Source organism: Halostella limicola, from assembly GCF_003675875.1.
In the GTDB taxonomy this organism is placed as follows: Archaea; Halobacteriota; Halobacteria; order Halobacteriales; family Natronoarchaeaceae; genus Halostella; species Halostella limicola.
Genome location: NZ_RCDI01000003.1, coordinates 608,216 through 660,070, shown reverse-complemented (window position 1 = coordinate 660,070; position 51,855 = coordinate 608,216). Strand labels below are relative to the sequence as shown.

Sequence of the window (51,855 nt, the reverse complement as noted above, 5' to 3'; positions counted from 1 at the left end):
CCGAGGCGTCGACCTCGCCGGCGTGGATGCCGAACAGCTTCCCCGCCGCCCGCGTCGCCTCGCGCTCGCGGCCGAAGTTCGCGTCGTTCGCGCCGCTCGCGCCGAAGCCGTCCGCCGCCTCCATCGCGGCGACCGACTCCCGGCCGAGCACGACGGGGTCGATGTCCAGTCCGTCGGCAGCCTCGCGGATCATCTCGACGCCCTCGACGTCGCCCTCGCGGAACTCGATGGTGGCGGCCGTGCCGCTCTCTCGCATGAACCGCAGGGAGCGGCGCATCCCCTCGACCAGTTCGGCGCGGTCGGCCGCGCGGAGCAGGCGGTGTTTCAGTCCGTCCGGCGGCGCGACCAGTTCCTCCAGCGTGAGGCCCCCGCCCGCTTCCTTGGCGATCGAGTCGCCGAGATGCGTGTGAGCGTTGACGAACGCCGGTAGCACGACGGCGTCGCCGTCGACTGACGCCTCCTCGACGGCGGTGATCTCGCCGTCTTCGACGACGACCCGTCCCTCGACGGGTTCGAACTCGCGGCCGCGGAGTATCGTGCCCTCTATTTCCATGGTACCCGGTTGAGAGGACTCCGTATTGAGTCCCTCGCCTCGGGTCGATCGGTCACCCGGGCGACGACGGTGGACGACGCTTCCGCCGTCCCCTCACCGGTCGCCGAACTCGTCGAGGCGGGCGTTCCACCCGCTCCGGCGCTCGTTGACCAGCGCGCCGTCGATGTCCAGCCCCAGGGTCTCGACCGCCGCCCGCCCGACGCGACCCGTGAGGCCCTCGGGGACGTACACCCCGCAGCGCCACTGCGAGCGCTGAGCGGCCCGGAGCGCCTCCACGAGCGGCGACTGCTCGTCGAGGCGGCGGATCTCGCCGGCGACGACCACCCGCGTCGACGACTCCGTCATGGTCGGGCGGTCGGGCACGTCGAGGATGACGCGGTCGCGGTCCACGTCCGCCGCGTCGGCGATCTCGCGCTCGTACTCGCGGATCTCGTCGTGGGACGCCGCGATGACGCCGTCGGGGACGTCGTCCAGTTCGACCCACAGCGCGCGCTTGAACAGGTCCCGCTCGCAGAGCCGTCGGGCGGCCGGCGCGGTCGCCTCGGTCTCGCGGAGCGCGACGAGGAGGCCCGGGTCGTCCATCCGGCGGAGCTCCTCGGCCGTGACGTCGCCCGCCTCCAGCAGGCGCTCGGTCGCCCGGCGGAGCATCGACTTGCTGATCCGGGCCACGTGGTGGCTGTAGACGGTCGGGTTCATCAGCGCCCGCGCGACGAGCAGGCTCTCCGCGGCTTGGACGTTCCCCTCCGCGAGCACGAGTTCGCCGTCGACGAAGGTGAGTTCGCGCACGAGTCGGCCGTGGTCGATGGTGCCGTAGGGGACGCCGGTGTGGTGGGCGTCCCGCACGAGGTAGTCCATCCGGTCCACGTCCAGTTCCCCGGAGACGACCTGCCCGAACCGGCCCTCGCCGGCAACCAGGTCCGCCACGGTCGCCGGCGAGATGTCGTGGTCGCGGAGCACGTCGCCGACCGCGCCGTCGGCGATGAGGTCGTGGACGTCGTCGTGGTACTTCCCGGTCCGGCGATGGATCAGGTCCTCGACGTTGTGGCTGTAGGGACAGTGCCCCACGTCGTGGAGGACGGCGGCGGCCTCGACGCGGGCCTTCTGTCGCCCCTCGACGCCGAGCTGGGAGAGCGCCTGGCAGGCGAGGTGGTACACCCCGAGGCTGTGCTCGAAGCGGGTGTGGTTCGCGGAAGGATAGACCAGAGAGACGGTGCCCAGCTGCTTGATCCGCCGGAGCCGCTGGACCTCGGGCGTGTCCAGAAGCGCCCGCGCCACGCCGTCCACCTCGATGTGGTCGTGGACGCTGTCCTTGATCGTCTTCATGCGCCGTCGTTCGGCGCGTTCCTACAAAAAGTGTCGTTCGATGCTACGGCGCCGGCCCGTCTACACGACGTCGTCGAAGTCCTTGTGGCCCTGGATGTCGACGCCGTCGCTCGTGATCGTCGCGAGGTAGACGCCGTTGCCGGAGCCGGTGTCGCGCTCCGCGGCGTTCCGGATGGCGCGGGCGGCGACGGAGCGGGCCTCGTCGTTGGAGAGACCTTCCTCGTACTCCTGTTCGAGGAGGCCGTAGGCGACCTGCATGCCGGAGCCGGTGACGGTGTAGTCGTCCTTGACGACGCCGCCGGCGGGGTCGATGCTGTAGACGTGGTGGCCCTCGTCGTCGACCCCGCCCAGAATCGGGTTGATAGCGAAGAAGGGGCCGCCGCGGGCGAAGTTGCCCGCGAGCGTCGCCAGCGCGTGGATGCTCATCGGCTCGCCCCGGCGCGCCTCGTAGAGGTTCGACTCCGCGCGGAGGTTACTGATGAACGACTGCGCGCCGCCGACCGAGCCGACGAGGGTGAGGGCTGCAGTGGGGTGGATCTGCTCGACCTTCTGGACGTTCTTGTTCGAGACGAACCGGCCGCCGAGGTTGGCGCGCATGTCCGTCGCGACGACGACGCCGTCCGCGGTCGTCAGCCCGATCGTCGTCGTCCCCGTCTTGTTCACGTTGTCCAGCTCCTCGGTGGTGAAGGAGTTTTCGGGGAGCGACCCGACCTCCGGTTCGAAGGGACCGACGGGGTCCTCGGAGAGCCGCTCGCGGTTCCGCGAGAACTCGGAATCGTGTCTCGGCGTACGCATTGGCGGGGCTTACAGCCCGGACGCATAAAAAGTGCAACGTTCGGTCGCGGGGCGTCGCTCGCGGACGATTACGCGTGGGCCTCCGACTGCGCGCTCTCGTAGGCGTCGCCGAGGTTCTCGACGACTCGGTGGACCGGGAGGGTCACGCCGGCGCGGTTCATCGCGAGCGCGAACGGCATGAGGAGGATGCCGAGCGCGAGGCTGATCTGGTACAGGGCGAACAGGGTACTTCGGTACACCCGTTGTATCATTGGACTTCAGCCGTTCCCAGTGCGACGGCATATAAAAGCTTTTCCCCAATATGGATTTCATACTGATCGATAACTCAGATTCACCCCGGCGCAGTCGTGCGATTCAACTGCGGTTGCTCCGGAGAAAGCGAACTGACAGTTTCGGCCGCCGCGAACCCTACGTACCGCCTCGCTCACGCCGGCGATTCTCATAAGTTACGAGGATTATCGCCTTGACGTGCGCGCCGCCGGACCCCGTCGCGGCCGAGTCGCGCGGCGGAGCGGCCGCCGGCCGATACGCGGGCCGAACCGCAAAGCAGGAAACCCTCCGGGCCGGACCCGTAGGTATGAGCAACTATCTCGTTGTGATGGAGGCCGCGTGGTTGGTTCGCGACGTCGAAGCCGTCGACGACGCCATCGGCGTCGCCGTCAGCGAAGCGGGCAAGCGGCTGAACGAGCAGGACATGGACTACGTCGAGGTCGACGTCGGCGCGACGGGGTGTCCCGCCTGCGGCGAGCCGTTCGACTCCGCGTTCATCGCGGCGGACACGGCGCTGGTCGGCCTCGTGCTGGAGATGAAGGTGTTCAACGCGGACAGCCAGGAGCACGCCCAGCGCATCGCCAAGAGCGAGGTCGGCGGCGCGCTCCGCGACGTCCCGCTCTCCGTGGTCGAGACGATCGAGTACGAGGACGAGGAGGAACTCGAAACCGGCGAGTGACCAAAGGTTTATTTTATAACCAAAGGTAATGTAGCGGCATGGAACTCCCGACGCCGGCAGACCTGCGGGAGCGGCGGAACGAACTGGGGTTGACGCAGAGCGAGCTCGCGGACCGTGCCGAGGTGTCCCAGCCGCTCATCGCCCGGATCGAGGGCGGCGACGTCGACCCGCGACTGTCGACGCTCCGCCGCATCGTCAACGCCCTGGAGGCCGCGGAGGGCGGCATCGTCCGCGCCGAGGACCTGATGCACGAGACCGTGATCCACGTCGCCCCGGACGACGAGCTCCGGGACGCCGTGGGGAAGATGGAGGACGAGGCGTACTCGCAGCTCCCCGTCATCCAGGAGGGCATCCCGGTCGGGAGCATCAGCCAGAGCGACCTCGTCCACGTCGACGAGGAGGCCCGCGGCGAGCCCGTCCGCGAGTTCATGAGCGAGAGCTTCCCGACGGTCTCGAAGAACGCGACGCTGGACGAGATCAGCAGCCTCCTCGACCACTACAAGGCCGTGATGGTGACCGAGGACGGCGAGACCGTCGGCATCGTGACCGAGGCCGACCTGGCCGCGCGGCTCTCCTGAGGACCGCTTCGCCGCCGTTCGCTCCCACGTCTCGACAGCGCCCGGTGAAGCCGGATCGACAGGAACGGCCCGTGACAGCTCGCCCCACGGCTAAGTGCGGAGACGACGCTAGATCGAACGGGTGGGAACATGAGCAACGACCGAACCGCCGACGACACGTGGAACGCGACGAGAGACCCGAACGCCATCCGTGACTGGAGCGAGGAGCGCGGGTACAGGCCGTACCGACGACGCCGCGGCGACGCCGGCGAGGAGCACGACGTCGACTTCCACCGACCCGAGGACGCGAGCGACGAACACGAGGAACTCGAGTGGAACCGCGTCGGCGAGACGCTGGAGGAGCGGGACCTCGTCTTCCTCTACCGCGACGACCGGGACGAGTACCGGCTGGTCGAACACGAGGACGCCGTCGAGCGGGCGGCGATGGAGAGCGACGCCGTCGAGGACGCGCTCCTGGAGGGCGAGACCGTCGAGACCGAGATCGTCGAGACGACGGTCGTCGAGACGGAGGTCGTCGAGAGCGAGACGATAGAGAGCGAGGTCGTCGACACCGAACTCCTGGAGAGCAGGGTGATAGACAGCGAGGTCGCGGCTCGCAACGTCATCGACACGACGTTCGTCGAGGGGGAGACGATCGACGCCGAGGACGACGAAACGCTCCCGATGCACCAGGAGGACCTCCTGCTCGAAGTCGATGTGGAGGAGGTCCGCGACGTGACCCGCGAGGAGTACGAGCGCGTCGTCGTCGAGAGCGAGGTCGTGGACAGCGACGTGGTGGAGAGCGACACGGTCGAGACCGACGCCGTGGAGACGTCCGTCGACGTGGAGGGCGTCGAGCGCCAGTTGCTCGAGAGCGACGTCGTCGGTGTCCGGGACGTCGAGGACGACTCGATAAACGCCGAGGTCCTGGAAAGCAGGATGCTGGAGGGCGACGTCGTCGAGACCGAGTTCGTCCGGCGCACCGTCTTCGAGGAGGAGGTCGCCGACGAGTACCGGAACACCTACGTCCTGGACGGGTCCGACCGGCTCGCGAGCGACGTGACGGAGTCGACCCGCACGGAGACGAGCATCGTCGAGGAGGACGCGGTCCCCGTCGTGACGGCGGAGGCGACGACCGAGCGAGAGACCGACGCTGCCGGGACGACTGCCCGCACGGGCGACGAGCGCGCCATCGACCAGAGCGGCGCGACCGCCGACGTGGACGAACGCGCCGAGGACGAGACGGGCGAGGCCGCCGGTATGGACGACGAGTACGCCGAGGGGGAGCCCGTCGGCACCGCGGTCGAGCTGTCGGACGACGACGTCGGCAAGACGGTCATCGACGAGCAGGGCACCGACGTCGGCGTGGTGTCGGAGGTGGAGGCGGGGAGAGTGTACGTCACCCCCGAAGCGGGCATCACCGACCGCATCAAGGCGAAGTTCGGGTGGGGCGACGAGGACGACGCCTACGCGGTCAGCACCGAGCAGATAGACCGGGTCGACGACGACGAGGTCGTCCTCCGGAGCATTTAGCGGCCGGCTACAGCGTCAGGCCGCGGATCGAGACGCCCTCGCCGTCCTCGACGGCGCCGATAACGCGGCCGTCCGTCGCGTCCGCGAGGGCCTCCGCCTTCTCGGGCGGCACGGCGGCGACGAAGCCGGTGCCCATGTTGAACGTGCGGTGCATCTCCTCGTCCGAGACGTTGCCCTCCTCCTGCACGAACGCGAACACGTCCTGTGCGGGGAGCGGGTCCGTGATCTCGTAGCGGTGTTCGCCCATCCGTTCGAGGTTGGTCCAGCCGCCGCCGGTGACGTGGGCCGCGGCGCGGGCGTCGGCCGCGCGCAGGTCGTCGAGCAGGTACGCGTAGATGCGCGTCGGCTCCAGCAGTTCCTCGCCGATGGAGCGGTCCGGGTTCGGCAGGAACGGGTCGGCGTACTCGTGGTCGCGGGTGACGGCCTTTCGGGCCAGCGTCAGGCCGTTGGAGTGGATGCCGCTGGACGGGAAGCCCACGAGCGCGTCGCCCGGCTCGGCCTCGCCGTCGAAGATGGCCTCCTTCGGCGCGAGCCCCGCGCAGGTGCCCGCGAGGTCGAGGCCCTTCACCACCTCGGGCATCACCGCCGTCTCGCCGCCGAGCAGGGCGATTCCGGCCTCCTCGGTCCCCGCCGCGAGCCCCTCGCCGACCTGCTCGGTGAACTCGTCGTCGGGCTCGTCGATGGCGATGTAGTCCACGAACGCGACGGGGTCGACCCCCGCCGCGACGAGGTCGTTGGCGTTCATCGCGATGCAGTCGATGCCGACCGTCGAGTAGTCGCCGAGCGCCTCGGCGACGAGCAGCTTCGTCCCGACGCCGTCGGTGGCGAGCGCGAGGTAGCGGTCGCCGATGTCGAGCAGTCCGGCGTACCCCTCCACGTCGCCGAACGCCGACAGCAGCGCCGACGTGGCGTCCTCGCTCGCCTCGATGTCCACGCCCGCGTCGGCGTAGGTCAGTTCCTCGGAGTCCTCCTCGGTCATACCGGATAGCGCTTCCGGCGCGAGCAAAAGGCCACCGGTCTGAATCGGAACGAATTCTAGAACCACTGGGGCCGGAGTTTGAAAAACCGGTTTACCCGTACCGCACCACCTCCTGCACGAGCAATGGCTCCACCACCTTCTCGGACGACGCGGTCCCTCACTCGCGCCGTTGACGGCGTGCGGAACCACGGCGCTGCGCTCGCCGTCGCCGCCGCGGGCGGGGTCGCCTCGGTCGCGGGGTCGTACGCGGTCACCGGGTTCACGCCCGACTTCGTCGGCGCGGCGACCGAAGGGATCCTCCGCGAACTGTCGCCGAACGCGCTCGTGGCGTTCGCCATCGAGGAGCTTGGCGATCTGGGGCACCAGCTACTGCTGGCCGGAGCGATCGCGGTCTCGGTCGGCCTCTTCGCGCTGGCGGGCCTCGCGGGCGTCGCGGTCGCGCGCCGGACGGACCGGCTCCTCCCCGGCGTCGCCGGCAGCGGCCTGCTCGCGCTGGGACTCGCGTCGGGGCTGGGGACGCCGCCCCTCTCGGCCGTCGCGATCGCCGCGCCCGCCGCGGCGGTCCCGGTCGCCGAGCGGGCGACCGGCGCGCCGTCGACCGTGTCGGAGCGCCGGCGCCGGGTGCTCGGCTCGGTCGGGTCCCTTCTCGGGATCGCGGCGGTGGGCACCGCGGTCGGGACGCAACGAGCCCCGACCGTCGAGCCGGAGGAACTCGACGCCGAGGAGGCGGCCGATACCGAGGACCTCCTCGCGACCGCCGAGGAGCAGTCGCTCGCGGTCGGCGGCATCGAGGGACTGGTCAGCGACGAGTTCTACGAGGTCGACTACAGCAACTTCGACCCCACCGTCGAGAAGGACAACTGGTCGCTGACCGTCACCGGCGAGGTCGAGGAGGAGGTGGAGATCGACTTCGACGAACTGCAGGCGATGGAGACGGAGCACCGGTTCGTCACCCTCCGGTGCGTCGGAGAGGCGCTGAACGGGCAGAAGATGGACAACGCCCTCTGGACCGGGACGCCGGTCGCGCCCCTGCTGGAGCAGGCCGGGCCGGGGGGCGGCTGCGAATGCGTCCGCCTGCACGCGGCCGACGACTACTACCAGGTGTTCCCGATTTCGGCCCTCCAGACCGGCTTCCTGGCCTACGGCATGAACGGCACGGAGCTCCCGAAGGGCCACGGCCACCCCGTGCGGACGCTGATCCCCGGCCACTGGGGCGAGATAAACGTGAAGTGGGTCACCGAGATCGAGGTGCTTGACGAGGAGGCCGAGGGCTACTGGGAGGAGCGCGGGTGGCACGGAACCGGCCCGGTCGAGACCGTCGCCAAGCTCCACGCCGTGAACCACCGCGACGACGGCACCGTGCAGGTCGGCGGTCACGCGTACGCGGGCACGCGCGGCGTCGAAACCGTGGAGGTCTCGACCGACGGCGGCGACACCTGGACCGAGGCGACGCTGTCGGAGCCGCTCCCCGGCGACGACGTGTGGCGGCAGTGGGCCCACGAGTTCGAGCCCGAGGGCTCGCAGGAGGTCGTCGTCCGGGCGATCGACGGGAACGGAGACGTGCAGCCACGGGAGGAGTCCGACTCGTTCCCCAGCGGCGCGACGGGGTGGGTGTCCCGGACCGTCGAGGCCGAACGGTGAACCTTTATATTCGCTCCGACACGTGGGGAAACGGAGATGGAGCAGGCGCTCTGGTATCTCTTCGCCGGCACACGCGGCGGCGAGAACAGGGCGCGGATCGTCCGCGCGCTCTCGGAGCGCCCGCGGAACGCGAACCGGCTCGCGAAGGCGATCGACGCGGACTACAACACGGTCAGACACCACCTCGACATGCTTGAGGAACACGACGTCGTCGAACCCGGCGAGAACGACTACGGGAAGCTGTACTTCCTGACCGACCGCTTCGAGCGCCACCGCGAGGAGTTCGAGGAGATCATCGAACAGGTGGAGTGATAATGCAGACGTCAACGGAGGGCGAGTGACAGTGGCGATGGGCACCGAGATCATGGTCGCGAGCGCGCTCTCGGGGGTCAACATCCTCCTTCTGGCCGGCCTGACGGCCGTCTGGGTGCGGAACTACCGGACGTTCCGGACGCCGCTGATCCTCGGCCTGATCGCCTTCGGGAGCGTGATGCTACTCGAGAACGCGACGGCGATCTACTTCTTTTTCAGCACGCGGATGCTGTACTCCGGCGACCCGACGGTCCAGAGCGCCGTGGCCGTCCTCCGAGCGATGCAGCTCGTCGCGCTCCTCTTTCTGACGTGGGTGACGGCGAAGTAAGCGAAACGGTGTCGGCGGCACGGCCCTCAGAACCCGGGCGTCCCGACGAAGATCCAGACGACGAACGCCGCGCTCGGCAGGAACACGAGGAGGTAGACCGCCTTGTTCCACTTCAGGACAGTTTTGCCGTCCAGCGGACCGTAGGGGATCATGTTGAACGCCGCGAGGAAGCCGTTGATGCCGACGCCGAGCGTGCCGACGCCGACGAGCGCGTCGACGCCCGACAGCGCCAGCGCGCCGAACGGCGCCATCAGCAGGATGTTCGTGACGGGGCCGGCAAGCGAGATGAGGCCGTTCTCCCGCAGCGTGATCCGGCCGCGGTGGTGGACCGCGCCGGGCGCGGCGAACAGGAAGCCCGCGAGGCCGCTCATGATGGCGACGAACAGCATCCCGTAGTCCGCGCGGAACTCGGCTATCTGGCCGAACCGGACGGCGACGACCTTGTGTGCGAGCTCGTGCAGCAGGAAGGCGACGCCGACGGTGCCCATGCTCACGGGCAGGAAGGAGGCGATGGCCCCCACGTCCATCGCGCGTGCCGCGGGTTCGAAGAAGAACGTGAAGGCGACGCCGAGCGCCACCCACGCCGCGCCGAGGTCGAGGAGTTCGCGGCTGCTGAACTGCATTATCGGAACAGTCCCCAGATGAGTTCCGCGCTGTTTTCCGCACCCTGGATCAGCTGGTCCATGACGCCGCTGACGCCCCCGATCTCCGGGGCCAGCCACGGCAGAACGGTGAAGGGAAAGAGGAAGCTGGCCACCATGCTCCCGACGTTCGTGAGCGCGACGACCATGATGAGCCGGAACAGCGGCACCTGAAACATCCGGCCGATCAGGTCGCGGATGGGGCTCTCCTCGTCGCTGAGGATCGTGTTCAGCGTGCCGATGTCGCCGAGGTCGACCGGTCGGTGGCGAAGCTCCATGTAGCCCGCGAACCAGCCCGGTGCGAGCAGCGGGTTGACGCTCGTGAGCCACGCGACGGCGCCGCCGACGCCCGCGCTCGTCCAGCGCGCGCCGGCGAGTTTTGCCAGCGTGAACGAGAAGAAGCCGTTGAACAGGAACCAGGCGGCGAACAGCTTCAGCAGGAAGGTGTCCTTCACGCCGGCCATGACCAGCAGGAAGAAGAAGGCGAGGAACCCGAGGGTGAACACGTAGCCGAGCAGCTTGAACGGGGAGAACCACTTCCGCGACTGGGTGCCGACGAGGCTCTCCATCGGCGGGAGCGTCTCCGGGGCTCTGAGATAGCCCTCGATGCCGGCCCGGTGGCCGGCGCCGACGACGGCGACGACGTGATACCCCTGCTCGCGGAGCGCGAGCAGCTTGTGCGCGATGAACGCGTCGCGCTCGTCGATGAGCGCCTCGGCCCCGCCGGGGCTGAACCGGCGGAACTCCTCGATCATGGCGGTCACCACGTCGGCGTCGGTGATGTCCTCCATCTCGAACTCGTCCTCCGGCTCGCCGCCGAAGCCGAGGACGCCGAGAAAGAGGCTACCGATCATCTTCAGCTTCTCGAGGAACGTCATCCGGCGCCAGAAGCGCTGGATCGTCACCTGGATGTTCCGGTCCACGAGCGCGACGCCGATGCCGCGCTCCTCGGCGGCGTCGACGGCCGCCTTCATGTCGGCCCCGGGTTCGATGTCGAACCGGTCGCCGAGCCGGGTCTGCACGTACGAGAGCATCCAGTACGCGAGGAACTGAAACACCGTGTTGCCGCGCAGCAGGTCGCGGGCCTCCAGGTCGTCGCCCTTGCCGCCCTCGCCCCGCATCTGTTTGTACCGCCCCTCGTCGAGTTCCACCGCAACCACGTCCGGTCGCTCCTCCTCGATGGTCCGCTCGACCTCCGTTACGCTGTCGGCGGAGACGTGCGCCGTCCCGACGACCTGAACCCGGCCCTCGCCGGAGGGCGGGTGCGACGACTGGAGGGACGTCGCCGACTCCGCTTCGTCACTCATGGCCGTCGATACTGGGGCGCGGCTTTTACCGTTGTCGGAGCGACGCGCCGCGAGCGCGTCTCGTTCGGGCGAGCGCGGCGGCGGTCGCGGCTCCGGGAGGAATCGGCCAACTGGACCGCGGAGACCGAGACGTCGAGACGGGTGCGACGCGACGGGAGGGACCGGCGCGACGAGTCGATACTGTCATCCCGCGGCCGCGGCAAGTCCCGGCCATGCCGAGCCTGATGGAGACGTTCATCGAGAACCGCGAGATGATCCAGCCCCACCACGCGAACAACTTAGACACCGTCCACGGGGGCAACGTGATGAAGTGGATGGACGAGGTCGGGGCGATGGCGGCGATGCGCTTCTCGGGCGAGACCTGCGTCACGGCCCGCGTGAACGAGATGAACTTCCGGCGGCCCATCTACGTCGGCGACACCGCGCTCATCGAGGCCTACGTCTACGACACCGGGGAGACGAGCGTGAAGGTGCGCCTGCGGACCTACCGCGAGGACCTGCGCACCGGCGAGCGCGAACTCACCACGGAGTCGTACTTCGTCTACGTCGCGATCGACGACGATCGGACGCCCGTCTCGGTCCCCGAACTGACCGTCGAAACCGAGGAGGGGCGGCGACTCCGCGACGACGCGATGGCGGAACTCGACGGGTGAAGCGGGGACAGCGACAGTACTATTCTCCGCGCCGCCGAACCGACGAGCATGACTCTCGACGCGGACGCGCCCGACCCGCCCGAACTGCAGGAGACGGACCCCGAGGAGTACGACGACGTCGACGTCACCGGCAACACCGACTACCGACGGGACGAACTGGAGGGGTTCCTGAAGGAGGGCGCCTGGGAGGACGCCTTCGACGCGTGGAGCGAGCGCGCGGACATGGACGAGTCGGAGTTCGACATCGCGCTCGAGATGGGGCTGTTCCGCGAGTACGACTTCTTCTGGGACGACTTCGCGGACAGGGTCGGCTATCACGCGCCGGGCATCCCGGAGGACTGGCGCGAACGCGAGTACCACCCCGACCTCGACTCGTGGGGCACCGTCTCCGCGATCAACGCCGGCCTGACGGAACTCGGGCAGGTCGTCAGCGAGGTGCTGAAAGACGAGTACGTCGACTGGGAGGCGGACTACGACGCCCCGGACGACCTGCCGGATTTCGACTGAGTCGGCGTCGGATCGACTCGGACGGATTATTCTACCGCTCTGTCCGTTCGATCATCTCGATACCTGTTAGATATTAACATAACCCCATCATTTTGGCAGTACGCTTTCTAAACGTATCGTCGAACGTCCCGTCGCGATGCAATTACCATCCAACGATCGTGACGAAACGGACGGCCCGCTGACCGCCTCGCGACGGCGTATCCTGCGGACCACGGGCGCGGCCGGCGCGGCGTCGCTACTCCCCTACGCGGGCGTGGGCCGCGCCGACCACGGGACGACCGTCGACGACGCCCTCGATCCGACAGACGACTCGTTGCAGGAGACACTCGTCGTATTTGACGAGAACGACGACGTCGATCGGCTCCGACATCTCGATCTGGCGAACGGCTACCACAAGTTCGAGGTGCTGCCGGTCGGGTACGCCGAACTCACCGGAAACCAGATCGAGACGATCGCCGACTGGACGGACGTGCGGTACGTCCAGGCGAACGTCGAACTCGACTACCACAACGACGACTCCCGCGAGAACACGCGCGCGGACGAAGTGCAATTGGACCTCGGCTACACCGGCGAGAGCGTTCATACGGTGGTCATCGACAGCGGCGTCGACGGCGACCACCCCGACCTCGACGGGACCCTCGCCGCCAACTGGCGCTGGGTCGGCGACCCGCTGGAGAACGACATCCAGTGGGAGGAGGTCGGCGACGTCGACACCGACGACAACGGCCACGGCACCCACACCAGCGGGAGCGTCTCGGGCGACGGGACCCAGAGCGACGGCGAGTACCGCGGGATGGCGCCCGACTCCACGCTGACGGTGTACTCCGCGGGCGCGGCGCTTTTCATCCTGTACGCCGTCGCCGCGTTCGACCACATGATCGCTCGGAAGCGGGCCGGCGAGACTGACGTGCAAGTGGTGTCGAACTCCTACGGCACGTCCTCGGGCGACGACTTCAACCCCGACGACGCGCTGAACGTCGCTTCCTGGCACGCGACGCAGGAGGGCATCCTCGCGCTGTTCTCCGCGGGGAACGCCGGGCCGGACCCGAACACGCTCAACGACTACGCGAAGGCTCCGAACGTGTTGAGCGTCGCCGCGACGGACGACGAGAAGGCCGTGACGGACTTCTCCTCGCGCGGGCGCACCCCGGACTACGACGGCGCGACGAACTACAAGCGCAAGAAGGCGCTCGATAACCTCCGCGAGTACCGCGCGGCGGACAAGACCGACGAGGAGATCGGCTCCGGGTCGTTCTCCGGGACCGTGGCCGTCGACGAGAGCGAGTACCACGAGTGGGACGCCCCGAGCAAGGCCGGCTACGTCGAAGCCACCCTGTCCTGGGACCCGAGCGCCGAGGACCTCGATTTCTACCTCCACGAGGGGAGTCCCGACGGCGAGGTGGTTGCCTCCAGCGCGACCCTGAACCACCCCGAGGAGCTGTCGGGACCGATCGAGGGCGGGACGACGTACTACTTCGAGGTGCGGCCGTTCGCCAACGTCGCGGCGGACTACGGTATCGAGTTCACCGCCTACGAGGGCATCGACCGCAACGTCCACCCGATGGGGCTGTACCGCAACGGCGTCGGCGCGAACGGCAACCTCGTGATGAGCACGCTCGAACCGACCGACCCACTGCAGGCGTACGCCGAGGACACCGAGGAGTGGTACGGCCGCATCAGCGGCACGAGCATGTCGTGTCCAGTCACCGCCGGCGTGGCGACGCTCGTCGTCGACGCCTACCGGCAGAACGTCGGCGAATCGCCGGACCCGATCGAGGTGCTGAACACGATCGAGGCGGAGGCCGAGGACGTCCACGACGGCTACACCCCGTGGAACATCGGGGCCGGGTTCGTCGACGCGTACGAGGCGGTGGCGCGCGCCGAAGACGGCGACCTCGCGACGTTCGGCGAGGTGAAGCTCGTCGATGAGTGACCGTCGCCTCACCTCCCGCCGCGCCGTGCTGAAAGTGAGCGCGACGGCCGCGGCGCTCGCTGCCTCGGCCGGCGTCGGGAGCGCGCATGACAAGGGGTCGACCGACAGCACCAGCGACGATGGCGACCACGACCACACGGACGCCAGCGTCCACGGCGACACCGGCAACGTCGAACTGCTTGACTACCACAGCCTCGGCGACGTGGGGCCGTCGAGCGAGAGCGGGAGCGCCACCGACCCCCACTACGGCGGCCTCTCGGAGATACGGACGCGCGGCGACTACGCGTACGTCAGCGTCTTCTCCTCGAAGGACCCGACGAACAACCGCGGCCTCGCGATACTGGACATCTCCGAGTTCAACGCCGCGGAGAACGCCAGCGACCTCGACGACGCCGAACTGGAGGTCGTCTCGTTCCTGCGCAACGACAACGACGCCGCCGCGGTGATGGACGTGAAGGTCAGCGGCGACGGGGACTACGTCTTCCTCTCGAAGCAGCCGCTCACCGCGCTGTTCGAGGAGACGGACCCGACGCCGAGCACCGACGACGACACGGACACCAGCGCCGGCGCGAGCGCGCTGGAGGCCGTCGACGTCTCCGACCCGACCGACCCGACGGTCGTCGGGCGGTACGACGAGTGGACGACCGGGCCGCACAACGCCTGGCACCACCGTATCGGCGGGACCGACTACGTGTTCGCCATCAAGGACGTCGACGACGAGACGGCCGGGATGTACGTCTTCGAGTTCGACCGGGCCACCGGCGCGCTCCTGCTGGTCAACCGCTGGACCCGGGAGGGCGACTTCGGCGACGGCGAGGTGGTCGGCGACGGCGGGACGTACATCCACGACGTCGTCGTGCAGGACGACCCGCGGCTGGAGCACGCCGTAGCGTACGTCTCCTACTGGGACGCCGGGCTGTTCGCGCTCGACGCCTCGGACCCGACTGACCTCTCCGTTGTCGGGCACCACACCGCCGAGCGCGTCCACTACAGCGAGCCCTCGCCGACGTTCGTCGACGGCAAGCGCGTCGTCGTCGCCGGCCAGGAGACGCCGAGCCAAGAGGACGGCTCGTCGGGCTACCTCTATCTGCTCGACGCGGACGGGCTCGACGACGGCTACGACGGGACAGACAACGTCGACCGGCTCGACACCTGGGACTGGCAGTCGAACGTCACGTTCGGCGACTACACGCTCAGCCCGCACAACTTCGAGGTCACCGAGGGCGGCTACGTCCACGTCGGTCACTACCACGGCGGGACTCGCTTCCTCGAACTCGACGAGAGCGACTGGTCGCTCGCGGAGAAGGGGTACTTCCAGGCCGCGACGGACGTGCCCGAGGACTCGAAGATGACGGGGCTGAACCACGCCGCGCCGTTCACCTGGGCCGCCGTGGCACAGAACGGCGTCACGTTCGCTTCGGACGTCAACACCGGCGTGTACGCGATGCGGTTCAAGCCGGACAGCGACCTGTCGACGGCGGCCGCCGGGGTCGGCGCGGCGGCGCTCGGCGGTCTCCTGTACCGCTACCGCGACCGCGCGGCCGGCGCGCTGGAGCGACTGACCGACGCACGGGAGGACGAATCGCACCGCGTACCGACCGACGCGACTCACGACGGATCATGACCTTCGACAGACGCGACTTCATCAAGGCGACTGGCGCATCGATCGTCGGAACCAGCATCCTGAGCGGCACGGCCGTGGCCTCGGAGTGGCGGTACGAACTCGCCGGCGAGGCGCTGGACGCCGGCACGCACGAGGCGGTCGTCCAGGGGGACTGGGCGTACTCCGCGAACGGCACGGCCATCGCCACCGTCGACGTGAGCGACCCCGAGCTGCCGGTGCTAGGCGGCACCGCCACCGCGCAGGGCGAGGACAACGTCGACGTGAAAATCGACGGCGACCTGGCGGCGCTGGCAAACGACGGCGACCCGCCCGGCGTCACGTTCTACGACGTGAGCGACCCGGCGACGCCGGTAGAACTGTCGTTCTACGAGGCCGCCAGCGGCGTCCACAACTGCTTCCTGCAGGGGGACTACGCGTACCTCTGCATCAACGACGACTTCACGCATTCGCGGATGGTGATCGTCGACATCTCCGACCCCGCGAACCCCGTGAGCCTCGAAGGCGAGGAGCGTGGCAGCGGCGGCGCGTGGATGCTTCGCGACGCCCACGAGGACATGGCCGAGGCGGGGATCAACCCAATCCACGACCTGTACGTGCAGGACGACCTGGCGTACATGTGCTTCTGGGACGCCGGCGTGGTCGTCGCGGACGTGTCCGATCCGACGGACCCGACCGCGGTCGCCCACTTCGGCGCGGCCGACGACGCCGGAAAACAGCCGGAGGACACGGCCGAGCGATACGAGCGATATCTCGGCGGGGAGAAGACGAACGCCCACTACGTCCAGCCGACGCCCTCGGGCGACTATACGCTCGTCGGCGCGGAGACGTTCCCCGGGCCGTTCGAGGACACCGTCATCCCCGGTGATCACGGCGGCATCCGCGTCTTCGACACGAGCGATCTCTCGACGGATTCCACGCCCTCGAACCCCTACGAGGGACATATCGGCTACATTCCTGCGCCAGACGACCCCGCTGACGCCGTTCGGACCTCCCACAACTTCGACGTCCGCGAGGACAAGGTGTTCGCCTCGTTCTACGAGGGCGGCATCCGCGCGTACAGCATCGAGGACCCGACCGCGCCTGAGGAACTCGCCGCGTTCGCGCCCGAGGGGACGGCGTACTGGACGGCCGAGGACCTCCCCGTCGACGGTCCCCGGACGTACACCCTCGGCAGCGACATCGGCAAGGGGCTGACCGTGCTCGAACTCGAACACGAGACGCCCGGCGAGCAGGCCTGGCAGTCCGACGAGGACCTCGGTCCCTACGACGTGCTGACGCCGACGATGCAGTCGCCGCTCTGACGGCGGCGCTCGCCGTTCGCTATTTCTCCGCCGTCGCGTGTCGACCGTCGAGAAAAACTATTCGCTCGGACCCGGCGATGGTACGACTGCCCCGTCCCCCGCCAGCGTACCGAACGTCACCGACACTCGCTCGCGCGAAGCGTCGGCCGGTGCCCGGACCTCGACCGTCCACCGCCCCCGCGGCGGCGCTTCGACCGTCCACGTCACGACCCCCACGTTGTCGCCCGACCCCCCGGTCGCGCTGATCGTCCGGCTCACGACGCCGTCCGGCCCTCTGAGGCGGACGGTGTAGGCCGGATCGGCGTGGACGTGAACGGTGAAGAGGTCCGCTTCCGGACCGACCGCGGCGTACAGCGCCGCGACGGTGCCCGGTTCGAGTCGCACCGATTCCGTTCCGGTGTCGGACTCGATAGTCGTCGCGGCGTCGCCCCCCACGGCGTCTGCCGATCCCCCCTGACGGACGGTCGTCCCCCCGGAGACCGTCGTCGGTCGGCCGCGTCGACACTCGGAACAGTCGGTGATCGCGGGCGAGAGAAACGGCCACGCGAGCTCGTCCTCTCTCGTCTCCGAGGTCGACGAGTCGTCGACCTCGATCGAACGAGCGCTTGTCGGATGCCCCTGTCCCGTCTCGGCCCGCGTTTCGGTGTGTCTTCGGTGTGACATTGTGTGGCTCCGCCTCTCCGTCGGATGGATGGTTCGCCCCCATCCCCTCCGGTCGCCCTGACCGGCCCCGGTCTCACCCCATGTCGCCCCGAGTCAACGATACGGTGTTATACTAAAGGAGCTTGGGACAAGCCCGTCCAAACGTCTCCCCGATCACCCAGCGATCCGACATCCGGCGAAAAAGATAACGGATTATTACCCGAAATTCGACCATGGAGATCCGTCCAGCGACCGGCGGCGACGTCGAGGCCGTCAATCGGGTGGCGGAGCGCGCCTGGGAGCATGACTACCCCGAGTTCGTCAGTCGGGAGACGATAGACGACACCGTCGACGACTGGTACGCCGAGGAGAAGCTGACGTCGGTGGTCGACGCGAACGACGCGGAGATATACGTCGCCGACGACGACGGCGTGGCCGGGTTCGCCCACGTCGTCTGGGACGAAGAAGAGGGCGACCTCCTCCGGCTGTACGTCGCCCCGGAGCGACGACGGGAGGGGGTCGGTGCCGAACTGCTGGCGGCGGTACGCGACGAGCTGTTCGGGAAGGGCGTCGAGCGCATCCGCGCGATGGTGCTCGCGGAGAACGAGCTCGGGAACGCCTTCTACGACCACCACGGGTTCGAACAGACCGGCGAAAGCGAGACGAAGATCGGCGACGAGAGCCACCCGGAGAACGTGTACACGCTGGAGCGGGCGAAGGTCGGCACGGAGGGGTGACCTCGCGGCCGTCGACCGAGAGCCGCGACGCTCGGGCCTCAGGAGTGCGAACAGACGGCGCGTGGGGAACGCGGTGCGGTGCGCCGTGCACCCGCCTCGACCGCCACCGCGCGGATCAGTGCACGGCGGGGCTGGTCCCGTTCTGCGGTATAAACCTCCGGACGGGGATCACACGTCGTCGCGGTGGTCGTACACCCGCTGTACCTTCCCGACCTCGGTCCGCTCTATCTCGCCGGGGCCGACGACGGAGAGGTCGTCGGGAGTGAGCGCGAGCGTCTCGTCGAGGCGGTCGCGCACCCGTTCTTCGAGCGCTTCGGCGTCGCCGTCGTACGCCGGGTCGTGCTCCACGGTGATCGCCAGCCGGTCCAGCCCCTCCTCCCGGTCGAGGTCGATGCGGTAGTGGGGCGCGACGTCGTCCACGTCGACCACGACCGACTCTATCTGGCTGGCGTACACGTTGACGCCGCGGACGATGAGCAGGTCGTCGGTCCGGCCGGTGACGTTGTCCATGCGGACGTGCGTCCGGCCGCAGTCGCACTCCTCGCGGGTGAGACTGGTGATGTCCCCCGTCCGGTAGCGCAGGACCGGCAGCGCCTCCTTCGTGAGCGTCGTCAGGACGAGTTCTCCCTCCTCGCCCTCGTCTACCACCTCGCCGGTGTCCGGGTCGACGATCTCGGGGTAGAAGTGGTCCTCCCAGACGTGCAGGCCGTCCTGAGCCGCCTCGCACTCGATCGAGACGCCGGGACCGATGATCTCGGAGAGGCCGTACACGTCGATGGCGGTGACGTCGAGGGCGTCCTCGATCGCCTCGCGCATCGGGTCGGTGAACGGCTCCGCCCCGATGGTCACCGTCGACACCGAGAGGTCCGCGGGGTCGACCCCGCGCTCGTCGAGCCGCTCGGCGAGGTAGAGGCAGTACGACGGCGTGCAGGCGAACGCGTCGCTCTCCAGGTCCTGCAGCATCTCGATCTGCTGGGCGGTGTTGCCGCCGCCGGTCGGGATCACGGTCGCGCCGAGTTCTTCGACCCCGTCGTGAAAGCCCAGACCGCCCGTGAAGAGACCGTAGCCGTACGCGTTCTGGACGGTGTCGCCGGGTTCGACGCCCGCCGCGGCGAGCGACCGCGCCATCACCGCTCGCCAGAGTTCGAGGTCGCCCTCGGTGTAGGCAACGATCTTCGGCTTCCCGGTCGTTCCGGAGGAGGCGTGGATCCGGCGGACCGCCTCGTCGTCGACCGCGAAGAGGCCGTCCGGGTACTCGTCGCGGAAGTCTTCCTTCGTGGTGAACGGCAGACGTTCGACGTCGTCGATGTCGGTGACGTCGTCCGGGGCGACGCCGGCGTCGTCCAGCGCGTCGCGGTAGAACGGTACGTTCTCGTACGCGCGGCGGACGGTGTCGGCCAGACGGTCGCCCTGCAGGTCGCGGAGGTCGTCTCTCGGCGACCGCTCTATGTCATGATAGACCATACCCGACCCGCGACGGCGGGCAAGTTGAAATTACCGCCGGTCAGGTGTACTCGCCCGGCGACGACTCGAACTCGTCGCGGTGGTCCTCGGAGCAGAAGCGGAACTGCTCACCCTGGTACTCGGTGACGTACTGTTCGTCCTCCCCCTCGTAGAGCTCCTCGCCACAGACTGGACACTTCTCCATCGTTACGGGAGCACTGGCAACGGCCACGGACATAAGCCGTTGCCCCAAAGGTATTTGCCCGGATAGGTGGAGCGAACGAGCATGCCCGAGCTGTACCTCCTCGACCACGGTTATCTCGAGGTCGACGTCCGGTTTCACTTCCCGCTGCAGAACCTCGCTACCCGCTCGAACGCGGAGTCGGAGATGGACTTCATCCGGATCCCCACGTTCTCGCTGGTGTACGAGGACGACGAGCGCACGGTCGTCGTCGACACCGGCGGTCACCCGGACGGGATGGACGGCTACTGGCCGGACTGGCTGCAGGAGACGGTGCCGTGGACGCACGACGAGGAGCACCTGTTCGAGAACCGCCTGGAGCAGGTCGGGCTCGCGCCGGGCGACGTCGACGCCGTCGTCCAGACGCACCTGCACAACGACCACGCCGGCAACCTCCGGCTGTTCGCCGACGAGGACGTCCCGGTGTACGCCCACCGCGACGAACTCGAGTGGGCGTTCTACGCAGGGAACGTCTTTCAGGACCCGCTCGACCGGAGCGCGTGGGTGCCCGCGGACTACACGCACGACGGCCTCGACTGGCGGCCGGTTGAGGGCGACCGCGGCGAGGTCGTCCCGGGAATCGAGTGGGTCCACCTCCCCGGCCACGCGCCGGGGATGATCGGCCTCGTCTTCACCGAACTGGAGGAGCCGGTGTTTCTGGTCGGCGACGCCGCCTTTCGCGAGGGGAACGTCTTCCCCGAGACGGTCCAGCCGGGCGCCAACTGGGACCACGGCATGTGGGCCGACGTCGCGGTCCCGCGGATCCGCGAGGTCGTCGCCGACCGCGAGCCGAACGCTATCTACGGCCACGACCCCGAGACGTTCGACCGATACGGCGACTACCCCGGCGTCGAGCAGGTCGGCGACACGACGTTCCGGTGAGCGCGGCGCGCCGTCCGCCCCGGTACCGCCGCCTCTGCCGACCTCCGAACTTTTCCGACGAGACGTGGAACCGGCGACCATGTACGAGAAGACAAGCCTCGACGACCTCGACGAGCACGACGTCGACGGCGTCGAACCCGGCCTGAAGGCCGTCGGCTACGAACTGCGCCCCGAGAAGATGCGCCCCAGCGTCTGGACCTACACCGAGGGCGAGTCGAACAACCGCCATCGGCAGGAGGAACAGGAGGAACTGTACTACGCGATCGACGGCCGGTTCGAGATAGCGGTGGAGGACGAGACGGTGACGATGGAGGCGGGCGACTTCGTCGTCGTCGACCCGGAGGCATGGCGGCAGATCACGGCGACGGAGGACGGGACGCTGCTGGCAGTCGGCGCGCCCAACGTCGAGGACGACGCTGTGGTCGAGGAGTAGCCGCGCGTCGGCCTCACCGCTCGTAGTCGGCCGAAGTCTGCGCGCTGGTCAGCATCCGGTCTTCGATTGCCGACAGCACCGGGTCCGTCTCTGCGCCGGCCTCGACGCCGAGCGGCGACGCCAGCGCGTACGCCCGGAAGCGATACGTGTGCGCGTCGTCGCCCTCCGGCGGACACGGACCGCGGTAGCCGACCTCGCCGAAGTCATTCGTCCCCTGTCGCGCGCCGTCGAGTTCCTCGACTGTCTCGCTCTGCGGGAGGCCGCCCGGGATCTCCCCCGAGTCTGCCGGCACGTTCCAGAGCAGCCAGTGGACGAACGGCTCCTCGCCGGCGTCGGGGTCGTCGAGGACGAGGGCGAGCGCCTCGGCGTCGTCGGGACTCCCCTCGATCGACAGCGGCGGGGACTCGTCCGCGCCGTCGCAGGTGTGGCGCTCCGGGAACTCGCCGCCGGCCTCGAACGCGTCGGAGACGATCTGCAGGGACCCGCCGCCGGCGTCGCTGTTGCTGTCGTTGCCGTCGTCCGTAGCGTCGGCGTCACCGCTGTCCGCGTCGTCGTCCGCGCAACCGGCGACGAGGGCGGTCACGGCCGATCCGAACGTCGCGATGAGCGCGCGTCTGGAGGGCATGGGCCCGGCTACGACGCGCAGGCACAACGAGATGGGGGTCGTCGCGGGGACGCCGCCGTCGTTTCCAGCCCACCAATTCAACGCTCGTCCAGTTCTGACTGAATCGAACCGTCGCTTTCGGACGAATGATTTGAGGAATCGAAGGTGCGGACCCGCCGGAATAATAGAATTATATACTTCCACATCGATGGATCGACCATGGGCACAGCACTCCGTACCCCGTCGCTCCGCGAGTGCGAACGCTGCGGTCGCATCGAGTACTGGGACGACGACGACGAGACCTGGCGCATCCGCGAGCAGGACGGCGAACGGAAGGTCGGGAGCCCCTACTGCATCCACGAGTGGGACATCAACGGCGCGTTCAAGCCGTTCGAGGAGTAGGCTTTTTTCGGAACCGGGCGAACCGCCGGCCATGCCGACCGCGTACATCACCGCGCCGCCCGAGGCCGCGGCCGATCTCGCGTCGACGCTCGTCGAGGAGCACCTCGCAGCCTGCGTCAACCGCGTCGACTGCCGGTCGACGTACCGCTGGGAGGGCGAGATACACGAGGACGAGGAGGTGATCCTGCTGGCGAAGACGACCGACGAGGCGTACGGTGACCTGATCGAGCGCGTCGAGGAGGCCCACCCGTACGACGTCCCCTGCGTCGAACGGTTCGAGGAAGCGGACGTGCTCACCGCGTTCGGCGAGTGGCGGGACGACGCGGTGGGTGAGTGAGCGCCGGACGCGACGGAGGGTGTGACCGCTCCCCGCGGGCGGGGGCGAAAAGCAACTCTTAAACCTCACCCGGCGGTTCCTTCCCGTATGGCTGGTACTATCGAAGTGCTCGTTCCGGGCGGCCAGGCCAACCCTGGCCCGCCGCTCGGTCCCGAGCTCGGACCGACGCCTGTGGACGTGCAGGCCGTCGTCGGCGAGATCAACGACCAGACGGAAGCGTTCGACGGCACGGAAGTGCCCGTCACCGTCGAGTACGAGGACGACGGCTCCTTCGAGATCGAAGTCGGCGTCCCCCCGACGGCGGAACTGATCAAGGACGAGGCCGGCTTCGAGACCGGCAGTGGCGAACCCCAGGAGAACTTCGTCGCCGACCTCTCGGTCGAGCAGGTCATGCAGATCGCGGAGCAGAAACACCCCGACCTGCTCTCGTACGACCTGAAAAACGCCGCGAAGGAGGTCGTGGGCACCTGCACCTCGCTGGGCGTCACCATCGAGGGCGAGAACCCCCGCGAGTTCAAAGAACGGATCGACGCGGGCGAGTACGACGAGTACTTCGCGGACGAAGCGGCGGCGTAATCGCCGCGGCGGTTTTCACCTCGTTCTGTCGTAGCCGATACCCGATAGCGTCGCGACTGCGGTCGCTCTCCGACCGCGACCCGACCACGGCGCTCACAGCACGACGAGCAGCCCGGCGTACAGCGCGGCCCCGACCAGGAAGTAGTCGAACCGGCTCTTCCGGTCGGTCGGGAGCTCTTCTTTGATCACGTTCAGGATGACGCCGCCGCTGACGAAGGCGAACGCGGCCATCAGCGCGGGATGCGTGAGGTCGGCGACGGCGGCGAACCCCCACCCGCCGAGCACCGCCGCCGCGAGAACCCAGCGGCCCGTCCGGTCGTACACGCCGGGATGGTGCCGGCGGAGGCTGTCGTCGTTGATCAGGAAGTGAAACCCCATCGCGACCGCGAACAGGAGCGCGCTGTCGCCGCTCGTCGCGTACTCGACCAGCAGGTAGCCGATGATGGCGTTCAGCAGGCCGTAGGAGAGGAGGTGCGCCCAGAACACGGGGTTGCCGCTCCCGTCCTCGTCGTCGTCGCTTCGCACCGTGATCCCGGTGTCGGCCTCGTCGTCGTCCCCTCGGGCGCGGACGGCCCAGCGTTCGAGCCCGTGAAAGAGCGCGAACCCGGCCAGAGCGATCAGGTACGCGTGGTACGCTAGTTCGTCGACGAGCGCGTGCTGGGCCTCCTCGATCGCCACCTGTCCCGCGCCGAGTTCCGGGAGGACGTGGACGAACACGTACGCGACCGAGACCCCGCCGCCGAAGGAGAGCCACCCGCTCCGCGGTACGACCCCGGAGAGGCGGAGGTGCTTCGCGGCGGCGTGGACGAACGCGAGGGCCAGCGCGAGCGGCGCGGTCGTCCAGAGGTGCGTCGACACGGTCGACGGACGACGGCGACGGCAAAGACTGGCGGGGGCGAGAAACAGGGCTCGGATGTCCCGCAGTCCCGGATTTCCCGCCCGGGCAGTCCTCCTACCGCTTCGACGGGTTTAAGTTCGCCATGGGCCACTGTCCGAACGAGACAGGCTTCGCCTGTTTCACTGACCCGTAGGAGCATTCCTGCGTACTACGGAGGTGAACGATGGCAGACCAGGAGATAGAGCAAGCAGTATCCAGCGCACTCGAGGACTCCCCGGAGCGGAATTTCCGCGAAACGGTAGACCTCGCGATCAACCTGCGCGACCTAGACCTTAACGAACCGTCGAACCGTGTAGACGAAAGTATCGTCCTGCCGTCCGGGACGGGCCAAGAGACGCGAATCGTCGTGTTCGCGGAGGGCGAGACAGCCCTCCGCGCCGAGGACGTCGCCGACGACGTTCTCGACGGCGACCAACTGGCCGACCTGGGCGACGACGACGACGCGGCGAAGGACCTCGCCGAGGAGACCGACTTCTTCATTGCCGAAGAGAGCCTGATGCAAGACATCGGTCGCTACCTCGGTACCATCCTCGGCCCCCGAGGGAAGATGCCGACGCCGCTGTCCCCCGACGACGACGTCGTCGAAACGGTCAACCGAATGAAAAACACCGTCCAGCTTCGCAGCGGCGACCGCCGGACCTTCCACACGCGCGTCGGCGCGGAGGACATGTCCGCGGAGGAGATCGCCGACAACATCGACGTCATCCTCCGCCGCCTCCACGCGGACCTGGAGAAGGGCCCCCTCAACATCGACACGGTGTACGTGAAGACCACGATGGGCCCCGCGAAGGAGGTGGCCTGAGATGAGCGCCGGAGCGGAGCGCAAGACGGAGAACCTCCCCGAGTGGAAGCGCGAGGAGGTCGACGACCTCGTCGAGCTCGTCGAGGGCTACGAGAGCGTCGGCGTCGTCAACATCGCCGGCATCCCCAGCCGCCAGCTGCAGGACATGCGACGCGACCTGCACGGCAGCGCGGAGCTGCGCGTCAGCCGGAACACCCTGCTGAAGCGCGCGCTCGACGAGGTCGGCGGCGGTCTCGAAGACCTCAACGAGCACCTCGAGGGGCAGGTCGGCCTCATCGGCACGAACGACAACCCGTTCGGGCTGTACCAGGAACTCGAGGCGTCGAAGACCCCCGCGCCCATCGGCGCGGGCGAGGTCGCGCCCAACGACATCGTCATCCCCGAGGGTGACACGGGCGTCGACCCGGGTCCGTTCGTCGGCGAACTGCAGAACGTCGGCGCGGCGGCCCGCATCATGGAAGGCTCCATCCACGTCACCGAGGACAGCACCGTCCTCGAAGCCGGGGAGGAGGTTTCCGGCGACCTCGCGAACGTGCTGGGCGAACTCGGCATCGAGCCGAAGGAAGTCGGGCTCGACCTGCGCGCCGTCGTCTCCGAGGGCGTGCTGTTCGACCCCGAAGACCTCGACATCGACGTCGAGCAGTACCGCAGCGACGTGGCGACGGCCGCGGCCCGGGCGCGGAACCTCTCGGTCAACGCCGAGTACCCGACCGCCCAGACCGCCCCGACGCTCGTCGCGAAGGCCACGGGCGAGGCCAAGAGCCTCGGCCTGCAGGCCGCGATCGAGAGCCCCGACCTCGCCGACGACCTGGTGAGCAAGGCGGACGCACAGGTGCGTTCCCTCGCCGCCCAGATCGACGACGAGGAGGCGCTCCCGGAGGAACTGCAGGGCGTCGAGGCCCCCGCGGCGTCTGCCGAGGCGGAGCCGGAAGAGGAATCGACTGACGACCAAGACGAGGCCGAACCCGAAGCGGAGGACGGCGACGAAGCGGACGACGACGACGATGACGACGACGCCGCTGCTGAGGGACTCGGCGACATGTTCGGTGACTAACAATGGAATACGTTTACGCAGCACTCATCCTGAACGAGACTGGCGAAGAGATCAACGAAGACAACCTGACCGGCGTCCTCGAGGCCGCCGGCGTCGACGTGCAGGAATCCCGCGTCAAGGCCCTCGTGGCCGCGCTGGAGGACGTCGACATCGACGAGGCCGTCGCGGAGGCCGCCGCGGTGCCCGCGGGCGGCGCCGCAGCCGGTGGCGCTGCCGCCGAGGGCGGTGCCGACGAGGAGGCCGCCGACGAGGGCGACGAAGAGGAAGCCGAGGAAGAACTGCCGGACACGCAGGACGACGACGAGGACGACGGCGACGACGAGGCCAGCGGCGAGGGCCTCGGCGAGCTCTTCGGCTAAGTCGGTTTCGCAGCCTACGCACTTTTTTCGACGCCAGTTCGCGAGCGGCGGGGCTGTTCTCCCGAGCGTCAGTGTCGAGCGTCCGAACGTTCAAGGCGGAAGCCGCGGCCACGCCGTGGCGATGGAAGGGTTCGGCATCAGAGTGGTCGCGGCCCCCGAGCGCGCAGCGGCGGTGCTCGGGTTCGTGCTCGCGGGCGTCGCGCTCGGCACGGCGAGCGGCCTGACACCGGGACTGCACGCGAACAACTTCGCGCTCGTGCTCGCCGCCGCGGCCGCCGACGCGCCGGGACCGCCGCTCCTGCTTGGCGTCGCCATGCTCTCGGCGGGCGTGGTCCACACGTTCCTCGACGCGGTGCCCGCGTTGGCGCTCGGCGTCCCAGACGCCGCGATGGCGGCGACGGCGCTCCCGGGCCACCGACTCGTCATCGCGGGACGGGGTCGCGAGGCGATACGGCTCTCGGCGCTGGGAAGCGGTCTCGCCGTAGCCGTCGCGCTCCCGCTCGCACTCCCCGTGACGGCGGTAATGGAGACCGCGTACCCCGTGCTTCGCGCACGCCTCCCGCTCGTGCTGGGGGCGGTGGTCGTCCTCCTCGTGGCGACCGAACCGACGCTCCGCGCCGGCGCGGTCGGTCTCGCGGCCTTTGCGGCGAGCGCCGCCCTCGGCTGGCTCACGCTCGATCTCTCGCCGGCGGCCCCCCTCGCGGCCGGGGGGATGTTGACCCCGCTGTTCGCCGGCCTGTTCGGTGCGCCGGTGCTCGTCGACGCGCTCGACGGCGCTGGCGTCCCGGAGCAGGCCGACGCCGCCGTGGCGTCGCCGCGAAGGGCCGTCTTCGGAATGGCTGCGGCGGGCGCGCTTGCCGGCGCGGTCGTCGGCTACCTACCGGGGGTCTCCAGCGCCATTGCGGCGGTCGCTGTCCTCGCCGCGACACCCGGCGCGGCCGGGGATCGGGGCTACGTCGTCGCGACCAGCGGCGTCAACACGGCGAACACGGTGTTCGCGCTGTTCGCCCTCGTCGCCATCGGCGAGCCCAGAACCGGCGTCCTCGTCGCGTTCGAGAACGTCTCCGCGCCGCTGAACCTGCCGTTGCTGGTCGCGGCGACGCTGGCGAGCAGCGTCGCCGGGTTCTGCCTCGTCTTGGCGCTCGGCGACCGCTACCTCCGCGTCGTCGGACGCGTCGACTACCGGCGGCTCTCTGTCGGCGTGCTCTGCCTGCTCGTCGGGCTGTCGTGGTTGTTCGCCGGCGCGGTCGGCGTGGTCGTCTTCGCCGCCAGCGCCGCCCTCGGACTGTTTCCGGTCCGGTTCGGCGCGCGCCGCGTCCACCTGATGGGAGTGCTGATCGGCCCGCTCGCGCTGGGGCTGTAGCGCGGTCGGTTCCTCCGCGAGCGACAGGTCACCGCCTAGCGGGTAGAGTTACCCGTCGCGGCGTGGCCCGTCAACCGTATGCCGGACATCGAGATACCGGAGTTCGACTACGAGGAAGGCGAGAACGGCACCGTCGTCGTGACCTACACTGCCGAGAACACGACCGACAGCGAGCAGGCGGACACCATCACGGTGAACGTCCGCGCGGGACAGGACAACTACGAGCGCGCGAGCGAGGTGACCATCCCGGCCGGCGACACCGTGGAGAAGTCGGAGTCGTTCGAGCAGGTCACGGTCGATGAGTTCCGCGACGACGGGAGCATCGACTTCGACTGGAGCGGATCGTGACCGCCCGTCGCGATCCGGCGGCGATCCGCCGGCGCGAAAAACAACGGTTAAAAGTGGGCGGGCGGTACAGGGGTGTATGAGCGAATCGGAACAGAAACGAGCGCAGAAGTGCGTCTCCTGCGGGATCAACATCTCGGGGACGACCGCCGCTGCGTTCAAGTGCCCGGACTGCGGGCGCCAGATCTACCGCTGTTCGAAGTGTCGCAAACAGAGCAACCTCTACAAGTGCCCGGACTGCGGGTTCACGGGACCGTAACAATGGGAAAAGTCGCAGCCAAGATCAAGGTCATGCCGCAGAGCCCCGACGTCGACCTGGACGACCTCCAGGAGCGTCTGGAAAACTCCCTGCCCGAGGGTGCGAAGATCAACGGCGTCGAGCGCGACGAAGTCGCGTTCGGTCTCGTCGCCCTCTACCCGACGGTGATCGTCCCCGACGACGCCGGCGGCACCGAGGCCGTCGAGGAGGAGTTCGGTAACGTCGACGGCGTCGAGTCCGTCGAAGTCGAGAACGTCGGTCGCGTCTAAGGGAAAGCCCTCGAAAATCGCTCGGCAGTCGGAAATCGCGCTGCGATTTCCGAGTACGTCAGAACGCGAAGCGTTCTGAGGACAGCGGTTTCGTCGCCCTTTCTACGTCCACCGGAGCGGCGGGGCCGCTCTGGGCCTTCGCTCACTCCGCTCGTGAGGACACCGGCGATCGTCAGCACACGCTCGAAGCGCCCCCTTCCCCTCACTCGCCCTCGCTCACGAGTTTGCTCGCGCGGGCTCACTCAGCCGCGTGGCCGGCCGAGGGTTTATCACCGAAATCGCGGCCAGATTTCTCGTGCCCTAACGACTCGCCGCGAGGCCGGCCGAGACGGGTGCACGGCGCGCCCCCTCGCGGACCGATCCACCGTCAGTTCGTTACTCTATCGACGCGTCCATGGCCTGCTGGAGGTCCGCCTTCATGTCGTCGACGTGCTCGATCCCTACACTCGCCCGGATGAGGCCGTCGGAGAGCCCTGCGGCCTCGCGCTCCTCCGGCGGGATGGAGGCGTGGGTCATCGTCGCCGGCTGTTCGATGAGGCTCTCGACGCCGCCGAGGCTCTCCGCTAGCGTGAACACCTCCGTGTTCGAGACGAACTCCGCGGCCTCCTCCAGGCTCGCTTCGAGTTCGAACGAGAGCATGCCGCCGAAGTCGTCCATCTGTTCCGCGGCGATGTCGTGGCCGGGATGAGACTCCAGTCCGGGGTAGTACACGCGGTCGACGTCGTCGTGGCCGTCCAGCCACTGCGCTAGCTCGCGGGCGTTCTCGCAGTGCCGATCCATCCGCACAGGCAGGGTCTTGGTGCCGCGGAGGACGAGGAAGCACTCCTGCGGCCCGGGCGTCGCGCCGACGCTGTTCTGGTAGAAGCCGAATCGCTCGTCGAGCTCCTCGTCGTTCGTTATCAGCGCGCCGCCGACCACGTCGGAGTGGCCGCCGAGGTACTTCGTGAGCGAGTGGGAGACGATGTCGGCCCCGAGGTCGAGCGGCCGCTGGAGGTACGGCGTGGCGAAGGTGTTGTCGATGGCGCAGAGGGCGTCGTGGTCGTGGGCGACCTCGGCCGCGCCCTCGATGTCGACGATGGACATGAGCGGGTTGGTCGGCGTCTCCAGCCAGAGGAGTTCCGTCTCCTCGCGGAAGGCGTCCTCGATGGCGTCGAGGTCGGTCATGTCGACGTAGGTGAACTCCACGTCGTACTGCGTGTACACCTGGTCGAAGATGCGGCGGGTGCCGCCGTAGATGTCCTCGCCGCTGACGACGTGGTCGCCGGCTTCGAGGAGGTTGAGGACGGTGTTGATAGAGCCCATCCCCGAGGAGAAACAGCGGCCGTACTCGCCGTTTTCCAGGCTGGCGAGGTTCGCCTCGAGATCCGTCCGCGTGGGGTTGCCCGTCCGCGAGTACTCGTACCCGCGGTGCTCGCCGGGCGCGTCCTGCTCGTAGGTGGAGTTGGCGTGGATCGGCGTCATCAGCGCCCCCGTCTCCTCGTCGGGTTCTTGGCCGGCGTGGATCGAGCGCGTCTCGAAGCGGAAGTCGTCGTCCTCGGACATGGTTCGGGTATCGCCCCGGCGGCGGAAAATGTTACCTCTCTCGCCGTCTCGCGCGTGCCGTCGACGGGCGCCGTTCGTCCGCGACGAGGCGGGAACGCACCTTTTATAACCGTCAGAGGACAAGAGGTGCCCACGACTATGCCGAACTCCAACGGACCCCGAAAGAAAACTCGCAATAAACTCTCGAACAGTCCCCGAGAGAGCGGGACCTCGCCGCCCCAGCGCGCCATTCAGGAATTCGAGACGGGCCAGAAGGTCCACCTCAAGATCGACCCGAGCGTGAACGACGGTCGGTTCCACCCCCGCTTCGACGGCCTGACCGGCGAAGTCGAGGGGAAGCAGGGCCGGTGCTTCAAGGTCGCCGTCAACGACGGCGGCAAGGAGAAGACGCTCATCGTCGCGCCCCAGCACCTCCGCGCCCAGCAGTAGAGCGATGACGATATTCAAAGAGAAGTTAGACGAAGAACACCTCACCATCTCGGAGGCGAAGGAACTGCTCGCCGAGGTGGAGGCCGACCGCGCCGCGGACGAGGACCGCGAGATGCGGTACGAACTCGCTCGCGCGATCGAACACGTCAACCGGTTCGCCCTGCTCACGCCGGAGGAGTCCCGCGAACTGGTCGAGGAACTGCTCGAACTGGAGAAGGTCGACGAGGCCACCGCGTACAAGGTCGCCGACCTCCTGCCGCAGGACCGCGACGAACTCCGCGCCGTGTTCGCCCAGCAGCGCTACTCGCTGTCGGGCGACGAACTCGACGACATCCTCAACGTCGTGGCGAAGTACGTCTGACGAACGTTCTCGGCAGGCGACTGTTTAAGTAGCCAGTCGCCGTAGCCCTACGTCAGTATGACCGACTCCGACAGCGACGGTTCCCGCCCCCGTCACGCGGTGTTGCTCGATTACCTGCCGCACGGCCGGGCCGACGACGACCGTCCGCAGTACCAGAAGCCGCCGCTTGCCTACGCCGTCGGCGAGTCGGACTTCCGACTGTTCGAGATCGTCTTCGAGGAGGACGCGGACGCGAGCATCGGCGACCGCGTCGTCGTCGAACCCCGGGAGGAGCGCGAAGAGATCGACCGCGTCCGAACGATCGAGTACGAGGACCTCTCCGGCGGCGCGCAGTCCGAACTGGAGTACGTCATCGAGGACATCGTCACCGAGAACGAGGAGCGGTTCGTCGACTTCTACAACGACGCCCAGCCGATCACCCTCCGTCTCCACCAGCTCAACCTGCTGCCGGGGATCGGGAAGAAGCTCCGCAACAACGTGTTAGACGAGCGAAAGCGGGGGAGGTTCGAGAGCTTCGAGGACCTGGAGGACCGCATCTCGGGACTGCACGACCCGAAAGGCGTGCTCACCGAGCGCATCCTCGAGGAGATCCGGGACGACGACCTGAAGTACCGCGCGTTCGCCGGCCGCGAGGAGCGAGCGGAGTAAGGATCCGCGAAGCGCCGCGGCGTGCGGACGGGCAAACGCAGGCCGGTGGGTTTTAAACCGTCCGTTGCTTACCGGGCGATAACCGAATGAGAGACCCAGACGGCCTGCTGGCCCGCGCCGGCGTCAGGGGGAACCCCGACCGCGACCAGCACTTCCTGGTCGACGACCGCGTGCTCGACCGGCTCCCGTCGTACGCGACCGACGCGGGCGCCGATACGGGACACGTCTTGGAGATCGGCCCGGGGACCGGCGCGCTGACCGACCGGCTGTTAGGCGTCGCCGAGACCGTCACGGCGGTGGAGCGCGACCCCGGCCTCGTCGAGTTCCTGCGCGAGGAGTTCGCCGAGGAGATCGATGCGGGGCGGCTGACGGTGATCGAGGGCGACGCGCTGTCGGTCGACCTGCCGGAGTTCACCGCGTCGGTGTCGAACCTCCCGTACGGCGTCTCCAGCGAGATCGCGTTCCGGCTGCTGCCCGAGGGGAAGCCGCTCGTTTTGATGTTCCAGAAGGAGTTCGCCGAGCGGATGGCGGCGGCCCCCGGCAGCGACGACTACGGCCGGCTGTCGGTGTCCGCCCAGCACTACGCGGACGTCGAGGTCGTCGAACCGGTGCCGAAGGAAGCGTTCTCGCCGCCGCCGGACGTCGAGAGCGCGGTCGTCCGGACGACGCCGCGGGACCCGGACTACGAGGTCGACGACGCGGACTTCTTCTTGCGGTTCGTGAAGGCAGTGTTCACCCAGCGGCGGAAGACGATGCGCAACGCCGTCCGGAACACGGCGCACATCTCCGGGCTGGACGACCCCGACGCCGTCGTCGAGGCGGCGGGCGAGGAACTGATGAGCATGCGGGCGGGCAACGTCACGCCGGCGGAGTTCGCCGCGCTGGCGACGCTCGCCGCGGACGTCGGGCTGGAGGACGGCGATGGCTAGCGTCGTACAGACCGTCAACGAGCTATCGAACGTCTTCCAGTCGCTCGGGGCGCGAACAGCCGTCACGCTCCTCTGTCTCCTCTTCGTCGTCACGACGGCCAGCCTGTCGCGGTACACGAAGGGGGTGCTGACCAAGTGGATCAAGCCGATCTACGCCGACGCCCTCACCACGCTGGGGTTCGTGGTCGGGTTCGTCGCCGCCGCGCTGGTGAGCGTCGGGGTCTGGGGGCAGGCGGACCTGGTCGGGGAGGTGTTCGCTCGGCTGAACGTGAGCAGCAACGCGGTCCCGAACGCGGCGTTCACGCTGGTCGTGCTCGTGGGAACGCACATCCTGGTCCGGTTCGCCAAGGGCCTGCTGTCGGAGCTACAGGACTCCAGCCACGCCGTCTCCGAGCACCAGCGGGAGATCACGCTCCGACTGACGCAGGTCGTCCTCTGGTCGCTCGGGATCATCGTCGTGCTCGGCGTGTGGAACTTCAACCTCTCCGGCCTGCTGGTCGGGGCCGGGTTCCTCGGCATCATCGTCGGTATGGCCGCCCGGCAGACGCTCGGGTCGATGCTCGCCGGGTTCGTCCTCATGTTCGCCCGGCCGTTCGAGATCGGCGACTGGGTCGAGATCGGGGACGAGGAGGGGATCGTCACGGACATCACCATCGTCAACACGCGCATCCAGACGTTCAACGGGGAGTACGTGATGATCCCCAACGACGTCGTCTCGGGGAACACGATCATCAACCGCACGCGGAAGGGCCGCCTCCGGATCGAGGTGGACGTGGGCGTCGACTACGACGCCGACGTGGAGCGCGCCTCGGAGGTCGCGAAGGCGGCGATGGGCGAGGTCGACGACATCCTCACCGTGCCGACGCCGCAGGTCGTGGTCAAGGAGTTCGACGACTCCTCGGTGCTGCTCGGGCTTCGGTTCTGGATCGACAACCCGAGCGCCCGGCGGAAGTGGCGCGCGCGGACGTCGGTCATCCAAGCCGTCAAGACCGCGTTCGAGGACGAGGGGATCAAGATCCCGTTCCCGCAGCGCGAACTCACCGGGCGGGAGGAAACCGGCGGGTTCCGGATGGCCGAGCGCCGCGAGGCGACGGCGACGGCCCCGGACGGGGGCGAAGAGTGACGGACCTCGCCGACCGCCGCGGGATCGAGACCGAGGTGTACCAGCCGGCGGAGGACTCCCACTTGCTCGCGACGGCCGCCGTCGAGCGCCTCGACGGCGACGAGCGCGTCCTGGAGGTCGGCACGGGGTCGGGCTACGTCGCCGTCGCGGCGGCCGACGAGACCGGCGCGGACGTGGTCGCCGCGGACCTCAACCCCCACGCCTGTCGGCAGGCCCGGGAGCGCGCCGCGAACGAGGGCGTCGACGTGGACGTGGTCCGGGCGGACCTCGTCGCGCCGTTCCGCGACGGCGCGTTCGACGCAGTGCTGTTCAACCCGCCGTACCTCCCGGAGAACGAGGCGGCCGAGCGCGACGACTGGATGGAGGTGGCGCTGTCGGGCGGCGAGACGGGGCGGGCCGTCGTCGACCCGTTCGTCGACGCCGTCGGTCGGGTGGTGGCTCCCGGCGGCGTCGTCCTCCTGCTGGTGAGCACGCTCACCGGGTACGACGAGGTGATCGCGCGGGCGAACGACCGCGGGTTCGCCGCGGAGACGGTCGTCGAGGAGTCGTACCCGTTCGAGACGCTGTCGGTGCTGGCGCTGACGCGCGAGTGAACGGCGGTCGAACTCGTTTTCGCGCCGATCCGGGGACGACGCCGGTCGTGCGAACCGTTGTCATAACTGTGGCGCATTTACAGGAATAGGAAATATTAAACAGCGTCATTTCGTAGGGTCGGGTACCAATGACGGAACTCGTAGCGACGTCCCCGGGGCTGTTCCCGCTCCCGGACTGGGCGAAAGACAGGCTCTCCGACCTGAAGGGCCACCAGAAGCACGACCTCATCAGCGGCGACGAGGGCGAGGAGATAAACGAGACGTACGAGGAGGCGCGCGCGGAGGTCGTTCAACTCCAGCGGGACGCCGGCCTCGACCTGATCGGCGAGGGGCAACTGCGCTGGGACGACATGCTCGCGCACCCGCTCGCGGTCCACGACAACGTGGAGACCCGCGGCATCGTCCGCTACTACGACAACAACAACTTCTACCGCGACCCCGTCGTCACGGGCGACCTGACGTTCGACGGCGACGTGGCCGCGGAACTGGAGGCCGCCGCGGAGGAGACCGACTCCCTGCAGGCGGTGCTCCCGGGTCCGTACTCGCTTTCCGACCTCGCGACGGACGAGCACTACGGCGACGAGGCCGAGTTCCTCGACGCCGTCGCCGAGTTCCTCGCCGGCGAGGCCGAGGCGTTCCCGGACGTCGAGACGCTGTTCCTGCTGGAGCCGTCGCTCGTCGAGAACGCGCCCGAGGACGGCGTCGACGAGCGCGCCAGCGAGGCCATCGACGCCGTGGCGAACGCCGTCGACGCCGACGTCGTCGCCCACACCTACTGGGGCGCGCTCGGCGAGAAGGTGTACGCGCACCTGCTGGACGCCGATATCGACGCCGTCGGCTTCGACTTCGTCGCGAACCAGGAGGACAACCTGTACAACATCAACGAGTACGGCGCGACCGACGACGTGGCGCTCGGTCTCGTGAACGGCCAGAACACGCTGATGGAGGAGGCAGACGCCATCCGCGAGCGCGTCGAGTGGGTGAACGAGCAGACCCCCGGCGCCGACTTCGAGAAGGCGTACCTGACGGCGAACACGGAGCTGTTCTACCTGCCGTACTCCGAGTTCGAACAGAAACTGCAGGCGCTCGCGGACGCCGCGTCCGCCAAGGAGGTGAAAGCATGACTAACGAGAACAAGGATCAGTTCCGCCCCGCCGATCACCCGAACGACAACTTCATCCTGACGACCGTCGTCGGCAGCTACCCCAAGCCCAAGTGGCTCGACCGCGCCCGCGACCTCTACGAGGACGAGGACGCGGACTTCGACGAGGACGCCTGGAAGGAGGCCAAGGACGACGGCTCACGCCTCATCACGAAGGAGCACGAGCGCGCCGGTCTCGACGTCGTCGTCGACGGCGAGATGCGCCGCAACGAGATGGTCGAGTTCTTCGCCGACCGCATCGAGGGCTACGAGTTCAAGGGCCCCGTCAAGGTGTGGGGGCACAACACCTTCGACAAGCCGAGCGTCGTCGACGACGTGGAGTACGACGAGTCCTGGCTGGTCGACGAGTACGAGTTCACCGCCAGCGTCGCCGACCGGCCGGTGAAGGTGCCGATCACCGGCCCGTACACGCTCGCCTCGTGGTGTTTCAACGAGGCCTACGAGGACGACGCCGCGCTCGCGAACGACCTCGCGGATCTGGTCAACGAGGAGATCGAGAAGCTCGTCGACGCCGGCGCTCGCTACATCCAGATCGACGAGCCGGCGCTCGCGACGACGCCGGACGACCACGCAATCGTCGGCGACTGCCTGGAACGCATCGTCGACGACATCCCGGAGGACGTACGCATCGGTCTGCACGTCTGCTACGGCGACTACTTCCGCATCTACCCCGAGATCCTCGAGTTCCCGGTCGACGAGTTCGACCTCGAACTCGCGAACGGCGAGTACGAGCAGCTCGACGTGTTCAAAGACCCCGAGTTCACCGCCGACCTCGCGCTGGGCGTCACCGACGTCCACGTCGCGGAGGTCGAGTCCGTCGAGGAGATCAAGGAGAACATCAAGAAGGGTCTGGAGGTCGTCCCGCCGGAACGGCTCGTGGTCAGCCCGGACTGCGGCCTGAAGCTGCTCCCCCGCGTGGTCGCCTACGAGAAGATGGCGAAGATGGTCGAGGCGGCCCGCGAGGTCGAGGCCGAACTCGACGAGGGCGAGATCGAGGTCGGGCGGAGCGCCGTCGCCGACGACTGACCGGTCGGCTCACCGCCCGAGATTCGGATCTCACGCGCTTTTTCTGCCGATACGTCCCCGACGAGCGCCCCCTCAGACGCTCCCCCGTGCCAGCGACCCGAGCGTCCCGCCGAGAAGCGGTATCGCCACGCTGACGTACAGCAGTTGTCCCGCACTCAGGTAGCCCCCGAGCGCACCGCGCGCCGCGAGTAGCGCGGCGAACGCGAGCACGGCGACGACGCCGAACGCGAGGCCGGCGACGAGCGCGCGCGGGAGGTCCCGCGAGGCGAGGCCGACCAGCGCGCCGCCGAGGACGAAGCCGACCCAGTGGACTTGCGCGAGGGCGAGTCCCAGCACCGCGCCGACGGCGATCGCTCCGGCCCGCTTCCGCGGATCGCTCCGGACCGCGGCGAGCCGGTCGGTCGCCGCAGTCATCCGTCGCCCTCCTCGAAAGCGACGGCGAGGTCGCCGTCGACGGACAGTTCCATCTCGCGGTACTCGCCGTCCGCCCACATCCGTAGCTGGTCGTCGTAGTGCTCGGAGAGCGGGTCCCCCGAGTTGCCGCCGGGCAGGACGCAGCGCGAGTCGCCGGCCATCGGGCAGATCATCCGCCAGCTGCTGCCGACCGCGGACTCGGCCCGGAAGTTGTTCACCGTCTGCCGGGACCCGGCGGTGGGGTGCTCCGGGTAGTTCAGGAAGTCGCGGTCGAACGGGTGCGTGACCGCGCCGGTGTGGTTCACATCGCCGTAGGTAGCGTCGGCGGCCGTCGCCTCGACGGCGTCGGCGAGGGCGGTCGCCATCGCGGCCGACCGGCGCTCGTCGCCGAACCACGGGTCCTCGTCGGGGAGCGTCGCGACGACCCAGTCCCGCGGGTAGTACTCCTCTCCCAGATCCGTGCCGTCGAGGACGGGGTCGACGGCGCGCTCGCGGAAGCGGTCGAACCAGCGCGAGAACAGGAGCGCGGCGCGGGAGTCGGGCGTCATCCGGTAGTCCCAGTCCCGCAGGGCGTCGACGGCGTCGGCGAGGCCCTCTCGCCCCTCGGCCGCGCCGACCAGTTCCGGCACGAGGTCCGCCGCGCGGCCGTCGCGAGAGTCCCGCTGGAGGTCGGCGACGAACGCCGGCGTGACGGGGTCGTCGGACGCCGCCCGCCGGTCCAGCCGGTCGTAGATCCGCCGGCCGCGGTAGGGGCTGGCGTAGTCGACGCCGAGGTAGTACTCGGGGTCGTCGGCGACGCGCTGGTTCGCGGTGGCGACGTAGCCCGCGTCGACCGCCGCGGGCTTGTCCTCGAAGGGGACGAACCCGTCCCACGAGGACTCGGCGAACGGTTCGAAGCCGTCCCACTCGCCCTCGCCCGCGGAGCCGTCGAAGAGCCGGTCGCCGCGGACGACCTCGCCGTCGACGCGGCGGATCGGGATCTGCCCGGTCACCTGATACAGCGTCCGGCCGTCGCGGTCGGCGTAGACGAGGTTCTGCGTGGGCAGGTCGAACTTCCGCGTCGCCTCGCGCACGGCGTCGACGCCCTCGCTGTGAGCGTACTCGCGGATGGCGACCGTCGTTCGCGTGGCCGCGTGGCCCGTCCACGCGACGCCGACGCGGTACCCCTCGCGCTCTATCACCGGGCCGTGGACGCTCTTTTTGACGGTCACCTCCCGGTTCTCGCCGTCGGCCACCTTGATCTCGCGGGATTCGGTCTCGAACTCGCGCTCCTCGCCGCGGTAGCGGTACGTCTCGCCGTCGGTCTCGTACTCGTAGAAGTCGATCACGTCGGCGCCGACGTTCGTGAACCCCCACGCCCCCGCGTCGTTCTCGCCGATGACGACGAAGGGGACGCCTGGAAACGTCGCGCCGCGGACGTCTACGCCGTCGCCCCGGAGGTGCATCTCGTACCACACCGGCGGGGCCATCAGGGAGAGGTGCGGGTCGTTCGCGACGACCGGCGCGCCGCTCTCGGTGTGCTCGCCGGACACGACCCAGCTGTTGGAGCCGACGCCCGGCGGCGACTCGAACCGCCCGAGCCAGTCGACGAGCGGGGCGTCGACCTCGCCGCGATCGGAGCCCGGCGACACGGCGGAAGCGTCGCGGTCGGCGCGGTCGCCGTCGCCGCGACCCTCGCGGTTCCCGCGCTCCCGGAGGATCGGCACGTCGTGGTCGAGCCGCGCGGGATACAGCGACTCGGCGGCCTCCTCGCCGAGTTCGCTCGCGGCGGTCGCCTTCCGGAGCGTGCCGAAGCTCCCGGTCAGCGTCCACGATATCTGCTTTTCCATCAGCATCGTGTCCGCCGGCCTCCAGGGGTCCGGCTCGTAGTCGAGGAGGCCGAACTCCATCGGCAGGGCCTCGTTCTCGACGTACGCGTTCACGCCGTCCGCGTACGCTGCTACGACGGGGCCGGTGTCGGTGTCGCGGACGAGGTCCCACGTCGCGTCCGCGGCCCCCGCGAAGTCCATCCGGACGTGGAACTCGTCGGAGTCGAGCGCCGCGTCGCCGACGACCGCCGACACCTCCCCGCCCATGACCCGGCGCTGGAGGTCCATCTGGAACAGCCGGTCGGCCGCCGCGGCGTAGCCCGCGGCGAAGTAGAGCGCGCGCTCGTCGTCGGCGGTGACGTGGGGGACGCCGCGGTCGTCGTACCGGAGTTCGGCGGGCCCGTGCGGGCTCTCGACGGTGCCGTTCAGGTCGTCGGTCGCCTGCCGCCACGCCGCGCCGGAGAACGGTGCGAACCGTTCGAGATAGCCCCGAACGGGCGACAGTGAACCGGCGGCGACGCCGCCGCCCAGGATCGCCCCGAGCAGCGCGCGGCGGGTCGTATCGGCGTTCATACCGCCCACTGAGAGCGGTGAATAATAAATCCGAGGTGGCGGATCAGCCGATCAGGTATGCGACGAGCGCGACCGGGCCGGCGTACAGCACCGCGAGGAACCCGATCCGCGCGCTCGACCGCCGCGCGGCGACCGCGAGGTGGACGGCGGGCACCGCTAGGGCGAGCGCCGCGACGAGGGGGACGTCCGCGAGCAGGTTCGTGTGCGGCGTCCTCTCGACGACGGCGAACGCCGTCAGGAAGGCGATGACGGCGCCGGCGACGTAGTTCGCGGCCGAGTCGCGGTCGGCGAGCACGGCGAGGAACCCGACTGCGAGGGAAGCCCCGAACGTGACGCCGAGCAGGGCGTTCGGAACCGGATCCCCGTGTCCGGCGTGGAGGGGAGCGAGCGGGACAGTCATCGGTCGACCGAACGAGCGCGAGCGTGGTAAAGCGCTCGGAGCCGGATCGCCGCGCCCCTCGGCGTCGTACCTTGAAGGCCGCGACCGTCGTAGGCCCCGATCCATGCACTCGACGCCCACGTCCGCGGCGAGAGGTGGGAACCGGTGACGACGACCGGTCTGGTGGTCCGCAACCAGGTACGGGGGATAACCGGCGCGCTCGTCGTCTCCGGGGTGACGATACTGCTCACCGTCGAGATGTGGTGGCTGGCCTGGCAGCGACCGGCGTCGCATCTGATCGCCTACGCCGTGATCGGCCTCGGCATCGTGCTGTTCATCACGCGAAGCAGCGGGTTCCGCGTCGAGGAGGAAGACGAGGACAACCCGGAGTACGATCCGGTTCGGCTGACGGTCGACTTCGCCGAGCTCGCGTTACAGAGCGTGGTCGCCGCGGTGGTCGTCCTGTTCGTCTACGGCGTGATGGACCTCTCGACCCCGGCCCACGTGGTCGCGCGGACGGCGCTGCTGCAGGTCGTCCCGCTGGGGTTCGGCGCGGCGCTGGCGAACCGCCTCCTCCACGAGGCCGAAGACGAGGGCGAGGACGACGACGCGGAGCGGCGGTCGCTCCGGGCCAACGTCGCCGTCTTCGCCGCGGGGGCGATCTTCTTCTCCCTGCCGCTGGGCGCCAGCATCGAGGTGAACCTCCTCGCGATGTACGCGGGATGGCCTCGGCTGGCGGCCGTGATCGCGATGTCGCTGGTCGTCGCCTACCTGATCCTGTACGAACTGGAGTTCCGCGGCCAGTCGCGGCGGCGGTCGGCCGAGCGGAAGCTCCGGGAGATGCTGGCTCACGCGGGACAGACCTGCATCGTCTACGCCGTCGGGGTCGGCGTCTCCGTGCTGCTGCTCTGGGGGTTCGGCTACCTCACGTACTCGCTCTCGGTGAACGCCCAGAAGGTCGTCGTCCTCTCGTTCCCGACCACCGTCGGCGGCGCGGCCGCCAGGGTGATACTGTGAGCTCTTTCTCCGGCGGCGACGACGAACCCTCGGTCGCCGAGTGGGCGGTGATGGCGGTCAGCGTCGCGGTGACGCTGTCCCTGTTCGCCTTCGTCGCCTGGCACGCCGCGGCGACGCCCACCGACGCGACGCCGGAAGCCGAGGTGACGGGGACGGAGACGCTGGAGGACGGTCGCGTCGCCGTCAGGGTCGCGGTGCACAACCCGTCGAGCGAGGGGCTGAAGTCGGTCTCCGTCTCGGCGGACTGCTCGAACGAGTCGATCCGGTTCACGCACGTGCCGATCGACGACCGACAGCGCGGCACGGTCGTCTGCCCGGCGGGAACCGAAGACCCGTCGGCGACGGTGGTCGACTGGGTCGAAGCGTAGGCGGAGCCGTCGAGAAGCCGACCAGAGACGCGCCGGCCGGCGTCGCCGAACGGCGCCGCGGCTGGCCGGCGAAAGAAAACGGAGAGGACCGGAAAGCGGTTACTCGTACAGCCAGGTCTCGTCGACGCGCTCGTAGTCGACCAGCTCCTCCTCGTCGAAGTAGAGGTCGATCTCGCGCTCGTTCGCGCCGGGGTCCTCGTGGTCCGCGGCGTGGACGACGTTGCGACCCAGATCGAGGGCGAAGTCGCCGCGGATGGTGCCGGGCGCGGCCTCGGCGGGGTCGGTGTCGCCGATGATCTGGCGGACCTGTCGCGTCGCGTCCTGCCCCTCCCACACCATGGGGACGACGGGGCCGGACGTGATGAAGTCCGTCAGGTCGTCGAAGAACGGCTTGTCGGTGTGCTCTGCGTAGTGCTCCTCGGCGCGCTCCTGGCTCATCTGGATGAACTTCGCGCCGACCAGCTTCAGGCCGCGCTCCTCCAGACGGGAGACGATCTCGCCCACGAGTCCGCGCTGGACCGCGTCGGGCTTGGCCATCACGAAGGTACGCTCGCGCTCGCTCATTCTTCGGTCTCCTCTTCGTCTTCCTCGGCGTCGGCCTCGTCGGCGTCAGCCGTCTCGTCGGCGCCGCTCTGCTCGCGCTCTTCCTCGGACTCGGTGTCCGACTCGTCGGCGGAGCGGGCGTCGGCCGTCTCGTCGACGTCCTGGTCCTCGCGGCCCGCCTCTGCGGCGGACTCCTGTGCGGCCTGGGACGCGCGGCGGTCGGCCTGCTCGCGGGCGGCGGCCGTCCACTCGGTGTCGCGCGGTTCGCGACCGAGGTCGGCGTTCTTCTCGCACTTGCTGGAGCAGTAGTACGTCGTCGAGCCGTCGGTGCGGACGAACATCGTCCCGGTGCCGGGCTCGATGTCCTGCCCGCAGTAGTCGCACTCTCGCGTCTGCGGCATGGTTACTGCCCCCCGATGGAGTCGGCCTCGCGGGCGGTCTCGCGGAGCTGGAGAACGTCGCCCTCGCGGACGGGGCCGAGGCAGTTGCGGGTGATGATTCGGCCCTGGTTCTCGCCTTCCCGGATGCGGCACTTGACCTGCATGGCCTCGCCGTGCATCCCGGTCTTGCCCACGATCTCGATGACCTCTGCGGGCGTGGACGTGGATCCGTCTTCAGTCTCTTCAGCACTCATTGGTTATCGCCTCAGCGAAGGTCCTCGACTTTGTCGGCGATGTCCTCGACGTCGTCGCCGGCGTCGCCGGCGTCGACGATCGCGGCGGCGGCGCTGCCGACCTCGAGGCCGGCCGCGTGGCCGACGTCGTCCTGCGTGTCGATGAAGACGTAGGAGATGCCCTTCTCGTCGGCGAGCTCGGGCAGGTGCATCACGATCTCCTCCGGCTGGACGTCTTCGGCGACGTAGACGAGCTCGGCGTTGCCGCGCTCGACCGCCTTCGTCGTTTCGTTCGTACCTTTCTTTACCGTACCTGTGTCTCGGGCGACCTCGAGCGCCTCGATGGCGTCGTCCTGGAGGTCAGCCGGGACGTCGAAATCTGCGTATACTGGCATTGTTAGTCACCTCCTGCGCGTGGGCTCGCGCTCCCCTGCCGTCGCCACGTCGGTGGCGTGCCGGGAACCGCTGGGGAGATTCCCGGCGGCCGTCAGTTTCCCGACGGCGAGAATCCTGTGCGGCTAGGAGCATCATCAACCCCGCGCAGGCTGTAGCACTGAATAACGCGCCACCCCATAAAAGCGCTTTCAAACGTTCGGTGGCGTGTGAGACAGAAACACGGCAGCGCCGTCGCCGAACTCGGCCGTCGCCCGCAAGCGCAAAGCCCCTTACCCGAGGGGGCGAAGGAGGGAGCATGAACGCAGTCGCACCGGCGCGGTCGCTCCGGACGGAGGCCCGCCGCGCCGACGAGCGGCGGATGCTCGTCCTGACGGGCGACCACGCCGCCTGCTACGAGGCGGCCGAAGCGGTGCTCGACGGCGTCGACCTCCCGCTCACGCGGACGACGCTCGTCGGGCCGGACGACCGGTTCCGGTGCGAGCACCTCCCGTCCCACCGCGCGGGCGACCTGCTGGGCGAGACCCGCGACGCCGTCGTGGTCGACGCCCACGAGGAACTCCGTCCCAACGCCGTCGGCCGCGTGGTCGGCGCAGTCGACGGCGGCGGCCTGTTCGTCCTGCTCGCGCCGCCGCTCGACGAGTGGCCGGACAGCCGGGACTGTTTCGACGAGAGCCTCGCGGTGCCGCCGTTCGGCGTCGGCGACGTGACCGGACACTTCCGAGAGCGGTTCGTCCGGACGCTCCGACAGCACCCGGGGATCGCCGTCTACGACGTCGACGCGGACCGCCTCGAGCGCGACGGCCTGACGGACCCGGCTCCTCGCTTGCCGGCGGACCCGGTTCCCGTTCCGGCCGACGGCGAGCGCGCCTTTCCGAGGACGGCCTACGAGGCCTGTCTGACGACGGACCAGGCCGACGCCGTGAGATCCTTCGAAGCGCTCCGCGAACCCGGTACCGCGGTCGTCGCCGAGGCGGACCGCGGGCGCGGGAAGTCGAGCGCCGCGGGCCTCGCCGCGGGGGCACTCGCGCTCGCCGGCGACGACGTGCTGGTCACCGCCCGACAGTACCGGAGCGCCCGCGAGGCGTTCCTCCGGGCGCGGGAACTGCTCGACGCGGAGGGCGCGCTGGCCGGCGTCGACCGCGACCCACCGCAGCGGATCGAGGCGGCGGGCGGCGGCTGCGTCCGCTTCGCCCGCGCGGTGGAGGCCGCGGACCTGCCCGGCGACCCCGGCGTGGTCATCGTGGACGAGGCCGCCGCGCTGCCGGTCCGCCTGCTCGAATCGTTCCTCGCGGCCGACCGCGTCGCGTTCGCGACGACGGTCCACGGCTACGAGGGCGCCGGGCGCGGGTTCTCCGTCCGGTTCCGGGACCGCCTCGCCGAGAGCGGCCACGAGGTGACGGACGTCCGCCTCGACGACCCCATCCGGTACGCCGGCGGCGACCCCGTCGAGGTGTGGGCGTTCCGCGCGCTCATGCTCGACGCCCGGCCGCCGGTCGACCCGCTCGTGGCGGACGCGACGCCGGAGTCGGTCGAGTACGAGGCGCTCACCCCCGAGGACCTGCTCGCCGACGAGCACCTGCTCCGCGAGGCGTTCGGCCTGCTCGTGCTGGCGCACTACCGGACCGAGCCGAACGACCTCGCGCGCCTGCTCGACGCGCCGAACCTCTCGGTGCGGGCGCTCACCCTCGACGGACACGTCGTCAGCGTCGCCCTCCTCGCCCGCGAGGGGGACCTCCCGGCGGACGTGCGGCGGGAGATGTACGAGGGCGGCCGCGTCCGGGGAAACATGGTGCCGGACGTGCTCACCAGCCAACTGCGCGACGAGGACGCCGGGCGGCCCGCCGGCCTGCGGGTCGTCCGCATCGCGGCCCACCACGCCGTGCGCTCGCGGGGGCTCGGCTCCCGCCTGCTCGACGCGGTCCGCGAGGAGTTCGCCGACCTCGACTACCTGAGCGTCGGCTACGGCGCGGCCCCCGGCCTCGTCGACTTCTGGCGCGAGAACGGCTACTCGACGGTCCACCTCTCGACGACCCGCAACGACGCGAGCGGCGAGTACTCCGCGGTGATGGTCGACCCCCTGTCGGCGGCCGGCCGCGACTTACGCGACCGCCACGCCGCCCGGTTCGTCCGGCGGATCGGGAGCGTCCTCTCGGACGCGCTGGACGACGCCGACCCCGACGTGGTGCGGGCCGCGCTCCGGGCCGCCGAGGCCGTCCCCGACCTCGACCTCACGCCGTACGAGTGGCGCGTCGTCGCCGACGCCGCCTACGGTCCGGGGCTGTTCGACGTGTCCCCGCGGCCGTTCCGCGTGCTCGCAGTCCGCCACCTCGTCGAGGGCGAGGCGGACCTGACGCCCCGGGAGGAGCGCCTGCTCGTCCTCCGGGCGCTCCAAGCCCGCGAGTGGCCCGCGGTTGCCGACGCGCTGGAGTTCCCCTCCGCGCGCCAGTGCATGCGGGCGATCGGCGACGCGTACGAGCCGCTCGTCGAGGCGTACGGCGACGAAACGGCCCGCGAGGAGCGCGAGCGATTCGGGACGTAGCGCTACGAGAAGACCCTCTGCAGCACCGACTCCGGCACCGCCTTCAGCAGCCACGCCACCAGTCGCCAGCGGCGGGTGACGTAGGCGTGCGACCGCTTCGCCCGTATCGCGTCGGCGATCTGCTCGGCCGCCGTCTCCGGCGACGCCACCCAGAACGCGTCGTCGTCGAGCATCAGGTCGGTGTCGACGTAGCCCGGTTCGATCGTCGTGACGGACACGTCCGTCCCCGCGGCGCGGGCCCGCAGGCCCGAGAGGTAGTTCGAGACGAACGCCTTCGACGCGCCGTACGCCGGCGCGTCGCCGTTCCCGACGTGCGCCGCCACGGAGGAGACGCCGACGAGGTGGCCCGATCCGCGCTCCTCGAAGCGGTCCATCGCGGCGGTCGCGATCGCGGCGAACCCGCCGACGTTCACGTCGATCGTCTCCCGCTCGGGTCCCCAGTCCAGGTCGGGGTTCACGTGCGCCGTGCCGGCGTTCGCGACGACGAGGTCGACGCCGCCCATCGCGTCGGCGAGGCGGTGGAACCGGTCGCGCGCCTCCTCGGGGTCGGTCACGTCCAGCCGCGCGACGTAGCTCTCGGTCGGTAGCTCCTCGCCGAGGTCGCGGAGGCGGTCGAGGCTCCGGGCGGCGAGGCCCACCTCGTAGCCGTCCGCGGCGAGTTCGCGGGCCAGTTCGCGGCCGATGCCGGAGGACGCGCCGACGACGATAGCGCTGTCGCTCATGCGGTCGTCCGCGTCCGGAGCGGGGGTAACGGTTGCGGTGCTCGCTCGGAACGGTCGAGTGAGTCCCGTCAGGGGCGTCGACGGGCGCGAGTGTCGCGGGACTGCGGGCCTCGACCACCGGTAGACCGAAGGCGGTCCGCGGCGTTCGACCGCCCATGCGGACGTGTACCGAGGAGGGGTGCGACCGGAAGGCGGCGGTGCGCCTGCACGTGCCGTGGGCCGAGAACCGACTCGTCTGTGCGGCGCACGGGCGCGTCCTCGCGCAGAAAGAGGGGATCGTCGCGGACCCGATAGAGGGCGCGGACCTATAGCTCGCGGGCCATCATCACTTCGTCCACGTACTCGTCGTCGACCTTGTAGTGGTCCTCGCGGACGGCCTCCGTCTCCCACCCGTGCTCATCGAGGAAGTCGATCGCCTCCTCGTTCGTCGAGGGGACGCTCTGGTAGAGTTTCTCGTACCCGTTCTCCGCGGCCCAGTCGACCCCGCGTTGCAGGAGGCGCTCGCCGATGCCGCGGCCGCGGTACTCCTCCAAGACGCCCACCGTGAGCCGCGCGGTGTGTTCGAGTTTGCCGACCTCCGGGACGTCGAGGTGAACCCACCCGACCACGTCCTCGTCGACGGTGGCGACGAAGAAGATGCGCGACTCCAGTTCGTTGTGCCGGAGCAACACCTCTTCGTGGTCGATGACGTCGGCGACGGTCTCGGCCTCGATGTAGCTCCCCGCCTCGGCCACGTCGCGGATGGACCCGACGAGGCCGGTGAGATCCTCCTGTCTGGCCTGCCGGATCGTGCAGTCGACGCCGTCGGCCTCGAACTCCTGCCGGTCGGCGTCCTCGAACGCGACGCGGAGTTCGCCGTTTACCTCCTCCAGCACCCCGTCGCGCTTGAGGATGGCGACGTGGTGGCCGAACGCACGCGGGTCCATGTCGAGCGCCCGCCGCAGCCGCTTCGGCTCCAGCGATCCGTGGCTCTCCACGTAGTCGTAGATCTCTCGCCGGTCGTCGTGGCCGAACTCGAACTCCCCGGTCAGTTCCATGGCGCCCGTTAGCACTCGCCACGACTTAGATTTTGTCACGAACTTTCGTTATCTGGAAGCGGGCGCTCTCTGAGGGCACTGCGGCGAACCGCCGCGTCGTCCGGGCCAGCGTCGGCTCGGCCTACTCCGGGACGCCGGTCAGCACCCGCGCCACGTCGGTCAGGTCGTGGGTGTCGAGCAGCGCCTCCGCGGCCGTCCGCACGGTGTAGTCCGCGTCCAACTCGACGCCGTAGCAGGCGGCGTACAGTTCCAGCCACTCGTTCATCGCCGCCTCCAGTCGCTCGAACTCCGCCGCGTCGAACCTGACGGGGTCGCCGCCGGTGCGGCACTCGACGTAGAGGGAGACTGTGGGGCCGAACCCCTCGCGCAGCAGCGACAGCGCCCGCTCCTCGTCCGGCGGGTCCGCGGGCGGGTCGAACGACGCCCGGGCCGCCGCGGCGCGGTCGGCGAGGTCGTCGATCCGGTCGCCGACGGCGTCGGCGTCGGGGCCGGGGTCGCGGTTCGCCGCGGTCACCGTGCGATCACCCCTCGCGGAACTCGACGCCCTTGCCGCCGCGGGGGTGCTCCCAGTCGGTATCCGCGACGATGGCGCAGGTACCGCATTCAACGCAGGGCTGGGTGTCGAGGCTGACGGCGGTCTCCTCGTGGCCGTTGACCTTGACCGTCTCCTCGCGGTAGCAGCCGCCGCCGAAGTCCTTCGCGCTGACGGGGCAGGCGTGCACCGCCGCGCCGCTGGCCTCCGCGGAGTTGTCCAGCAGTTCGATGTGGGGGTTGCCCACGTCCGTGTCGTAGGTGAGCTCCCCGATGCGGTCGGCGAGATCCGGCGGCTCGTAGTCGGCGGTGCCGTGGACGCGCGTCCCGAGCTCCTCCGCGATGACCGTCGGCATCGTCACGTACGGCGTGCGCGTGTCCGGCGCGAGCATCGCGAGGAACGGCGAGGAGTACAGCGCCTCCAGCCGGTCGCCGAGCGCGCGGACGCCGAGGCGGCCGACCGTCGACTCCAGCACGCGGTCGGCGAGGTCGGTCGCGCGCTCGTTCTCGCCGAGGGCGCTCGCCACCTCGTATCGCTTCGGGCGGAGCTTGTCCATCACGCCCTCGTCGCGCAGCTTCTTCGCGTAGCGCTCGCCGGCGCTGTCGGTGTCGCCGCGGGACTTCGCCTCGACGTACGCCTCGGCGGCCAGCGCGCCGGCCGTCACGGCGTGGTTCATCCCCTTGATGATCGGCCCCTGCGCCTGCATCTGCCCGCCGGCGTCGCCGACGAGCACGAGGCGGTCCTCGTGAGGGTTGCGGTGGGCCACCTTCTTCGAGTCCGGCACGAGCTTGGCCGCGTACTCGCGCTCGCGGTACTCGTCGCCGATCCAGTCGGCGAGCAGGGGGTGGGTGAGGAGGGCGTCGAGCAGCTGGTGGGGCTCGGCCTCCTCGGCGACGAGGCTGTCGAGGTGGAAGACGGTGCCGACCGACAGCGAGTCGCGGTTCGTGTAGACGAACCCGCCGCCGCGGACGCCCTCGAACAGGTCGCCCGAGAACAGGTGGGCCGCCCCCTCGTCGGGACCGAGGTCGAACCGCTCGTCGACGTCGGGCACGTCGACGACGGCCTTGACGCCCTGGAACCACTCCTCGGGCTCCTCCCAGTCCATCAGTCCGGCGTCGCGGGCGAGTTCCGAGTTGACGCCGTCGGCCGCGACGACCAGGTCCGCGCGGATCGGATCGAGTTCGTCGCAGGTGACGCCGACGATCTCGCCCTCGTCGCGTAGGAGGCCGTTGACCCGCACGTCGGTCAGCAGGCCGCCGCCCGCGTCGCGGGTCATCTCGTGGACCCGCTCCGCGAGCCACGAGTCCATCTTCCGCCGGAGGACGGCGTCGGACCACTCCGTGTCGTGCTCGTGGAGGTCGGTGATGTCGAACGTCTTCACCCTGTCGCCGGCGACGTTGTGCAGGTAGTACTTCGTGACCGGGCGCTCCGAGGCCGCGCCGCGGAAGCCGGGGAACAGCGTGTCGATGGTGTACGGCGCGGACTCCTCGGCGTAGATGAGGCCGCCGCTGACGTTCTTCGACCCCGCGTCGACGCCGCGTTCCAGCACCAGCGTCTCCACGCCGTTTCTCGCGAGCGTCGCCGCGGCCGCGGCACCGCCCGGCCCCGCGCCGACGACGACCGCCTCGTAGTGCTCGGCGTCAGTCATCGCCGTCACCTCCCGTGCCGTCGGCGATGGCTTTCGGCAACTCGCCGCGCTCGACGGCCTCGATCAGTTCGGGCAGCACGTCGAACAGGTCGCCCTCGACGAAGTAGTCCGAGAAGTCCCGGATGTCGGCGTCGGGGTCGGTGTTGATCGAGACGATCGTGTCGGACTCGTCCATCCCGACCTTGTGCTGGATGGCCCCGGAGATGCCCGCGGCGACGTAGAGGTCCGGCTCGACGATCTGTCCCGTCTCGCCGATCTGGCGCTCCTCCGCGGCGTAGCGCTCGACGTGGCCCTCGAACTGGTACGAGGAGGTGACGATGCCCCGCGAGATGCCGAGTGCGGCGTCGTCGAACGCATCGACCAGATCGATGCCGAGCTCCATGCCCCGCGTCGGGTCGTCGCCGATGCCGCGGCCGAGCGCGACGACGACGTCGTGCCCGGTGAGGTCGACGCCCTCGTCCAGCTGGTCGTAGTCGGTGACGTCGACGCGGAACCAGTCGTCCTGCAGGTCGAGGTCGTGTTCGACCACCTCGCCCTGACGCTCCGGGGCGGGGTCGGGCACCTCGAAGCTCCCCGGGATGACCGACCCGCCCTGCGGGTGGAAGTCCCGGTCGGGGTTGTCCAGACAGAGGATGGTCGAGTACTCGAACCCGGAGAAGTCCGGGCGCTTCATGTGCAGGACGCGCTCGAACTCCTTCTTCGAGCCCGCGCTCCCCGTCTTCACGGGGTTCGAGATGGTGACCTCCTCGATGTACAGGCCCGAGCAGTCCGACGCCAGCCCGGAGTCGAGCTCCGCCTGGACCTGCGCGGAGAGGTCGCGGCCGTTGTTCGTCGCCGGGAACAGCACGTAGCGCGGCTCGTCGTAGTCCCGCCAGTCGGCGGGGTCGGGGTTGCCCTCGCCGGGGTCGCCGCCCCACCGCGCCATGTCGCAGAACACCTGCGCGTAGGACTTGTGCCGGAACCGGTCGAGGCGCTCGTCCTCGTGGTAGACGACGACGTCCGCGCCGTAGGAGATGCACTCGTCGGCGAGGCGCTCCACGTCGTCGCCGATCAGGACGGCGACGACCCGCTCGTCCTCCGAGTAGTCGTCGTTGTACTCGTCCATCAGCTCCCGCGCCTTGCCCAGCATCTCGCGCGAGCAGTCGATGAGCTCGCCCCGCTGGGTCTCGCAGTACACCCACATGTCGCCGTAGGTGCCGTCCTCTATCGCGCGGACGTGGCGCTTGTCGGCGGTCGGGTGGTCGAGTTCCGGGTGTTTCTCCTCCGGCGGAAGCTGCTCCTCCTCGTCCTCGCCCTCGTCCTCGGTCACGGAGTCGATCCGCTTCTGGACGAGCTTCTTCGCGCTGTCGCGGTCGTCGCCGCCCTCCTCCGCGTCGAGGATAGCGCGGAGGCGCTCCACGTCGTCTAGCCCCTGGATCGCGTTGCCGAGTTCGGCGACGGTGAGCTCCGTGGGGTCGATCTCCTCGTCGCCGTCCTCGTCCTCGCTGAACTTCTCGATCCGGGACTCGATCACCGTCTTCGCGGCGGCGCGGTCCTCGCCCGCCTCCTCCGCGTCGAGGATGGCCCGTAACTCCGCTACGTCCTCGATGTCTTTGATCTCGCTCGTCAGCTCCGGCACGTCGTACTCGCTGGGGTCTATCGCTGGCACTGTCAGTCACCTCCGGCGTACGGCGTCAGTTCCTCGACGACCTTGCTCATCGCGTCGGGGTCGTCGGGGTCGACCATCGTCGCCTCGCGCTCGGCGGGAGCCTTCGGGATGGGGTCGACCGACTCGACGATGGTCGGCGACCCGTCGAGGCCGACGTAGTCCGGGTCGAGGTTCAGCTCCTCGTGGTCCCAGACCGTGAGATGGTCGTCGTAGTTCTCGGCGCGCTCGCGCGTCTCCTCGCGCAGGTCCTTCAGCGTCAGGCGGTGCTCGGCGCGGCGGTACGTCGGTTCGAACTCGGGGTCCGCGACGACGAACGCCGGCAGGTCGGTCTCGACGGTCTCGATCTCCTCGACGTCGCCCTCGACGAGGCGCTTCGCGCGGACTCGCCCCTCGTCGACGCGCAGCGACACGACGTGCGTGAGGATCGGCATGTCGAGCCCCCAGCACGCCTGCGGACCGGTGTGGCCCGTCTCCCCGTCGGCGGTCTTGAACCCCGCGAACACGAGGTCGGGCTGGTCCTCTAAGTGTTCGATCGCGGTCGTGAGCGTGATCGCCGTCGCCCACGTGTCCGCGGCGGCGAACTCGCGGTCCGAGATCAGGTAGAGGTCGTCGGCGTACACCGACTCCATCGCCTCCTGCAGGACCTCCTCGTACCCCGGCGGCCCCATGCTCATCACGCTCAGGTGGCCGCCGTGGCGGACCTTCGTCTGGAACGCCGCCTCCAGTGCGTGCTCGTCGTTCGGGTTCATCACCGTCGGCGTCTTGCCCCGTTCGAGATGCCCGTCCTCGTCGAACGACACCTGCCCCTCGCGGAAGTCAGGGACTCCCTTGGTCAGAACGACCGTTCGCATTCCGTGACCACCTCAGGCCCGTCCCTGCCGTCCGGCGTCGACGTCGATAGCGTCCACGGGGCAGACGTCGACGCAGAGCATGCAGTCGATACACTGGGCCTCGTTGGCGGGATCGGCCTTGATCTCGCTCTCGGGGTGGTCGGGGGTGTCCACCCACTCGAACACGTCGACCGGACAGTCCTCCAGACAGGCGCCGTCGGCGATGCAGATGTCGAAGTCCACGGCCACGTGCGTGCCGTGGATCCCCAACGTCTCCGGTTCCTCGACGGGGCCCCACACGTCGTGACCCTCGTGCTCGTCGACTACCTCGCGGTTCTCCTCGAAGTTCGGATCGATGGCCATTGATAACTACCCTCACATACCGTACACCGG

The 51,855-nt window shown here is 69.2% G+C and carries 63 protein-coding genes (1 of these 63 running past the window's edge); 36 read left to right on the top strand and 27 right to left on the bottom strand.

Annotation, left to right across the window (positions count from 1 at the left end; translation table 11 throughout):
- The 4 genes from D8670_RS16720 to D8670_RS16705 form a co-directional block, all read right to left on the bottom strand.
- Nucleotides 1–553 carry the 5' portion of an amidohydrolase family protein gene (locus tag D8670_RS16720; protein ID WP_193569407.1) on the bottom strand. It extends 461 nt beyond the left edge of the window, so 553 of the gene's 1,014 nt are visible here — the first part of the coding sequence; it begins with the start codon at nucleotides 551–553; the stop codon falls past the left edge of the window.
- A 93-nt stretch (nucleotides 554–646) separates the two neighbouring features.
- Entirely contained in the window at nucleotides 647–1,876 is a 1,230-nt protein-coding gene (locus D8670_RS16715) for an HD domain-containing protein (protein ID WP_121819250.1), read from the bottom strand.
- Between the two features lie 60 nt (nucleotides 1,877–1,936).
- Entirely contained in the window at nucleotides 1,937–2,671 is a 735-nt protein-coding gene (gene psmB, locus D8670_RS16710; protein WP_121819249.1) for an archaeal proteasome endopeptidase complex subunit beta, read from the bottom strand.
- Between the two features lie 68 nt (nucleotides 2,672–2,739).
- Complete coding sequence (locus D8670_RS16705; RefSeq protein WP_121819248.1) at nucleotides 2,740–2,922, bottom strand: hypothetical protein; 183 nt, start codon at nucleotides 2,920–2,922, stop codon at nucleotides 2,740–2,742.
- A 326-nt stretch (nucleotides 2,923–3,248) separates the two neighbouring features.
- On the opposite strand from D8670_RS16705, the gene D8670_RS16700 reads away from it, so the two are divergent.
- The 3 genes from D8670_RS16700 (at nucleotide 3,249) to D8670_RS16690 (ending at nucleotide 5,710) form a co-directional block, all read left to right on the top strand.
- A complete protein-coding gene (locus tag D8670_RS16700) occupies nucleotides 3,249–3,620 on the top strand; it encodes a DUF555 domain-containing protein (protein WP_121819307.1) in 372 nt (123 codons plus the stop codon).
- 38 nt (nucleotides 3,621–3,658) lie between these two features.
- Nucleotides 3,659–4,198, top strand: coding sequence for a CBS domain-containing protein (locus D8670_RS16695; RefSeq protein WP_121819247.1), 540 nt, complete (start codon nucleotides 3,659–3,661; stop codon nucleotides 4,196–4,198).
- 129 nt (nucleotides 4,199–4,327) lie between these two features.
- Nucleotides 4,328–5,710 (top strand): hypothetical protein, encoded by a 1,383-nt coding sequence (locus D8670_RS16690; RefSeq protein WP_121819246.1) that lies wholly within the window; start codon nucleotides 4,328–4,330, stop codon nucleotides 5,708–5,710.
- A gap of 7 nt (nucleotides 5,711–5,717) precedes the next feature.
- Here the strand turns inward: D8670_RS16690 and purM are convergent, their stop codons facing one another.
- Nucleotides 5,718–6,689, bottom strand: coding sequence for a phosphoribosylformylglycinamidine cyclo-ligase (gene purM / locus D8670_RS16685; protein WP_121819245.1), 972 nt, complete (start codon nucleotides 6,687–6,689; stop codon nucleotides 5,718–5,720).
- 123 nt (nucleotides 6,690–6,812) lie between these two features.
- Here purM and D8670_RS16680 point away from each other — a divergent pair, with 123 nt between their 5' ends.
- Genes D8670_RS16680 through D8670_RS16670 form a run of 3 tightly spaced genes read left to right on the top strand, consistent with a single transcriptional unit; the run spans nucleotide 6,813 to nucleotide 8,970 of the window.
- Nucleotides 6,813–8,330, top strand: a complete 1,518-nt coding sequence (locus D8670_RS16680) for a molybdopterin-dependent oxidoreductase (RefSeq protein ID WP_121819244.1) — start codon at nucleotides 6,813–6,815, stop codon at nucleotides 8,328–8,330.
- Between the two features lie 36 nt (nucleotides 8,331–8,366).
- Complete coding sequence (locus D8670_RS16675) at nucleotides 8,367–8,642, top strand: ArsR/SmtB family transcription factor (protein ID WP_121819243.1); 276 nt, start codon at nucleotides 8,367–8,369, stop codon at nucleotides 8,640–8,642.
- A gap of 37 nt (nucleotides 8,643–8,679) precedes the next feature.
- On the top strand, nucleotides 8,680–8,970 hold the full coding sequence (locus D8670_RS16670; protein ID WP_193569433.1) for a DUF8036 family membrane protein: 291 nt from the start codon (nucleotides 8,680–8,682) through the stop codon (nucleotides 8,968–8,970).
- Nucleotides 8,971–8,996: 26 nt separating this feature from the next.
- On the opposite strand, the gene D8670_RS16665 is transcribed toward D8670_RS16670, so the two are convergent.
- Both D8670_RS16665 and D8670_RS16660 read right to left on the bottom strand, forming a co-directional pair.
- On the bottom strand, nucleotides 8,997–9,593 hold the full coding sequence (locus D8670_RS16665) for a zinc metalloprotease (RefSeq protein WP_121819241.1): 597 nt from the start codon (nucleotides 9,591–9,593) through the stop codon (nucleotides 8,997–8,999).
- The gene (locus D8670_RS16660; RefSeq protein WP_121819240.1) at nucleotides 9,593–10,918 is read right to left on the bottom strand and encodes a TraB/GumN family protein; all 1,326 of its coding nucleotides are present in this window, start codon (nucleotides 10,916–10,918) and stop codon (nucleotides 9,593–9,595) included. The genes D8670_RS16665 and D8670_RS16660 overlap by 1 nt, the downstream gene beginning before the upstream one ends.
- A 212-nt stretch (nucleotides 10,919–11,130) precedes the next feature.
- On the opposite strand from D8670_RS16660, the gene D8670_RS16655 reads away from it, so the two are divergent.
- From D8670_RS16655 to D8670_RS16630, 5 genes are all read left to right on the top strand, one after another.
- Nucleotides 11,131–11,571 carry an acyl-CoA thioesterase gene (locus tag D8670_RS16655; protein ID WP_121819239.1) on the top strand — a complete coding sequence of 147 codons (441 nt, stop codon included), beginning with the start codon at nucleotides 11,131–11,133 and terminating at the stop codon, nucleotides 11,569–11,571.
- A 48-nt stretch (nucleotides 11,572–11,619) separates the two neighbouring features.
- On the top strand, nucleotides 11,620–12,078 hold the full coding sequence (locus D8670_RS16650) for a DUF7992 family protein (protein ID WP_121819238.1): 459 nt from the start codon (nucleotides 11,620–11,622) through the stop codon (nucleotides 12,076–12,078).
- 136 nt (nucleotides 12,079–12,214) lie between these two features.
- Nucleotides 12,215–14,011 (top strand): S8 family serine peptidase, encoded by a 1,797-nt coding sequence (locus D8670_RS21355; protein WP_205254099.1) that lies wholly within the window; start codon nucleotides 12,215–12,217, stop codon nucleotides 14,009–14,011.
- Nucleotides 14,004–15,635: an LVIVD repeat-containing protein gene (locus tag D8670_RS16635; protein WP_121819237.1), complete on the top strand. Its 1,632-nt coding sequence runs from the start codon at nucleotides 14,004–14,006 to the stop codon at nucleotides 15,633–15,635. The genes D8670_RS21355 and D8670_RS16635 overlap by 8 nt, the downstream gene beginning before the upstream one ends.
- Nucleotides 15,632–16,936, top strand: coding sequence for an LVIVD repeat-containing protein (locus D8670_RS16630; RefSeq protein ID WP_121819236.1), 1,305 nt, complete (start codon nucleotides 15,632–15,634; stop codon nucleotides 16,934–16,936). Before D8670_RS16635 ends, D8670_RS16630 begins: the two co-directional genes overlap by 4 nt.
- 57 nt (nucleotides 16,937–16,993) lie before the next feature.
- Here D8670_RS16630 and D8670_RS16625 read toward each other — a convergent pair whose 3' ends face one another.
- The gene (locus D8670_RS16625) at nucleotides 16,994–17,599 is read right to left on the bottom strand and encodes a hypothetical protein (RefSeq protein WP_121819235.1); all 606 of its coding nucleotides are present in this window, start codon (nucleotides 17,597–17,599) and stop codon (nucleotides 16,994–16,996) included.
- A 212-nt stretch (nucleotides 17,600–17,811) separates the two neighbouring features.
- Between D8670_RS16625 and D8670_RS16620 the strand changes: the two genes are divergently transcribed.
- The gene (locus D8670_RS16620; protein WP_121819234.1) at nucleotides 17,812–18,315 is read left to right on the top strand and encodes a GNAT family N-acetyltransferase; all 504 of its coding nucleotides are present in this window, start codon (nucleotides 17,812–17,814) and stop codon (nucleotides 18,313–18,315) included.
- A gap of 168 nt (nucleotides 18,316–18,483) precedes the next feature.
- Here the strand turns inward: D8670_RS16620 and paaK are convergent, their stop codons facing one another.
- A complete protein-coding gene (paaK, locus tag D8670_RS16615) occupies nucleotides 18,484–19,779 on the bottom strand; it encodes a phenylacetate--CoA ligase PaaK (protein ID WP_121819233.1) in 1,296 nt (431 codons plus the stop codon).
- Between the two features lie 40 nt (nucleotides 19,780–19,819).
- Nucleotides 19,820–19,963, bottom strand: a complete 144-nt coding sequence (locus D8670_RS16610) for a YHS domain-containing protein (protein ID WP_121819232.1) — start codon at nucleotides 19,961–19,963, stop codon at nucleotides 19,820–19,822.
- An 81-nt stretch (nucleotides 19,964–20,044) separates the two neighbouring features.
- On the opposite strand from D8670_RS16610, the gene D8670_RS16605 reads away from it, so the two are divergent.
- On the top strand, nucleotides 20,045–20,881 hold the full coding sequence (locus D8670_RS16605) for an N-acyl homoserine lactonase family protein (protein ID WP_121819231.1): 837 nt from the start codon (nucleotides 20,045–20,047) through the stop codon (nucleotides 20,879–20,881).
- A gap of 79 nt (nucleotides 20,882–20,960) precedes the next feature.
- Complete coding sequence (locus D8670_RS16600) at nucleotides 20,961–21,314, top strand: cupin domain-containing protein (RefSeq protein ID WP_121819230.1); 354 nt, start codon at nucleotides 20,961–20,963, stop codon at nucleotides 21,312–21,314.
- A gap of 13 nt (nucleotides 21,315–21,327) precedes the next feature.
- Here the strand turns inward: D8670_RS16600 and D8670_RS16595 are convergent, their stop codons facing one another.
- Nucleotides 21,328–21,939 carry a YbhB/YbcL family Raf kinase inhibitor-like protein gene (locus tag D8670_RS16595; protein WP_121819229.1) on the bottom strand — a complete coding sequence of 204 codons (612 nt, stop codon included), beginning with the start codon at nucleotides 21,937–21,939 and terminating at the stop codon, nucleotides 21,328–21,330.
- Between the two features lie 198 nt (nucleotides 21,940–22,137).
- On the opposite strand from D8670_RS16595, the gene D8670_RS16590 reads away from it, so the two are divergent.
- The 3 genes from D8670_RS16590 (at nucleotide 22,138) to D8670_RS16580 (ending at nucleotide 23,233) form a co-directional block, all read left to right on the top strand.
- Entirely contained in the window at nucleotides 22,138–22,320 is a 183-nt protein-coding gene (locus D8670_RS16590) for an HEWD family protein (RefSeq protein ID WP_121819228.1), read from the top strand.
- Between the two features lie 31 nt (nucleotides 22,321–22,351).
- Nucleotides 22,352–22,657: a divalent-cation tolerance protein CutA gene (cutA, locus tag D8670_RS16585; RefSeq protein WP_121819227.1), complete on the top strand. Its 306-nt coding sequence runs from the start codon at nucleotides 22,352–22,354 to the stop codon at nucleotides 22,655–22,657.
- Nucleotides 22,658–22,744: 87 nt separating this feature from the next.
- Entirely contained in the window at nucleotides 22,745–23,233 is a 489-nt protein-coding gene (locus D8670_RS16580) for a 50S ribosomal protein L11 (protein ID WP_121819226.1), read from the top strand.
- Nucleotides 23,234–23,326: 93 nt separating this feature from the next.
- Here the strand turns inward: D8670_RS16580 and D8670_RS16575 are convergent, their stop codons facing one another.
- The gene (locus tag D8670_RS16575) at nucleotides 23,327–24,091 is read right to left on the bottom strand and encodes a hypothetical protein (RefSeq protein ID WP_121819225.1); all 765 of its coding nucleotides are present in this window, start codon (nucleotides 24,089–24,091) and stop codon (nucleotides 23,327–23,329) included.
- Nucleotides 24,092–24,294: 203 nt separating this feature from the next.
- Between D8670_RS16575 and D8670_RS16570 the strand changes: the two genes are divergently transcribed.
- The 7 genes from D8670_RS16570 (at nucleotide 24,295) to D8670_RS16540 (ending at nucleotide 28,582) form a co-directional block, all read left to right on the top strand.
- The gene (locus D8670_RS16570; RefSeq protein ID WP_121819224.1) at nucleotides 24,295–24,933 is read left to right on the top strand and encodes a 50S ribosomal protein L1; all 639 of its coding nucleotides are present in this window, start codon (nucleotides 24,295–24,297) and stop codon (nucleotides 24,931–24,933) included.
- A 1-nt stretch (nucleotide 24,934) separates the two neighbouring features.
- Nucleotides 24,935–25,987, top strand: coding sequence for a 50S ribosomal protein L10 (locus tag D8670_RS16565; protein ID WP_121819223.1), 1,053 nt, complete (start codon nucleotides 24,935–24,937; stop codon nucleotides 25,985–25,987).
- 2 nt (nucleotides 25,988–25,989) lie between these two features.
- Entirely contained in the window at nucleotides 25,990–26,346 is a 357-nt protein-coding gene (gene rpl12p, locus D8670_RS16560; protein WP_121819222.1) for a 50S ribosomal protein P1, read from the top strand.
- Between the two features lie 121 nt (nucleotides 26,347–26,467).
- Complete coding sequence (locus D8670_RS16555; RefSeq protein WP_121819221.1) at nucleotides 26,468–27,709, top strand: tripartite tricarboxylate transporter permease; 1,242 nt, start codon at nucleotides 26,468–26,470, stop codon at nucleotides 27,707–27,709.
- A gap of 78 nt (nucleotides 27,710–27,787) precedes the next feature.
- Nucleotides 27,788–28,057 (top strand): hypothetical protein, encoded by a 270-nt coding sequence (locus tag D8670_RS16550; protein ID WP_121819220.1) that lies wholly within the window; start codon nucleotides 27,788–27,790, stop codon nucleotides 28,055–28,057.
- A 76-nt stretch (nucleotides 28,058–28,133) separates the two neighbouring features.
- Nucleotides 28,134–28,313, top strand: coding sequence for an HVO_2753 family zinc finger protein (locus tag D8670_RS16545; RefSeq protein WP_121819219.1), 180 nt, complete (start codon nucleotides 28,134–28,136; stop codon nucleotides 28,311–28,313).
- Nucleotides 28,314–28,315: 2 nt separating this feature from the next.
- A complete protein-coding gene (locus D8670_RS16540; RefSeq protein ID WP_121819218.1) occupies nucleotides 28,316–28,582 on the top strand; it encodes an elongation factor 1-beta in 267 nt (88 codons plus the stop codon).
- A 375-nt stretch (nucleotides 28,583–28,957) separates the two neighbouring features.
- Here D8670_RS16540 and D8670_RS16535 read toward each other — a convergent pair whose 3' ends face one another.
- Nucleotides 28,958–30,124 carry a cystathionine gamma-synthase gene (locus tag D8670_RS16535; RefSeq protein WP_121819217.1) on the bottom strand — a complete coding sequence of 389 codons (1,167 nt, stop codon included), beginning with the start codon at nucleotides 30,122–30,124 and terminating at the stop codon, nucleotides 28,958–28,960.
- Between the two features lie 138 nt (nucleotides 30,125–30,262).
- Here D8670_RS16535 and D8670_RS16530 point away from each other — a divergent pair, with 138 nt between their 5' ends.
- The 8 genes from D8670_RS16530 to D8670_RS16495 all read left to right on the top strand — a co-directional run bounded on the left by D8670_RS16530 (nucleotide 30,263) and on the right by D8670_RS16495 (nucleotide 36,395).
- Complete coding sequence (locus D8670_RS16530; RefSeq protein WP_121819216.1) at nucleotides 30,263–30,553, top strand: 50S ribosomal protein L21e; 291 nt, start codon at nucleotides 30,263–30,265, stop codon at nucleotides 30,551–30,553.
- Nucleotides 30,554–30,557: 4 nt separating this feature from the next.
- Nucleotides 30,558–30,914: an RNA polymerase Rpb4 family protein gene (locus tag D8670_RS16525; protein WP_121819215.1), complete on the top strand. Its 357-nt coding sequence runs from the start codon at nucleotides 30,558–30,560 to the stop codon at nucleotides 30,912–30,914.
- 57 nt (nucleotides 30,915–30,971) lie between these two features.
- Nucleotides 30,972–31,562, top strand: a complete 591-nt coding sequence (locus tag D8670_RS16520; RefSeq protein ID WP_121819214.1) for a DUF655 domain-containing protein — start codon at nucleotides 30,972–30,974, stop codon at nucleotides 31,560–31,562.
- Nucleotides 31,563–31,648: 86 nt separating this feature from the next.
- Complete coding sequence (locus D8670_RS16515; protein WP_121819213.1) at nucleotides 31,649–32,491, top strand: 16S ribosomal RNA methyltransferase A; 843 nt, start codon at nucleotides 31,649–31,651, stop codon at nucleotides 32,489–32,491.
- Nucleotides 32,484–33,614, top strand: coding sequence for a mechanosensitive ion channel family protein (locus D8670_RS16510; protein WP_121819212.1), 1,131 nt, complete (start codon nucleotides 32,484–32,486; stop codon nucleotides 33,612–33,614). The genes D8670_RS16515 and D8670_RS16510 overlap by 8 nt, the downstream gene beginning before the upstream one ends.
- A complete protein-coding gene (locus D8670_RS16505; RefSeq protein ID WP_121819211.1) occupies nucleotides 33,611–34,207 on the top strand; it encodes a HemK2/MTQ2 family protein methyltransferase in 597 nt (198 codons plus the stop codon). The genes D8670_RS16510 and D8670_RS16505 overlap by 4 nt, the downstream gene beginning before the upstream one ends.
- Before the next feature lie 128 nt (nucleotides 34,208–34,335).
- Nucleotides 34,336–35,331 (top strand): methionine synthase, encoded by a 996-nt coding sequence (locus D8670_RS16500; protein ID WP_121819210.1) that lies wholly within the window; start codon nucleotides 34,336–34,338, stop codon nucleotides 35,329–35,331.
- Entirely contained in the window at nucleotides 35,328–36,395 is a 1,068-nt protein-coding gene (locus D8670_RS16495) for a methionine synthase (protein ID WP_121819209.1), read from the top strand. Before D8670_RS16500 ends, D8670_RS16495 begins: the two co-directional genes overlap by 4 nt.
- Nucleotides 36,396–36,467: 72 nt before the next feature.
- Here D8670_RS16495 and D8670_RS21095 read toward each other — a convergent pair whose 3' ends face one another.
- The 3 genes from D8670_RS21095 to D8670_RS16480 are packed head-to-tail and all read right to left on the bottom strand — an operon-like array spanning nucleotide 36,468 to nucleotide 39,590.
- Complete coding sequence (locus tag D8670_RS21095) at nucleotides 36,468–36,809, bottom strand: hypothetical protein (RefSeq protein WP_162994331.1); 342 nt, start codon at nucleotides 36,807–36,809, stop codon at nucleotides 36,468–36,470.
- Nucleotides 36,806–39,190: a penicillin acylase family protein gene (locus tag D8670_RS16485; RefSeq protein ID WP_121819208.1), complete on the bottom strand. Its 2,385-nt coding sequence runs from the start codon at nucleotides 39,188–39,190 to the stop codon at nucleotides 36,806–36,808. The genes D8670_RS21095 and D8670_RS16485 overlap by 4 nt, the downstream gene beginning before the upstream one ends.
- 43 nt (nucleotides 39,191–39,233) lie before the next feature.
- On the bottom strand, nucleotides 39,234–39,590 hold the full coding sequence (locus tag D8670_RS16480) for a hypothetical protein (protein ID WP_121819207.1): 357 nt from the start codon (nucleotides 39,588–39,590) through the stop codon (nucleotides 39,234–39,236).
- 144 nt (nucleotides 39,591–39,734) lie between these two features.
- Between D8670_RS16480 and D8670_RS16475 the strand changes: the two genes are divergently transcribed.
- Nucleotides 39,735–40,586: a DUF2391 family protein gene (locus D8670_RS16475; RefSeq protein WP_162994330.1), complete on the top strand. Its 852-nt coding sequence runs from the start codon at nucleotides 39,735–39,737 to the stop codon at nucleotides 40,584–40,586.
- A complete protein-coding gene (locus D8670_RS16470) occupies nucleotides 40,583–40,954 on the top strand; it encodes a hypothetical protein (protein ID WP_121819205.1) in 372 nt (123 codons plus the stop codon). Before D8670_RS16475 ends, D8670_RS16470 begins: the two co-directional genes overlap by 4 nt.
- 99 nt (nucleotides 40,955–41,053) lie before the next feature.
- Here the strand turns inward: D8670_RS16470 and ndk are convergent, their stop codons facing one another.
- The 4 genes from ndk to rpl7ae are packed head-to-tail and all read right to left on the bottom strand — an operon-like array spanning nucleotide 41,054 to nucleotide 42,505.
- Nucleotides 41,054–41,518 (bottom strand): nucleoside-diphosphate kinase, encoded by a 465-nt coding sequence (gene ndk, locus D8670_RS16465; RefSeq protein ID WP_121819204.1) that lies wholly within the window; start codon nucleotides 41,516–41,518, stop codon nucleotides 41,054–41,056.
- Nucleotides 41,515–41,898 carry a 50S ribosomal protein L24e gene (locus tag D8670_RS16460; protein ID WP_121819203.1) on the bottom strand — a complete coding sequence of 128 codons (384 nt, stop codon included), beginning with the start codon at nucleotides 41,896–41,898 and terminating at the stop codon, nucleotides 41,515–41,517. Before D8670_RS16460 ends, ndk begins: the two co-directional genes overlap by 4 nt.
- Nucleotides 41,899–41,900: 2 nt before the next feature.
- Nucleotides 41,901–42,131, bottom strand: a complete 231-nt coding sequence (locus D8670_RS16455; protein WP_121819202.1) for a 30S ribosomal protein S28e — start codon at nucleotides 42,129–42,131, stop codon at nucleotides 41,901–41,903.
- Between the two features lie 11 nt (nucleotides 42,132–42,142).
- Nucleotides 42,143–42,505, bottom strand: coding sequence for a 50S ribosomal protein L7Ae (gene rpl7ae, locus D8670_RS16450; protein WP_121819201.1), 363 nt, complete (start codon nucleotides 42,503–42,505; stop codon nucleotides 42,143–42,145).
- 296 nt (nucleotides 42,506–42,801) lie between these two features.
- Here rpl7ae and tmcA point away from each other — a divergent pair, with 296 nt between their 5' ends.
- Nucleotides 42,802–45,045 carry a tRNA(Met) cytidine acetyltransferase TmcA gene (tmcA, locus tag D8670_RS16445; protein ID WP_121819200.1) on the top strand — a complete coding sequence of 748 codons (2,244 nt, stop codon included), beginning with the start codon at nucleotides 42,802–42,804 and terminating at the stop codon, nucleotides 45,043–45,045.
- 2 nt (nucleotides 45,046–45,047) lie between these two features.
- Here the strand turns inward: tmcA and D8670_RS16440 are convergent, their stop codons facing one another.
- Nucleotides 45,048–45,767 (bottom strand): SDR family NAD(P)-dependent oxidoreductase, encoded by a 720-nt coding sequence (locus D8670_RS16440; RefSeq protein ID WP_121819199.1) that lies wholly within the window; start codon nucleotides 45,765–45,767, stop codon nucleotides 45,048–45,050.
- A gap of 155 nt (nucleotides 45,768–45,922) precedes the next feature.
- Here D8670_RS16440 and D8670_RS21090 point away from each other — a divergent pair, with 155 nt between their 5' ends.
- Nucleotides 45,923–46,078, top strand: coding sequence for a DUF8014 family protein (locus D8670_RS21090; RefSeq protein ID WP_162994329.1), 156 nt, complete (start codon nucleotides 45,923–45,925; stop codon nucleotides 46,076–46,078).
- On the opposite strand, the gene D8670_RS16435 is transcribed toward D8670_RS21090, so the two are convergent.
- From D8670_RS16435 to D8670_RS16410, 6 genes are all read right to left on the bottom strand, one after another.
- Entirely contained in the window at nucleotides 46,073–46,804 is a 732-nt protein-coding gene (locus D8670_RS16435) for a bifunctional helix-turn-helix transcriptional regulator/GNAT family N-acetyltransferase (RefSeq protein WP_121819198.1), read from the bottom strand. The genes D8670_RS21090 and D8670_RS16435 overlap by 6 nt on opposite strands.
- Nucleotides 46,805–46,925: 121 nt before the next feature.
- Nucleotides 46,926–47,318 (bottom strand): DUF8055 family protein, encoded by a 393-nt coding sequence (locus D8670_RS16430; RefSeq protein WP_375137280.1) that lies wholly within the window; start codon nucleotides 47,316–47,318, stop codon nucleotides 46,926–46,928.
- 7 nt (nucleotides 47,319–47,325) lie between these two features.
- Nucleotides 47,326–48,984: an FAD-dependent monooxygenase gene (locus tag D8670_RS16425; protein WP_121819197.1), complete on the bottom strand. Its 1,659-nt coding sequence runs from the start codon at nucleotides 48,982–48,984 to the stop codon at nucleotides 47,326–47,328.
- Complete coding sequence (locus tag D8670_RS16420; RefSeq protein WP_121819196.1) at nucleotides 48,977–50,632, bottom strand: electron transfer flavoprotein subunit alpha/FixB family protein; 1,656 nt, start codon at nucleotides 50,630–50,632, stop codon at nucleotides 48,977–48,979. The genes D8670_RS16425 and D8670_RS16420 overlap by 8 nt, the downstream gene beginning before the upstream one ends.
- Before the next feature lie 2 nt (nucleotides 50,633–50,634).
- Complete coding sequence (locus D8670_RS16415; RefSeq protein WP_121819195.1) at nucleotides 50,635–51,483, bottom strand: electron transfer flavoprotein subunit beta/FixA family protein; 849 nt, start codon at nucleotides 51,481–51,483, stop codon at nucleotides 50,635–50,637.
- Between the two features lie 12 nt (nucleotides 51,484–51,495).
- Nucleotides 51,496–51,825, bottom strand: a complete 330-nt coding sequence (locus D8670_RS16410) for a 4Fe-4S dicluster domain-containing protein (RefSeq protein WP_121819194.1) — start codon at nucleotides 51,823–51,825, stop codon at nucleotides 51,496–51,498.
- Between the last annotated feature and the right edge of the window lie 30 nt (nucleotides 51,826–51,855).

What these genes read in the sequence shown, in the direction of transcription:
- D8670_RS16535 (WP_121819217.1), bottom strand. Translation starts at nt 30,124, where the DNA reads ATGTCCGAGGACGACGACTTCCGCTTCGAGACGCGCTCGATCCACGCC.
- D8670_RS16715 (WP_121819250.1), bottom strand. Translation starts at nt 1,876, where the DNA reads ATGAAGACGATCAAGGACAGCGTCCACGACCACATCGAGGTGGACGGC.
- ndk (WP_121819204.1), bottom strand. Translation starts at nt 41,518, where the DNA reads ATGAGCGAGCGCGAGCGTACCTTCGTGATGGCCAAGCCCGACGCGGTC.
- rpl12p (WP_121819222.1), top strand. Translation starts at nt 25,990, where the DNA reads ATGGAATACGTTTACGCAGCACTCATCCTGAACGAGACTGGCGAAGAG.
- D8670_RS16655 (WP_121819239.1), top strand. Translation starts at nt 11,131, where the DNA reads ATGCCGAGCCTGATGGAGACGTTCATCGAGAACCGCGAGATGATCCAG.
- D8670_RS16570 (WP_121819224.1), top strand. Translation starts at nt 24,295, where the DNA reads ATGGCAGACCAGGAGATAGAGCAAGCAGTATCCAGCGCACTCGAGGAC.
- D8670_RS16410 (WP_121819194.1), bottom strand. Translation starts at nt 51,825, where the DNA reads ATGGCCATCGATCCGAACTTCGAGGAGAACCGCGAGGTAGTCGACGAG.
- cutA (WP_121819227.1), top strand. Translation starts at nt 22,352, where the DNA reads ATGCCGACCGCGTACATCACCGCGCCGCCCGAGGCCGCGGCCGATCTC.
- D8670_RS16665 (WP_121819241.1), bottom strand. Translation starts at nt 9,593, where the DNA reads ATGCAGTTCAGCAGCCGCGAACTCCTCGACCTCGGCGCGGCGTGGGTG.
- D8670_RS16680 (WP_121819244.1), top strand. Translation starts at nt 6,813, where the DNA reads ATGGCTCCACCACCTTCTCGGACGACGCGGTCCCTCACTCGCGCCGTT.
- D8670_RS16700 (WP_121819307.1), top strand. Translation starts at nt 3,249, where the DNA reads ATGAGCAACTATCTCGTTGTGATGGAGGCCGCGTGGTTGGTTCGCGAC.
- D8670_RS16525 (WP_121819215.1), top strand. Translation starts at nt 30,558, where the DNA reads ATGACGATATTCAAAGAGAAGTTAGACGAAGAACACCTCACCATCTCG.
- D8670_RS16515 (WP_121819213.1), top strand. Translation starts at nt 31,649, where the DNA reads ATGAGAGACCCAGACGGCCTGCTGGCCCGCGCCGGCGTCAGGGGGAAC.
- rpl7ae (WP_121819201.1), bottom strand. Translation starts at nt 42,505, where the DNA reads ATGCCAGTATACGCAGATTTCGACGTCCCGGCTGACCTCCAGGACGAC.
- D8670_RS16695 (WP_121819247.1), top strand. Translation starts at nt 3,659, where the DNA reads ATGGAACTCCCGACGCCGGCAGACCTGCGGGAGCGGCGGAACGAACTG.
- psmB (WP_121819249.1), bottom strand. Translation starts at nt 2,671, where the DNA reads ATGCGTACGCCGAGACACGATTCCGAGTTCTCGCGGAACCGCGAGCGG.
- D8670_RS16520 (WP_121819214.1), top strand. Translation starts at nt 30,972, where the DNA reads ATGACCGACTCCGACAGCGACGGTTCCCGCCCCCGTCACGCGGTGTTG.
- D8670_RS16635 (WP_121819237.1), top strand. Translation starts at nt 14,004, where the DNA reads ATGAGTGACCGTCGCCTCACCTCCCGCCGCGCCGTGCTGAAAGTGAGC.
- D8670_RS16540 (WP_121819218.1), top strand. Translation starts at nt 28,316, where the DNA reads ATGGGAAAAGTCGCAGCCAAGATCAAGGTCATGCCGCAGAGCCCCGAC.
- D8670_RS16650 (WP_121819238.1), top strand. Translation starts at nt 11,620, where the DNA reads ATGACTCTCGACGCGGACGCGCCCGACCCGCCCGAACTGCAGGAGACG.
- D8670_RS21090 (WP_162994329.1), top strand. Translation starts at nt 45,923, where the DNA reads ATGCGGACGTGTACCGAGGAGGGGTGCGACCGGAAGGCGGCGGTGCGC.
- D8670_RS16435 (WP_121819198.1), bottom strand. Translation starts at nt 46,804, where the DNA reads ATGGAACTGACCGGGGAGTTCGAGTTCGGCCACGACGACCGGCGAGAG.
- D8670_RS16670 (WP_193569433.1), top strand. Translation starts at nt 8,680, where the DNA reads ATGGGCACCGAGATCATGGTCGCGAGCGCGCTCTCGGGGGTCAACATC.
- D8670_RS21355 (WP_205254099.1), top strand. Translation starts at nt 12,215, where the DNA reads ATGCAATTACCATCCAACGATCGTGACGAAACGGACGGCCCGCTGACC.
- D8670_RS16455 (WP_121819202.1), bottom strand. Translation starts at nt 42,131, where the DNA reads ATGAGTGCTGAAGAGACTGAAGACGGATCCACGTCCACGCCCGCAGAG.
- D8670_RS16660 (WP_121819240.1), bottom strand. Translation starts at nt 10,918, where the DNA reads ATGAGTGACGAAGCGGAGTCGGCGACGTCCCTCCAGTCGTCGCACCCG.
- D8670_RS16415 (WP_121819195.1), bottom strand. Translation starts at nt 51,483, where the DNA reads ATGCGAACGGTCGTTCTGACCAAGGGAGTCCCTGACTTCCGCGAGGGG.
- purM (WP_121819245.1), bottom strand. Translation starts at nt 6,689, where the DNA reads ATGACCGAGGAGGACTCCGAGGAACTGACCTACGCCGACGCGGGCGTG.
- paaK (WP_121819233.1), bottom strand. Translation starts at nt 19,779, where the DNA reads ATGGTCTATCATGACATAGAGCGGTCGCCGAGAGACGACCTCCGCGAC.
- D8670_RS16555 (WP_121819221.1), top strand. Translation starts at nt 26,468, where the DNA reads ATGGAAGGGTTCGGCATCAGAGTGGTCGCGGCCCCCGAGCGCGCAGCG.
- D8670_RS16530 (WP_121819216.1), top strand. Translation starts at nt 30,263, where the DNA reads ATGCCGAACTCCAACGGACCCCGAAAGAAAACTCGCAATAAACTCTCG.
- D8670_RS16500 (WP_121819210.1), top strand. Translation starts at nt 34,336, where the DNA reads ATGACGGAACTCGTAGCGACGTCCCCGGGGCTGTTCCCGCTCCCGGAC.
- D8670_RS16690 (WP_121819246.1), top strand. Translation starts at nt 4,328, where the DNA reads ATGAGCAACGACCGAACCGCCGACGACACGTGGAACGCGACGAGAGAC.
- tmcA (WP_121819200.1), top strand. Translation starts at nt 42,802, where the DNA reads ATGAACGCAGTCGCACCGGCGCGGTCGCTCCGGACGGAGGCCCGCCGC.
- D8670_RS16610 (WP_121819232.1), bottom strand. Translation starts at nt 19,963, where the DNA reads ATGGAGAAGTGTCCAGTCTGTGGCGAGGAGCTCTACGAGGGGGAGGAC.
- D8670_RS16620 (WP_121819234.1), top strand. Translation starts at nt 17,812, where the DNA reads ATGGAGATCCGTCCAGCGACCGGCGGCGACGTCGAGGCCGTCAATCGG.
- D8670_RS16565 (WP_121819223.1), top strand. Translation starts at nt 24,935, where the DNA reads ATGAGCGCCGGAGCGGAGCGCAAGACGGAGAACCTCCCCGAGTGGAAG.
- D8670_RS21095 (WP_162994331.1), bottom strand. Translation starts at nt 36,809, where the DNA reads ATGACTGCGGCGACCGACCGGCTCGCCGCGGTCCGGAGCGATCCGCGG.
- D8670_RS16595 (WP_121819229.1), bottom strand. Translation starts at nt 21,939, where the DNA reads ATGCCCTCCAGACGCGCGCTCATCGCGACGTTCGGATCGGCCGTGACC.
- D8670_RS16630 (WP_121819236.1), top strand. Translation starts at nt 15,632, where the DNA reads ATGACCTTCGACAGACGCGACTTCATCAAGGCGACTGGCGCATCGATC.
- D8670_RS16600 (WP_121819230.1), top strand. Translation starts at nt 20,961, where the DNA reads ATGTACGAGAAGACAAGCCTCGACGACCTCGACGAGCACGACGTCGAC.
- D8670_RS16495 (WP_121819209.1), top strand. Translation starts at nt 35,328, where the DNA reads ATGACTAACGAGAACAAGGATCAGTTCCGCCCCGCCGATCACCCGAAC.
- D8670_RS16605 (WP_121819231.1), top strand. Translation starts at nt 20,045, where the DNA reads ATGCCCGAGCTGTACCTCCTCGACCACGGTTATCTCGAGGTCGACGTC.
- D8670_RS16485 (WP_121819208.1), bottom strand. Translation starts at nt 39,190, where the DNA reads ATGAACGCCGATACGACCCGCCGCGCGCTGCTCGGGGCGATCCTGGGC.
- D8670_RS16550 (WP_121819220.1), top strand. Translation starts at nt 27,788, where the DNA reads ATGCCGGACATCGAGATACCGGAGTTCGACTACGAGGAAGGCGAGAAC.
- D8670_RS16460 (WP_121819203.1), bottom strand. Translation starts at nt 41,898, where the DNA reads ATGCCGCAGACGCGAGAGTGCGACTACTGCGGGCAGGACATCGAGCCC.
- D8670_RS16625 (WP_121819235.1), bottom strand. Translation starts at nt 17,599, where the DNA reads ATGTCACACCGAAGACACACCGAAACGCGGGCCGAGACGGGACAGGGG.
- D8670_RS16425 (WP_121819197.1), bottom strand. Translation starts at nt 48,984, where the DNA reads ATGACTGACGCCGAGCACTACGAGGCGGTCGTCGTCGGCGCGGGGCCG.
- D8670_RS16440 (WP_121819199.1), bottom strand. Translation starts at nt 45,767, where the DNA reads ATGAGCGACAGCGCTATCGTCGTCGGCGCGTCCTCCGGCATCGGCCGC.
- D8670_RS16675 (WP_121819243.1), top strand. Translation starts at nt 8,367, where the DNA reads ATGGAGCAGGCGCTCTGGTATCTCTTCGCCGGCACACGCGGCGGCGAG.
- D8670_RS16580 (WP_121819226.1), top strand. Translation starts at nt 22,745, where the DNA reads ATGGCTGGTACTATCGAAGTGCTCGTTCCGGGCGGCCAGGCCAACCCT.
- D8670_RS16510 (WP_121819212.1), top strand. Translation starts at nt 32,484, where the DNA reads ATGGCTAGCGTCGTACAGACCGTCAACGAGCTATCGAACGTCTTCCAG.
- D8670_RS16480 (WP_121819207.1), bottom strand. Translation starts at nt 39,590, where the DNA reads ATGACTGTCCCGCTCGCTCCCCTCCACGCCGGACACGGGGATCCGGTT.
- D8670_RS16705 (WP_121819248.1), bottom strand. Translation starts at nt 2,922, where the DNA reads ATGATACAACGGGTGTACCGAAGTACCCTGTTCGCCCTGTACCAGATC.
- D8670_RS16590 (WP_121819228.1), top strand. Translation starts at nt 22,138, where the DNA reads ATGGGCACAGCACTCCGTACCCCGTCGCTCCGCGAGTGCGAACGCTGC.
- D8670_RS16545 (WP_121819219.1), top strand. Translation starts at nt 28,134, where the DNA reads ATGAGCGAATCGGAACAGAAACGAGCGCAGAAGTGCGTCTCCTGCGGG.